The sequence below is a fragment of the Klebsiella sp. 1SOBk10mer genome (genome assembly GCF_046602535.1).
Taxonomy (GTDB): domain Bacteria; phylum Pseudomonadota; class Gammaproteobacteria; order Enterobacterales; family Enterobacteriaceae; genus Klebsiella; species Klebsiella quasipneumoniae.
This window is the reverse complement of the sequence record NZ_JBKIUP010000004.1, coordinates 340448-393577: the sequence shown is the minus strand read 5'-3', so window position 1 is coordinate 393577 and position 53130 is coordinate 340448. Positions and strand designations below refer to the sequence as shown.

The following is a 53130-nucleotide window of genomic DNA, read 5'->3' as shown; positions in this document are numbered from 1 at the left end:
AACAGCAGCGAACGATGCGCATAGTCAATCCACTGACGCAGCGGCAGGATGCCGCTGGTGCCGTAGACCGTCATATCGCCCTTCACCCGCAGCGCGATCGGATCGACAAAAATGGCCCGGGATTCCGACTCCCCGAGACGCGGATCGGCAAACATAATGCGGGTGGTCTCGCCCACCGCGGGGGCCGGACGCACCGCCAGCAGCCGCAGATTACCCTGGGTCGCTTCCTCGGCCAGCGCAATCTGGGCGCTGAGCGGTTGCGGGGTGCCTTCGGGAAGGCCATACAGCGCATCGTGATAGAGCCAGTTTTCCAGTTGCGGCGTCGCCACATAAAGCGTACCGGTCAGGGCTGCGACAAAGATAAACGGTCCGATAAACAGCCCGATATAGAAATGGAGGCGACGCAGCAGGTTCAGCCATGCCGCGCGCGAGGTGCAGGTTGTCATACTTTTCCTTTTTTAAAGCAAAAGAGGTCGTTGCGCGGTGCGCAGATTGATTTTTATGAAAGGGAAAAAGCAGACAGCCGCGGCGGGGCGCGGGTTTCGGGGTAGAGCCAGGGAGAGTAGCGCCAGTGTTTTAATACCGGACGAGAAGCCGGCAGGCGAATGCGCCGCAGGAGCATGGCGACGAACAGCGCCAGTGCGAAAATCAGCCCTGGGACATGGGCTAACAGCACGCAATAGCCACAGGCTTCGGCATGGTCCAGCGGCAGTTCGTGTCCGGTAGGCGTAGCGCCGTCTGTGCTGTGCATCATCGCCATATCGTGGCCGGGCATCTGCGCCATACTCGCTGGCGAGCTGTCCATCATCATGGCGTGGTGCATGCCGGGCATGGCGCTCATAGGGTCTTTTTGCAGGGAGACGGAGATCAGGGGGGCCACCACGATCAGCAGGATCGCCAACAGCGCCAGCCAGGCGGCTCGCCGTTTAGGTGTCGTTTGCTGAAAACTGTTACTGACCACCGCCCCTCCGAATAGAGGGCGTATTGTAAATGATTTACATCACGATGGTTACAACAAAGATAAAAAAAGGGCCGGCCCTGAGGCCAGCCCTTTTTGTCAGGATGTCGCGAAAGCGAATCTTAGTTAAGACGCTCTTTGATACGAGCAGACTTACCAGTGCGCTCACGCAGGTAGTACAGTTTAGCTTTACGTACAGCACCACGACGTTTAACAGCAATGCTGTCAACTACCGGAGAGTGAGTCTGGAAGACACGCTCAACGCCTTCGCCGTTGGAAATTTTGCGAACAGTGAATGCAGAGTGCAGACCGCGGTTACGAATAGCGATAACCACGCCCTCGAATGCCTGCAGACGTTTTTTGGAACCTTCAACAACCCATACTTTCACTTCCACGGTATCACCCGGACGGAAGGAAGGTACGTCCTGCTTCATCTGTTCTTGTTCAAGTTGCTTAATAATGTTGCTCATAATTTAATCTCTTATCCTGGGTAAACTGATATTGGGGGCTCACGCCTGCCCATCATGTTTATGCTGCTGTTGCGCGTGTTCAGTTTTGAACTCCGCCAGCAGCTTTGCTTGCTCTTCAGTCAGAGCCAGGTTTTCCAGAAGTTCAGGTCTTCTAAGCCAGGTGCGGCCCAGCGACTGCTTCAGACGCCAGCGACGTATCTCAGCATGGTTTCCCGACAGCAATACTGGCGGTACTTCCATCTCTTCTAACACTTCAGGACGGGTATAGTGGGGGCAATCCAGCAACCCATCAGCAAAGGAATCTTCCGTTGCCGATGCTTCATGGCCCAGTACTCCCGGAATGAACCGGGAAACGGAGTCAATCAGCGTCATTGCCGGTAACTCACCACCGCTGAGAACGTAATCGCCGATTGACCATTCTTCGTCAATTTCGGTTTGGATTACGCGCTCGTCTATCCCTTCGTAACGACCGCACACCAGAATCAGTTTCTGATTCGTTGCCAGTTCGCTGACGCCCGCTTGATCAAGCTTGCGTCCCTGAGGTGACAGATAAATCACCTTCGCGCCTTCACCTGCCGCGGCTTTTGCTGCATGAATGGCATCCCGTAAGGGTTGCACCATCATTAGCATCCCCGGTCCGCCGCCGTAAGGACGATCGTCCACGGTACGGTGCCGGTCATGCGTGAAGTCGCGAGGACTCCAGCTTTCGATGCTCAGCAGGCCATTTTTTACTGCCCGGCCAGTTACCCCGTAATCGGTAATTGCGCGGAACATTTCAGGAAACAGGCTAATTATGCCAATCCACATAGCGCCGTCTTTTACCGTTTATCCGGAGAATTTAAAAACCAGGATCCCAATCTACTTCGATAGTACGCGTAGTGAGATCGACTTTCTTGATAACCTGCCCATCGAGGAACGGAACCAACCGCTCCTTGATACCAAATGCATCTTTCAGGTTTGCCTTGATGACGAGCACGTCATTAGACCCGGTTTCCATCATATCGATGACTTTACCGAGGCTATAGCCTTCCGTCGTCACTACCTGGCAGCCCATCAGGTCTTTCCAGTAGTAGTCACCCTCTTCCAGCTCCGGCAACTGCGATGAATCCACGATAATTTCGCAATTAGTCAGTAGATTCGCGGCATCACGATCGTCAACGCCTTTCAGCTTGATGATGATGTCCTGATTGTGGTGGCGCCAGCTTTCCAGCTCAACAACCTGCCACTGACCCGCCTTCTGGATTAACCAGGGCTGATAGTCAAAAATGCTTTCGGCGTCTTCGGTGGAGGAAAACACTCTGAGCCAACCACGGATACCGTAGGAAGAACCCATTTTCCCCAATACGATCGGATCAACAGGTGCTTGTGCGGTGTGTTGCTTGCTCATCATGACCACCGTGACAGATTAAGCTGCTTTGTTAGCGGCTTTGATCAGCGCGGCAACGCGATCGGAAACAGTAGCGCCCTGGCCAACCCAGTGAGCGATACGATCCAGATCCAGGCGAGTTTCTTCTTCCGCACCGTTAGCGATCGGGTTGAAGAAACCAACGCGCTCGATGAAGCGACCGTTGCGTGCATTACGGCTGTCGGTGACAACAACCTGGTAGAACGGACGCTTTTTAGCGCCGTGACGTGCTAAACGAATAGTTACCATAACATCCTCTTGTGTGAATAAAACAACCGGGCCCCATCGAGGAACGGAGCCCGGTGTCATATTAAAAGCCCGAAAATTTTACTGATTTCTGTGCAAAAATCAATTCAAAACTACATACGCTAAATAATTCGAGTTGCAGGACAAAACGCGAAAGCGTTTTGAACAGCGCTTGCGCTGGCCCCGAAGGGGTGAGGCCGAATGGCCGAATCACGCGGCAAGTGAGTAAATCCCCGGGAGCGTACACAAGTACGTGACCGGGGTGAACGAACGCAGCCAACGCATCTGCGGCTTGAATTATGACGCGTATTAACGGCCCGGGAAACCTGGAGGCATCATCCCTTTCATCCCGCGCATCATCTTCATCATGCCGCCTTTCGACTTCATCTTCTTCATCATGCGCTGCATGTCGTCGAACTGCTTGAGCAGACGGTTCACATCCTGCACCTGCATCCCGCAGCCGGCGGCGATACGGCGCTTACGTGAACCTTTGATGATTTCCGGCTTAGCGCGCTCTTTCAGGGTCATCGAGTTGATGATCGCTTCCATACGCACCAGCACTTTGTCGTCCATCTGCGCTTTGACGTTGTCCGGGATCTGGCCCATACCCGGCAGCTTGCCCATCAGGCTGGCCATGCCGCCCATGTTTTTCATCTGGCGCAGCTGCTCCAGGAAGTCGGTGAGGTCGAAGCCGTCGCCTTTCTTCAGCTTGGAGGCCAGCTTCTCGGCCTGCGCGCGGTCGACTTTACTCTCGATATCTTCGATCAGTGACAGCACGTCGCCCATGCCGAGGATGCGGGAGGCGACGCGGTCCGGATGGAACGGTTCCAACGCTTCGGTTTTCTCGCCGACGCCGAGGAATTTAATCGGCTTACCGGTAATATGGCGAATCGACAGCGCCGCGCCGCCGCGGGCGTCACCGTCCACTTTGGTCAGCACCACGCCGGTCAGCGGCAGCGCTTCGTTAAAGGCTTTAGCGGTATTCGCCGCATCCTGGCCGGTCATCGCATCGACGACGAACAGGGTTTCAACCGGATTAATGGCGGCGTGGACGTGCTTAATTTCGTCCATCATCGCTTCGTCAACGTGCAGACGACCGGCGGTATCCACCAGCAGCACGTCGTAGAATTTGAGCTTCGCTTCTTTCAGCGCCGCGTTGACGATATCAACCGGCTTCTGCCCGACGTCGGACGGGAAGAAGTCGACGCCGACCTGCTCGGCCAGGGTCTCCAGCTGTTTGATCGCCGCCGGGCGGTAAACGTCCGCGGAGACCACCAGCACTTTCTTCTTGTGCTTCTCGCGCAGGAATTTCCCCAGCTTACCGACGCTGGTGGTTTTACCAGCCCCCTGCAGGCCCGCCATCAGCACCACCGCCGGCGGCTGCGCCGCCAGGTCGAGGGTCTGGTTCTCTTCGCCCATCGCCGCCACCAGCTCGTTGCGGACGATTTTGACGAACTCCTGACCCGGGGTCAGGCTTTTATTGACTTCATGGCCGACCGCGCTCTCTTTGACGCGGCTAATGAAGTCCCGTACCACCGGAAGCGCAACGTCCGCTTCCAGCAGCGCCATGCGCACTTCGCGCAGGGTGTCTTTAATATTGTCTTCTGTAAGGCGTCCGCGGCCGCTAATGTTGCGCAGCGTACGCGACAAACGATCGGTTAAATTATCAAACATTGTCTCTCGCCTGAGGTGGAAACGGTTGGTCGCCGCAGCGACACACAAAACGAATGTGGCGGAGTATAACACGACATCAATCTGAATGTGCTGCAACGGTTGGAGCAGAGGCCTGCTGACGTTATACTGCTTCTCTTTCTTATTTAGCCAACAGCCGACACCTATGCCTGTTTTTGCTCTACTCGCCCTTGTCGCCTACTCCGTCAGCCTCGCGCTGATTATCCCCGGCTTGCTGCAAAAAAACAGCAACTGGCGGCGAATGGCGATTTTATCTGCGACTATCGCGTTGATCTGCCATGCTTTTGCGCTGGAAGCACGGATATTCCCCGGCGGCGAGAGCGGGCAAAACCTCAGCTTACTGAACGTCGGGTCGCTGGTGAGCCTGATGATCTGTACGGTGATGACTATCGTGGCCTCGCGCAATCGCGGCTGGCTGCTGCTGCCTATCGTCTATGCCTTCGCGCTGATCAACCTGGCCTTCGCCACCTTCGTGCCTAACGAATATATCACCCACCTGGAAACCACTCCGGGGATGCTGGTGCATATCGGCCTGTCGCTCTTCTCGTACGCCACGCTGATCATTGCCGCGCTGTATGCGCTACAGCTGGCGTGGATCGACTACCAGTTAAAGAACAAAAAGCTGGCCTTCAGCAGCGAAATGCCGCCGCTGATGAGCATTGAGCGCAAAATGTTCCACATCACTCAGGTCGGCGTAGTGCTGCTGACTCTGACGCTGTGCAGCGGCCTGTTCTATATGCACAATCTGTTCAGCAGCGAAAACATTGATAAAGCGGTGCTGTCGATTATTGCGTGGTTCGTCTATATCGTCCTGCTGTGGGGCCACTATCATGAAGGGTGGCGCGGACGTCGCGTGGTCTGGTTCAGCGTCGCTGGCGCCGGTCTGCTGACGCTGGCCTATTTTGGTAGCCGCGTGCTGCAACAGTTCGTGAGCTAAGTCTTTTAAGGAATCCTACGTGGAACATATCTCCACCACCACGCTGATCATAACGCTGATCGTCATGGTGATTATCTCTGCCTATTTCTCCGGCTCCGAAACCGGCATGATGACGCTGAACCGCTACCGGCTGCGTCATATGGCGAAACAAGGCAACCGCCCCGCCAAGCGCGTGGAGAAGCTGCTGCGCAAGCCGGACCGCCTGATTAGCCTCGTGCTCATCGGTAATAACCTTGTCAACATTCTCGCCTCGGCGCTGGGCACCATCGTCGGCATGCGCCTGTACGGCGATGCCGGCGTCGCGATCGCCACTGGCGTACTCACCTTTGTGGTGCTGGTATTTGCCGAAGTCCTGCCGAAAACCATCGCCGCCCTCTACCCGGAAAAAGTTGCCTACCCCAGCAGCTTCCTGTTGGCGCCCCTGCAGGTGCTGATGATGCCGCTGGTGTGGCTGCTGAATACCATCACCCGCATACTGATGCGCATGATGGGCATCCGCACCGATACCGTCATCAGCAGCGCCCTGAGCAAAGATGAACTGCGCACGATTGTGAATGAATCCCGTTCACAAATCTCACGACGCAATCAGGACATGCTGCTGTCGGTGCTGGACCTGGAGAAGGTCAGCGTTAACGACATCATGGTGCCGCGCAATGAGATTGTCGGCATCGACATCAATGACGACTGGAAATCTATCGTCCGCCAGCTGACCCACTCCCCACACGGCCGCATTGTGCTCTACCGCGATTCGCTGGACGATGCCATCAGCATGCTGCGCGTCCGCGAAGCCTACCGACTGATGACGGAGAAGAAAGAGTTCACAAAAGAGATCATGCTGCGGGCGGCAGATGAGATCTACTTTGTTCCTGAAGGGACGCCGCTCAGCACCCAGTTGGTGAAATTTCAGCGCAATAAAAAGAAAGTCGGTCTGGTGGTCGATGAATACGGAGATATTCAGGGGCTGGTCACCGTCGAAGATATTCTTGAAGAGATTGTCGGCGACTTCACCACCTCCATGTCACCCACCCTGGCGGAGGAAGTGACCCCGCTCAACGACGGCACCGTGATAATCGACGGCAGCGCCAACGTTCGCGAAATCAACAAAGCGTTCAACTGGCACCTGCCGGAAGATGAAGCGCGCACCATCAACGGTATCATCCTTGAAGCGCTGGAAGAGATCCCGGTCCCGGGCACCCGTGTGCGCATTGAGCAGTATGATATTGATATTCTCGACGTGCAGGACAACATGATCAAACAGGTGAAAGTGATGCCGGTGAAATCATTACGCGAGAGCGTCGCGGAGTAGCGCGAGCGAAGGAAGTAATATCACGGTGGGCTGCGGCCCGCCGTTTTTTTATCTCGCGCCGGGAGCGATGACACAAAAAACGGCCGCCCGCAGGCAGCCGTTGAGCAAGGCAGCAAGCGTTATTTCGCTTTCGCTACCGTCACCATCGCGGCGCGAATAGTACGGCCGTTCAGGGTATAACCTTTCTGCATCACGGCCAGCACGTTGCCCGCCGCCACATCTTCAGACTCGACCATCGCAATGGCCTGGTGGACGTTCGGATCCAGCGGAACGTTGGTGTCGGCGATCACTTCCACGCCGAACTTACGCACTACGTCCAGCATAGATTTCAGGGTCAGTTCGATCCCTTCCACCATCGGCGCCAGCTCCGGGTTAGCCTTGTCAGCCACTTCCAGCGCGCGGTCCAGGCTGTCGATTACCGGCAGCAGTTCATTGACGAATTTTTCCAGCGCGAATTTGTGCGCTTTCTCGATATCCTGCTCGGTACGACGACGCAGGTTATCTTCGTCGGCTTTGGCACGCAGCATCACTTCACGTTCACGTTTCTGCGCTTCAGCCAGCTGGGCTTCCAGATTCGCAATTTTTTCATCGCGCGGATCCACCTGCTCAGCCGAAACTTCAGGCTCTACCGCCTCAACGTCGTCGTGCTGCTCCGTGATAATTTCTTCCGGGGCTTGCCCCTCAGGCGTTTTCTGTTCTTTACTACTCATGAATTTCTCCGCGTTTTTTTCGCATTCATCTCGCTAACTTCGCTTATTATGGGGATCAGTTTCCGGGTTTCAAGGGAAGCGGACAGATTGTCACTATTTCATTTAACGCAAGGACATCCAGATCATGAAGAACCATTTCAAGTGTATCGGCATTGTGGGACATCCTCGTCACCCCACCGCCCTGACCACACATGAAATGCTCTGGCGCTGGCTGTGCAGCAAAGGGTATGAAGTGCTGGTTGAACAGCAGATCGCCCATGAACTTCAGCTCAGCAACGTGAAAACCGGCACGCTGGCGGAGATTGGCCAACAGGCCGATCTCGCGGTGGTGGTGGGCGGCGACGGCAATATGCTCGGCGCGGCGCGGACCCTGGCCCGTTACGACATTAACGTCATCGGCATTAACCGCGGCAACCTCGGCTTTCTCACCGACCTTGACCCGGACAACGCCCTGCAGCAGCTCGCCGACGTGCTGGAAGGCCACTACATCGCCGAGAAACGCTTTCTGCTGGAGGCCCAGGTGTGCCAGCAGGATTGCCAGAAACGCATCAGCACCGCCATCAACGAAGTGGTGCTGCACCCCGGCAAAGTGGCGCATATGATTGAGTTCGAAGTCTATATCGATGAAGTCTTCGCCTTCTCCCAGCGCTCCGATGGCCTGATAATATCCACCCCGACCGGCTCCACAGCCTATTCGCTGTCGGCCGGCGGCCCGATCCTCACCCCGTCGCTGGACGCCATCACCCTGGTGCCGATGTTCCCGCACACCCTCTCGGCGCGACCGCTGGTGATCAACGGCGACAGCACCATCCGCCTGCGCTTCTCTCACCGCTGCAGCGATCTGGAGATCAGCTGCGACAGTCAGATTGCCCTGCCGATCCAGGATGGCGAAGATGTCCTCATCCGCCGCTGCGATTACCACCTCAATCTGATTCATCCCAAAGACTACAGCTATTTCAATACATTAAGCACCAAGCTCGGCTGGTCGAAAAAATTGTTCTGATTTACATCGCTGCCTCTTTACTGGATAAAAAACCAGTCTATACTGTACGAAAACACAGTATTGGTTTTTCATACAGGAAGGCAGCTATGTTGGCGCAACTCACCATCAGTAATTTTGCTATCGTTCGTGAACTGGAAATTGATTTCCACAGCGGTATGACCGCCATCACCGGGGAAACCGGCGCCGGGAAATCCATTGCCATCGACGCGCTGGGGCTGTGCCTCGGCGGCAGAGCGGAAGCCGACATGGTGCGTCGCGGCGCTACCCGTGCCGACCTGTGCGCGCGCTTCGCGCTGAAAGATACCCCGGCCGCCCAGCGCTGGCTGGAAGAGAACCAGCTGGAAAGCGGGCGTGAGTGTTTACTTCGCCGGGTGATCAGCGCCGACGGCCGCTCGCGCGGCTTCATCAACGGCACCGCCGTCCCGCTCTCGCAGCTGCGCGAGCTGGGCCAGCTGCTGATCCAGATCCATGGCCAGCATGCGCACCAGCTGTTGACCAAACCCGAACACCAGAAAACGCTGCTCGACGGCTATACCGGTGAGTATGCGCTCACTCAGCGTATGGCCGAGCACTATCGCCAGTGGCACCAGAGCTGCCGCGAGCTGGCCCAGCATCAGCAGCAGAGCCAGGAGCGTGCCGCCCGCGCCGATCTGCTGCAGTACCAGCTTAAAGAACTGAACGAATTTAACCCGCTGGCGGGAGAGTTTGAGCAGATTGACGAAGAGTACAAGCGCCTGGCCAACAGCGGCCAGCTGCTCAGCACCTGCCAGCACGCCCTTACGGTACTGGCGGACGGCGAAGAGGCCAATCTGCAGAGCCAGCTTTATACCGCGAAGCAGCTGGTCAGCGAGCTGGTGGGCATGGACAGCAAGCTTTCCGGCGTCCTGGATATGCTGGAAGAGGCGGCCATTCAGCTCAGCGAGGCCAGCGACGAGTTGCGCCACTACCATGACCGTCTGGATCTCGATCCGAACCGTCTGTTTGAACTTGAGCAACGGATTTCCCGACAAATCGCGCTGGCGCGTAAACATCAGGTGATGCCGGAAGAGCTGCCGGCGGTTTATCAGGCGATGCTGGAAGAGCAGCGCCTGCTGGACGACAGCGCCGGCTCGCTGGAATCCCTCAGCCAGCAGGTGGTCGAACATCATCAGCTGGCGCTGGAGACCGCGCGCCAGCTGCATGCCCTGCGCCAGGCCAGCGCCGACGAGCTGACCCAGCTTATCACCGAAAGTATGCACTCACTTTCGATGCCGCACGGGGTCTTCGCGATTGAGGTCGCGTTCGATGAACGCCATCTCACCGCCGACGGCGCCGACCATATTGAGTTCCGCGTCACCACTAACCCCGGTCAGCCGCTGCAGCCAATCGCCAAAGTGGCCTCCGGCGGCGAACTGTCGCGCATTGCGCTGGCGATTCAGGTGATCACCGCGCGTAAAATGGAAACCCCAGCGCTGATTTTCGACGAAGTGGACGTCGGTATCAGCGGCCCGACCGCCGCCGTGGTCGGCAAGCTGCTGCGCCAGCTGGGCGAGTCCACGCAGGTGATGTGCGTGACCCACCTGCCGCAGGTCGCAGGCTGCGGCCACCATCATTTCTTTGTCTGCAAAGAGACCGATGGCGAGATGACCGAAACCCATATGCAGCCGCTGGATAAACGGGCTCGCTTGCAGGAGCTGGCCCGTCTGCTGGGCGGCAGCGAAGTCACGCGCAACACCCTGGCGAACGCGAAAGAGTTGCTTGCGGCGTAAACTTTTTGATTTTCACAGGGTCATAGTGAACAGCAAATTGCCTGCTGACCTGCAGCCGGAGGTTTCCAACGGCGCGAAGGTCTATTATTATCGGCATATTACAGATGAGCCACGTACTGCTCGGGCCCAAAAAGGAATCAAATCACTATGCGCTGTAAAACGCTGACTGCTGCCGCAGCGGTTCTTCTTATGTTGACCGCAGGCTGTTCCACTCTGGAACGAGTGGTTTACCGTCCTGACATCAACCAGGGTAACTATCTGGCACCAAACGATGTAGCAAAAATTCGTGTCGGTATGACGCAACAGCAGGTAGCTTATGCTCTGGGGACGCCAATGATGACGGATCCGTTCGGCACCAATACCTGGTTCTATGTCTTCCGTCAGGAGCCGGGCCACCAGAAAGTGACTCAGCAGACCCTGACCCTGACCTTCAACAGCGGCGGTGTGTTGACTAACATTGATAACAAGCCTGCGCTGACCAGTCAGTAAGGCCCGGAAAAGCAAAAAGCGCTCGGTGAGCGCTTTTTTTATGGCTGATAGCCGGTCTGCTGCAGGTTACTTTGCGGCGCTTTTCTCTGCCCGCTGGCGACGCAGCTCTTTCGGGTCTGCGATCAGCGGTCGATAGATTTCCACCCGGTCGCCGTCGTGAACTTCGTCATGCAGCTTTACCGGACGACTGTAGATACCCAGCTTGTTTTTCGCCAGATCAATGTCATCACGCAGCGCCAGCAGACCGCTGGCGATAATCGCCTGCTCGACCGTCGCCCCCTCGTCCAGGGTGACCCGCTGCAGATACTGCTTTTCAGGCAGCGCGTAGGCGACTTCAACACGAATATTAGCCGGCACTGTAAACCTCTTTGGCGCGCGAAGTGAACGCCTGCACCATGTTAGCGGCCAGCTCTTTGAAGATCCGGCCAAAAGCCATCTCAATCAGTTTATTGGTAAACTCGAAATCGAGATGGAATTCTATTTTGCAGGCCTCGGGGCTCAGCGGAATAAACTTCCAGCCGCCAATCAGCTTCTTGAACGGGCCATCCACCAGGCTCATCAAAATGCTCTGGTTGCTGGTCAGTGTATTCCGGGTCGTGAAGGTCTTACTGATGCCGGCTTTGGACACATCAACCGCCGCCGTCATTTGCGTCGGCCCCAATTCCAGCACGCGGCTACCGGTGCAGCCTGGCAGAAAATCAGGATAGGACTTCACATCGTTTACCAGTTGATACATCTGTTCCGCGCTGAAAGGCACCAGCGCAGTACGGCTAATCTGAGGCATAGCAGGTTCCACATTTAAACACAGTGCAAATAATATCATTTATCTGCTGCTAAAAAAAACGCTGTGCCGCAACTCGTGCTAAGATGCGCAGTACACCTCGCAGGATGCGATCGAGGTAACTGTGTATAAGACGATGACTTCAGGACATTATGACTAAGAAAAAAGCCCACAAACCTGGATCAGCCACCATTGCGCTGAATAAACGCGCCCGTCACGAATACTTTATCGAAGATGAATACGAGGCTGGTCTCGCCCTGCAGGGCTGGGAAGTCAAATCCCTGCGTGCAGGCAAAGCCAACATCGGCGATAGCTATGTCATCCTGAAGGATGGCGAAGCCTTCCTGTTCGGCGCCAACTTTACGCCCATGGCCGTGGCTTCCACCCACTATGTCTGCGACCCGACGCGCACCCGTAAGCTGCTGCTCAACCAGCGCGAACTCGACACGCTGTACGGCCGTATTAACCGCGAAGGTTATACCGTTGTCGCCCTGTCGCTGTACTGGAAGAACGCCTGGTGCAAAGTGAAAATCGGCGTCGCCAAAGGTAAGAAACAGCACGACAAGCGTACCGACCTGAAGGATCGTGAATGGGCGCTGGATAAGGCGCGTATTATGAAGCACGCCGGACGTTAATTTCCCCTCCCCGAGGGCCAGCTCTCGCTGGCCCTTACGCTATATCCTTGTTGATGCTGATTTTTCGTCCACCCTGCTGAAATAATCCTGCGTGATGGGGCTGGTAACGACATTCACAAATCTGTTATACTTGACCTACACATTGGGGCTGATTCTGGATTCGACGGGATTTGCGAAACCCAAGGTGCATGCCGAGGGGCGGTTGGCCTCGTAAAAAGCCGCAAAAAATAGTCGCAAACGACGAAAACTACGCTTTAGCAGCTTAATAACCTGCTCTGAGCCCTCTCTCCCTAGCTTCCGCTCTTAAGACGGGGATCAAAGAGAGGTCAAACCCAAAAGAGATCGCGTGGATGCCCTGCCTGGGGTTGAAGCGTTAAATCTAATCAGGCTAGTTTGTTAGTGGCGTGTCTGTCCGCAGCTGGCAAGCGAATGTAAAGACTGACTAAGCATGTAGTGCCGAGGATGTAGGAATTTCGGACGCGGGTTCAACTCCCGCCAGCTCCACCACTTTAGACAGGACTGCAACCGGACAGTAATAGCTAAAACAGTTACTTACTGACACTGACCAGACAGGAAGCAGACCAAATAAAGACAAAAAAATGCACGCAATATACACGTGCACTTCAAAAAAACCCCAGATTTCGCCGTCTGGGGTTTTTCTATATGTAAATAATCGTAACAAAAATACACACCTAAAAAGCATAGACACCAGACATACACTGGATATACTTACAGCAATACAACTGTATATCCAGCCAGTAAATCGAGGTGTTGATCATGCGTGTAGAAATCAGCATTGCCAAAGAGAAAGCCGGGAAAATGCCAAAGGGTTCACTGGAGGCTCTCAAGGAAGAAATGACCCGACGGATAAGCAAACAGTACGATGAAGTTGAAGTGATCGTGAAGACGGCCAGCAATGACGGCCTGAGCGTGCTGCGGGCAACAGATAAGGAAATTGCGAAGGAATTTGTCGAAGAAACCCTCAAAGACGCCTGGGAAACGGCAGACGACTGGTTTGTGTGTTGAGTTATGGGTATAGTGCGTGCCGACTGTTCGGCATGAACACCTGCAGTTAACCTACTCGGCAGGTCTTGTATAAGGCTGTCGGGTGGGTTTTTACATCAAATCCTCACCCAGCTTCATGCAGTATGCTATCCGGGAAATATTTATAAATCGTCTTCCCCCTCCTTTCACATCGACCACCGACCCCATGATTTAACTGCTCAGACCAGAAATATCTGGAAGCTTTGGGCACCTTCTTGGAAGATAGGCGTGTGCGAAGACGCACACAGCAATGATGTTATGTAGTATTTTCCCCTTGAGTGTGCCTGCTCAAGGGGATTTTTTATCGCCGTATTGTACCGGCAAATATTTGTAAATCGTCTTCACGTCCACACCTGTCACATCAGCCACCTGCTGCCGGATAGCGCCCGTATCCAGCATCCGTCGGAAGCACTCAACTAAGTACAGAGTTCGACGCCTGATATATTAATCCTGCCAGCCATCTGTATGGATAAGCAGGAACCACGAACTTTCATTGATCAAGGCTGCGAAAATTCTTGCGTGTTAGCATTGTGCGTGTTACGTTTTTTATGCCCGAATGCTTGGTAGGTGCCTAATAGGCATAGCGCGACTGCGGCGATTAAAACCAAAACTTTGACATGCCTCCAATGATAACCACGGAGTAAGATGTCGCGACTACTAGTGATCCTTAAATAACTCCGTGTATAACTCATTGAGGATCCGTCATGCCTAATGCTATCAAAAAAGACCAAGACATAGAGATCAATGGTGTTCTATTCAAGAGAACATCCAAGGTCTTACTTGAACGTTTATCAAAAAAATCCCAAGCTCATGATTTTAAGCTTGCAGAAATTCAAGAAATGCTTGCTGTTTCTATGGGGTTTGCTAACTACCATGAAGTTGTTGCAAGCTCTAAGCGCAATGCCTATGAGGTGCATTCTGACAGCCAAGGCTTGAGTAATGATCTCTTCTCTCGTGCTCTCGAAACGAAACGTTCTTGGTTTCAGCGTATCTGCCCCAAACCACTTTTTGAGAAGAAAAGCCTGTCATGGATTAACCAAGCCGTATTTACTTTCACTGACTTGTTACACAGCAAGTATTCAGGGCCGAGTCACATTTATGGACCAGTTGTTACTGTTCTGGTTGGTGGGTACAGCAATTTGGTTCTTCAAGCAATTATCAACGCACACGAAAAATCGAAGCTTTTTGATGTAAGTAATCCGGAAGCATTGAGGGTAGCTTATGATGATCTTAGAGCTATGCATCCATCACGCGCGATCAATCACACTGGAAAAATTGGCGTATCAATAATTGACCGCCAGTATGGTTTTGCAGGGTTGACTGGCGCAGAATTCGGCAGGAGTGATGTTGCTTATTTGGCAGAACTGACCCAAATCGCACCACAGCTTGATTTTTTCACGAGTATTTCGCGTGCTGACTTAGATAAATTTACATCGCCTGATTTCTCTCAGAATCACTTTCACGTCGTGAAACTCGTAGATCTAGACGAAATTGATGAGCACTCACCTTTCTCCGCCAGAATTATCTTCACTAATGAACGCTACAGACTTGATCTGTAGCACTCATATCGGTGTTTAGAAGATAACATCTTAAACCTCATCATCACGTTTTAATTAAAAAGTGTGTTGCGGCTGTCAATTTCCCTGACAGCCGCAATGTGCTGGTCATCAGATTAGATGCCAATACCCATACCCTTCATTCTCGCCTTAGCCTGCAAATATTTGGTATTGAGTTCACCAAGCGTTAGTGAGCGCTCATAAGTGGCGAACTCGTAAAATTTCAGCAGTTGCGACAGGCCGCCGACAAGGGAGCCAAGAGTTACCGGCTCTGATGATTCAACGTATGGGGCACTAAAGGAAGTTCCTGTTACCGCGAAATCCAATACACCGGGCTGTTTGATTACCACACTGAGAGAGGGTGTGGATTTGCTAATCGAGACACCAAAGAACAACGGGGATGAGGCGTTCGGGGTACCGATAGTCGATATCTTAGCGGCGGCCCGAACAGTCAGGGCCCCGCCTGATGCTTTATAAATTGCAGTACCTGCAACAGTATTCTGATAGTTACCGGCGATAATCATTGCAGTGGTAGCCGATCCAAGGTTGCTGACCACGCCACAAAATGAGAACTCACCATCATCGGTCAGGCTGGTTTGCAGGTTATTTCCGCCGCCGGTCGTCACGTTAAGCGCGTTACCACTGAAAGAATAATTACCCTGCGGCACCAGTGATTTTGCGGGATTGTTCGCTGCCACCAGTGAGGCACGGCGGAAGTTCCAGAACTCAGTGGCGCCAGAATCAAATGGCAGGAAAATTTCAATATCGCTCTCTGCGACGGTGCCGATAGTCGCCGGTGCCTGTACCGGAAGCTGAATAAAAAGTGACATATCAGAAATCCTCGCTGATGGCGTTTAGTTTGAAGTGTGGGCAGAGGTAAAACATTGGTTTTTCACTACCGGCAATGATGCAGGTATCCGGGCAGGAGTCGCGGAGATTACCGCTGGCACCATTCTGAATGGTAAGGCCTGCCCCGACATTATCAAAGGCATAGCGTACCTGCGGAGCTGAGGTTATCGCAGAGTCCAGGGTGATAACCACCGTGTCCCCGTTCAGCACTTCAACAGCGCTGATGGTCTGCGCAACACCGCCAGCATAAACAGCAAAGCCAGAGTCTTTGGTGGGGGCGAGATTTGTCGCATCCAGAACCAGAGGCGGCACCGGGACATCAAAACGGATAGTTACCTGGTTTCCGTGCCATGTCGCGCCTTTCGGCATAATTGCCAGAGGCTTGATTCCGTCGATAACGGCCTGTTTGTACGCCCTGCCGTAGTAAGCCCCAATCCATTTATACCCGACAGCCAGCAAATGCAGTCCGTCGGTGTAATGAGGAAAGGCGTAGGTGGGTGCGACGAAATAGAAATAATCGCTGGTCTCGCACGCTTCCAGTATCGCCAGTGGCACGGCATCGTTTGTTTTCACTCGCGAGCTGTGCTGATAAGTCAGGAACATGACGGGGCTGTCCTGCCCTGTGATGGACTGCGCATCGGTAGTGATATCGCTCTGGAGTTTAAGCAGCGCCGCCAGGTGGGCCGCTTTTGTGTAGCTGGTGTTGTTGGAATCCGTCTCCCCCTGAAGCCAGGCAATAGCGTGCAGAGCGATATCGGAGTTCAATGCTTTTGCACCGTTAAGATGATTCAGGAACTGTGAATTGTACCACGCCGACCCCTTGGCCAGTTGCGCAATAGTGTATGCCCCATGCCCTGCAGTACTGCAAAAAATCACATGGTCGGAAGGAAGGACTCCATTTTCCCGATACATGGCCAGGCTGGCATAGTTTGCCGTTCCTGAGCACACTGTTTCCGCTGCGTCGCTCTCGCCGTCAGGGGTAGGTTTAGCGTCATCCTCTACCAGCGGTTTTACCGCTGTAAAAATCCCACCATTTCCTCTTACACCACTCGAAAAGGTAATATTGCTATATGGCTGAGCGAGTGAGATGACTGACTGCGCACGAACGCCGGTGCTTAATGACTGGCCGTAGGCGAGTATGAAATTGGTCGCAACCTTGCTGACTTTAAATGGCAGCGCACCGGGGCTGGCATCCAGTGTTGATTCCGGGAAAAGCCCGACAAGTTCCTCTTTTACTGTGTCATACCCCAGGACAATATTGTTATTGCTGCCCAGTGCAAGTGGGTATGTTGATTCGCCATCATAGCCAGAGAGGAGATAAGTAAAAGGGAGCGTTTGTTCATTCGCCTCAGTTAATACATCAACGCTTTGTTGAGACGGCATAGCTCTGCCCGTAGCCGCCAGCGTGCCACCATTATTAATGTACTCATCCGCCAGTGTGCCGCCATCAGGGCTGCGCACATACGTGGTGCTACCCTCAGGGATATTGACGATATCGGCCTGTGCCGCTTCAAGCGTCATGTACTGCTTGCTGAGAGGAATGATGTTCTGCCTGATCTCATCGTTTTTCGCCATCATCTGGCGCCACGTATCCAGCGGTTCACCGCCGCGGTCGTTAACCGTTCCGGCCGGACCGTTAACCAGCTCGTCAGCGCGCTTGACGTTATCCAGGAAAATTTCAGGCGTCGTCGTACCCAGTGGCGGGTTAAGTTCGGCCATGTTTTTTGCTCCAAAAAAGAGGCTTCGCCCAAACGAGGGTTTGAGCGAAAGAAAAGTTGAAAGGGATTTTTTTGGTATTAAGCAGCGTCGCCGGGGTATGTGGCGTCGTCGTACTGGTAGAAAATTTCTTTATATTCAGGTGCAGTAATCTGACAGTTGCTGTCACCTGATGGGGCAACCTCCTGGACTATCCCATGCCGCGCACCCTTTTCACTGTCGCAGAACAATAACTTCGGCAGGTCAATATCTGGGTCGTCCATAATCCAGTCGTCGGGATGCAGGTCGTCGTTGTACGGTACCGTCAGCGTGAAATCATCTACCCGTTGCGGCGTGAGCATTCGCGATGATGGTCGACCGTCCTGAAACTGTATCCAGCAGCGAGGATTCGCGTAGCTCCAGTCCAGTGGCTCCGTGACGTGCAGCGTAATTTCCTGGAAGTCGTAAATCATCGCGTCAATCAGGCAACTTTGGGTTTTCCCGGTTGGGGTGTCGTCGGACAAAATGATGTGATCACCGAAGTCATGACACCATCCCAGCATCGACGTCGTAGCCGTATACGTTCGGCGTTGGTGGAGATATTTCATTAACCGACGCATCCCGATACGCCAGGCGCGATCTGCAGTCATGGCAACATCAATGGTATATGCCTCCGTTTTGCGCGGAAAAGGATTTTCCGGCGTCCGGCACTGTACGGTTTCCTCCGCCCAGGTCACAGGGTTGATATATTTCACATCCACGCCATCAAAATCATCTTCCGACGGGACCCTGAATGAAGTCTGCATTTCCTCGACGGTATCCTGAGGAGTAATGATCCCTGTCCAGCTTTTGACGCCCTCTCTCCCGACAGAAAGCAACCCGTCAGATAGCAGAAAATACCCCATGCCAGCCTCGGCTATTTTGTCGAAAATATCCTTTGCTGACGTGCTGTCACTGCTTGCCTGGTGATCAAAATATTCTCCCCTTGGCGTCCAGTAGGTAGCCTCCAGCGTACTGAGCGCCGCAATGTCGATCTGGTCGTCGCGATATCCCAGACTGCGGGCAAGATGCAGGAACGCACCGCTGATTGTCCTGTCACCACCGCCATCATAGTTTCGCGTGGCGACAACACTCACACGCTTGTCTGACTGCGCCGCCAGCTGGCCGCCAGTTTCAACCGTGATCCCTATTGTTGATATCCCTGCGTAGGAGGTTGGACGGGAAAGCAAACGACCTCTGAGCGCCTGCCAGAACATGCTGTCTCTCGCGTTGTTGCTCCCCTGCTCGTTACGGCGGCGGCATCGAACCTCCACCAGCCCGGGAGAGGACAGATCAAAACGCTCTGTAAAACCGAGGCCATTAATGTTTTTAAGCGCATAAACCCCTGGCTTACTCGTCCACCCTGAACCGGAACCATAAACGCGATACTGGATTTCATACTCGACATGGCGGACCCGCTTATTCCCGTTGTTCTGGAACCCGCAAATTCCGTTTGGGAAAGCAAAGTTGACCTCGAAGGCGTCCACAACTTCATTTTGCGGGCAGGCCAGAAAGGGGCCTAGCCAGGTTTCATTATCGTTAATACCAGACGCGGCAAAATCCACGACGGTACGGGTCATAAAGCCTGACCAGGTGCTGTCAACGACACCATTAACCACCCTCTGTACGGTTGCAGACGCACCGTCAGTCGATGCTATCTGGTATTCGTTGCCTCGGTGCGCCAGGGAAATCCGCTGCGTGCCGTCCGGCAGGCCAGAAAATGCGGTACCGGAATCGTATGCCAGCGTGACGCTGGCTGTTACCGCAGGGCTTCCGCCGCTGGAGGCTGCACCAGCAGTAAATACCGGGCTGTCACCAAATACTGACGCAGGCAGGAAAGATGACGTAATGGAACCGCCACGCCAGGGGCTGGAGATCTCGGCGATACGTATCACGCCGCCATCATCCTGAGCAATGAGCCCCGAACCATTCAACCCGCCATTAATCGCTGCGAGCAAGCCAGACATTGTGCCGTAGTTGGCGACCAGAGATATGGTATAGGTGATCCCCTGCCAGGTCAGAGAAAAGGTCTGGCTGGTTGTCGTAAAGTCATACGTTGACGGCGACGCACTGGCGCGTAATACCGCAGTCGCTCCCCCTGTTCCCGGAACGGCGTCCTGGTGAGGGGTATACGTGGCGATCTGCAGATCATAGTCAGTACCGTTAAACATTAGGGTGACAGGCATACCGCTGAATGGCGCAATCTCTGACACGACATCGCCTGTCAGCACGTTAAAACCGCCCTCAATGGATACCTGATAATTCACTGGCGCTTTCAGGGTGACAATTGCACCGGCGATCCAGCCAGGAGGAAGTTTGTTCTCATCCTCGTCTTCATCATTATCATCATCGACATCGAGGCCAGAAAACGAGACAGAGGCACCGCTGACGGTCATGGCATCAGCAACGATATCACTGGCTTCAGGGGCAGTCTGAGCCATATCGAGGCCGCTGCCGCTCGACGTTCCACCAACTTCCGTTGAGTTGAACCATATCTCACTGCGACGATCCCCGGCCACATTATCGCCGGGCCCATAGCTGGTATATGAAAAGCCCTCGCCTAAGGTCAACGCCGGAGTTTCCCCTACCCGAAAATCTCCACCGGTATAGGAGAAACGCCCATATCCAAGGCAGACAAACATTTCTACCGTCATTCTGGTGGGATCAGCGGGGTCGAATCGCGTTACCGGCTGCACCAGGTAATCCGGGTAAATACGGTTTCGCCCAAAAGCCTCCCTAACGGGATCACCGAGTTTTGCGGTGTTTGCCCGCGCCGGGTTCAGATCCAGCGATGAAGCGTTACTGGATGAAAAACCGCCCAGCTCTGGTTTTGGGGCAAAGAATAATGCATAGGCCGTAGACGCAATGGATACGGCCACCGAAACCCACACGGCAATTTCAAGACCCGTGCCATACGGAATGGGATATATCCGCACATCACTGTCTGGCCGCAACAAACATAACGGCCATTCCGCCGGGGGGACTGCCTGGCCGTTCAGCTCGATCACAACAGGATGAGTTTTATCCTGTGAATAGCTCGGGACATTTCTGCACATCCACTCATGCAGCGTAAGCACACCATGATCGTGCTTTTCAAGGGGTTCACCCGGTAGCCGGGACGGGTAAAACTTTATCGTCATTGCCAGAACTCCACGCGGTTAAAGCGGCGGATAAATCGCGCCAGTGGCAGAAACGTAACCCCCGAGCCTGGATTACATTCCGCGACCTGCAGCTGGTTATCGAGCATCACAACAATCCCGACATGGGAAACCGTTGAACCCGAATAGCAAGCCACTCCGGCACCTTCGCAGGGGTCACAACGTTTCAGCGAAAGCATCAGCTTTCTCGCCTCCCGGTCGAGGCCCCCGCCGTCTTTGGTCACACCTGCAAAATCGGGCCAGAGAGATAAGCCCAAATCTCGACGTATCTCATTTACAATGCCGAAGCAGTCGAGCTGCGGATATACGCGCCCGCCCTTCAGCCAGGTGACTGAACGGTATTTATCAGGGTTAAACATATTTGCCTCAGATTAGTAACGTAAGCCCGGATGCTCGGCGAGGTTGTAACGTTTACGGGGCCAGGCTGTTTTGAGGATATTCATATAGCCTGCCGTGACCTGAACTGCTGTCGGGGTCCAGGAGCCGGATTTGATATCGAGCGTATACGGTGAGGATGCCGGGGCAGACAGATCGGATGAAATGTACCGCCGGAATGTCAGCGTGGCTGATTTCATTTCATCCAGGATTTTATCGATCGCCTCAGAAACCCTTCCGTCAATATTGCTGATAGCAAACTTTAAATCCTGTGTCCCGTCGGCGTTCCTGGCTGGTAAGGCGATATCTATCGCGCTGGCTTCAAACGTCGCCGGCTGACCATTTTCCAGCATCACGGAAACGTCATCCCAGCCACTGGTTAGCCAGTAATTATCATCGCCTGCCGATATCTGCAGCGTGTCGTGAATAACCTCCGATCCGCTGCTGGCATATAGTCGCTCAAGAATTGTCATGCTTCGGCCACTCTCTGTTTAGCGCAATATCCAGTAACGACTGACCCGCCAGCCATTCCGGGTAATTTCCCCAGCCTGAAGGTGGTAACGGGCGCTCCCATAATTCCAGCGTTGCGCTGTACTGCCAGTATTTTGGCGAGACCAGCGTCGGTCCCTCGTAAATATCCACGAACCTGGCTTTATAGGGCTTTACCCCGATGGGAGTCTGGAGTTTCAGATAGAACCAGGACTGGCCATCTTTAAGCGCATCCCTGAAAAACGCCTCAAACACCTGCGCCAGAGCATCAGTTTTAAAAATCCATTTAACCGATACCTGGGTGGGTGTTGAGGTATATCGCCTTCGTTGTTGAGCGCGACCGGACGTCATCTCCGTTCGCAGCAAAGGTGATATGGGCTTAAACCCGTACCCGTCCATAAGTGGCATGGGCAGGTATTCATCCGGGTAGAAAATATCTGCCATGAATATTCCCTCCGGGCAGGTCTATCGTGGTTTTTTGGATTGGAGATTTGAATAAATAGCCCGACCGAATTTCTTCTGGGGGTTATTTACTTCGGCGGTTAAGGTGTTAACTATCCGCTGTTCCAGAGCGTCATTCCTTCGCTCAATTGCCTGCATCGTTATGTCATCCGGTTTACCGGTGAACGTACTTCTGGCATCTACGCTGACAGCAATTCGTGGCTGTGCCTGGATCTGGTTAGCAGCGTTCTGTACCGCCGGTGATTCCCGCCCAACAGCTTTGACCCCCAGCGAACCATCAGCGCCACGGGTAAGCGGCATGATGGCTTCCGGCCCGGCCTCGCCGAATACACCTGCGCCTTTCGCAAAAGCAAAATACTGCGGAGTGTTGTACACGCCGCCGCTATATGCAGAAAGTGACGGTGAATCGTATACACCTCCCAAGGCATTAAAGGAGAAGTTAGCCCCGGCGCTTTGAATGGCCGTTCCGCTGCTGGCTGCACCACTCGCCCCGCCAAAAATACTGCCAAATATCCCGCCAAACCCGCCCCCCACTGAAGCCAGAATCGCTTTGGTGATCAGCGCCTGCGTTGCCATCTGGATAAGCGACTGAATGACACTTTCTCCAAGGGAGGTGAAGATATTCGACATACCTTCTTTAAAGGTGGTAGCCCCCGTCAGCACATTCGTCATATTGGTAGAGATCGAGTTGGTAGCATTGTTCAGTATCTCACTGGTCGCTGATGCTGACATTGAACTAAGATCAGAGGCCTGATCGGCATAGTTCATCAGGGAATCGCTGATCCCCGCGCGCCAGTCTGACTGTTGCTCATCGGTTTTCTTGTAGTATTCCTCCTGAATCTGGAGCCGTTCAGTAAGCGCCACCTGAAGTGCTTCCGTTTGCTGTTTGTACAGGTCCTCAGAAATTTGACCTTTGCTGAAATCCCGCTGCAGGTCCCGTTGCTGTTTAAGAAAATCGGAACGGATATCTGCCATTTCCTTCATGCGGTCGCGAGCCTTATTCCCCATCCCGGCACCAAGAAAATCAATATTCCCCCGGTCACGCGCAGCAGCGTTGCTGTCAGCCAACCCCTCACGGAACGTTTTTAACTGTTCAGCAATGTTTTTCTGATCGATAAGGGCGGCATTCTGTAGCAGTATCTCTTTTTTAGCATTATCGAGCGATGCAAGCTCGCCCTGAACAACCTGATATTTTACTTTAGCTAGTTCGTTATTTTGCCCTCCAAGTGCGATTTGCTCACGCTGCTGTTTTATCAGTCTGGTATAAACATCCTCAGTTTTCTCTGCATCAGATTTACCACGCGGCTTTTTATGTGACTCGTTAAGATTAAAATCGGTGGCCGCATTGCCCTGAATGGCAGCAATTTGCGCATCCTGCCCAGGCAGAACATTACCTTTATTATCAGTTCTGATGGCCCCCTGTTTGATAGCATCCTGAAGGGCCTTCAGTTTTGCACGCTCAACGCCTTCTTTCTGAGACAAGGCTATGCTTTCTTTTTGTTGTTTTATAAAATTATCGTAAGCTGTATTGGTTTGGGGTGCTGGGGGCTGGCCGTTCCCAGAGCGCTTTTTTAATTCATCCATGAATTGAATGGTAACTGACAGCGATGTTGCCATTGCTTCATTAACATTCAGCGCACCAATTATCGAACTTTTTATTTTGTCAAAAGCGACTGCCGATGCCTGAACTTTTGAGGCTAACTCAGTTTGTAACTTATTTTGCGCATCTACAGCATTGTTTAATTGAGATGTAGTATCAGCAATATCTCGGGATATTTTATTATATTCCCGCTGATATTTAGCGGCGTTCTGTACGTAACCATTATTTTGATCATTCTGAACGCCCATCTGTCGAGCGAGAGACGTATATTTCTGAACTTCAGCAGCGGCCTCGGCTTGAGCATCCCTCAAGTCTTCCAGCTTATCTTTGAGCGCGTCAATGGATTCACCAGAATCAGCAATAGAGCCTCTGATTTGAATTTCGCTCATGGCTTTCGCCTTTTCCACCACCTCGTCAAGGGTGGAGGCATACTGTATCGCAGACTGACGCGCCTGTTCCTGGTTCTGATACCATGTATACCAGGCACCTGCACCCAGCATCAAAATCCCTGGAATGCCACCAAAGAGGGATGATACGCCAGCCCATGCGGTTCTCGTTACAGAGGTGAGCGCATTAAGCCGCTGATTTGCTATTGACAGCTCATTGACCGTGGCGGTTTCCGCTTTATTCGCTTTGACCATCTCCATTGAGTTTCTTGCAAGCAATGTCCTGATGGATGCGCGTTGTTTTTCCGTCTGCGCCAGTTCAAGTTGAGCCACTAGTGAGCGCTGATTAGACAGAAGTAACGATTTTTCCGTTTCAATCTGAACAAGTGAGGCGTTTGCTCCTTCGATTTTAGCCGCAGTGCTGGAAATTTCCGCCCCTCTGGCCCTAATTAGCTCTTCGGTGTGTGATTTCAGTTGAAGCGTCCAGTTTCCCAGAAACCGGGTCACGCCCACAGCCGTTAACGCTCCTGCAGCCATTGCTACGGTATCAATGTTCTCAGCCAGTGAATCAAGACCACCAGCAAGCACAGCGGAGGCACCGTATGCATCATTTGTACCGCCCACCCAGGCCATAAAGGCGTTTTCAACCTTTTGAGTCGAGGCTGATACTGTTTTTGGCATTGCATCAAATTCAGCCTGCATCACCCGTAACTGAGCGGTGATAGCCGGAACCACTTTATCTATTGTCAACAGTCCGTTATCAGCCATCGCCTTGAGGTCTTTGCGGGCAACGCCCATACCTGCCGCTAAGGCACGGATGATCCGATCACCGTTTTCGTTAACAGAGTTGAACTCCTCCCCGCGCAATACCCCCTGCGCCAGCGCCTGGCTGAACTGTGTGATAACTGAACTGGCCTCTGACGTGCTGGCCCCGGATAATTTAAGGCCCGTGCTGATAGCCTCGGTGACTTTCAGTACATCGCCAGAGGAATAGCCAAACTCACGCATGGATGCTACCGAACGAGAAAATAAACCTGCGTTATCACTGAACGCTGTCCCTGTTTTCTGGCTGATATCCATAAGTAATCGTTGGGAATTGGAGAAATCATCGGTTGATGTTGACGCCTGTTTTAGACGTGCATTCACAGAACTCCACTCATCAGCAAGAGCGATAAGGTGCCCGGTCGCAAAAACTCCGGCAAACGCACCAGCCATACCCATAGCTGCACTTTTAGTTTCTGATAATTGTGCAGATACTTCGGCTAGCGCCTGTCTTGTCTCGCGTGCGGAAACAGCCGCCTGCCGCCCACCCCGTTGCATTGTCTTATAATAATCGGACCCCATGCGAGATGCGCGAGCGATCTCGGTCTGAAAGGACTGAGAATTAGCTGAAACTTTTATAATTAATTCGCGAAGGGTTGCCATTGCTATTCCTCTAAAAAAAGCCCCGCTTACGCGAGGCTCTCAATCTAATTCGTTAGTTTAATCAATCATTCATCCTGACCGCATACCTTATAATAAAAATCCAAATCAGACCCAATGAGGGTCTTGTATATCTTCTTATCATCAATGGTATAGTTTACGCCTTTAGAGAAAAAACCTTTCGATTTCATTGTTAATGCCAGCTGAAACTTTGAATAACCAGCATAGGCTCCGTAACTATTTTTTGAATTTATTTCACCACAAACAAATCCGCCAACCAGTCCATCTTTTTCACCTGCTTTCACAAACCTTAGATAGCGAAACTTTGCACTATCTGGATCTTTCATGTCAGCAGCAACTTCCTTTTTGGCAATATCTATTGCTTTTTCGTCGCTGGGTTTACATCCTGCCAGAAATAAAATGGATAATGCCAAAACTATTAATTTTTTCACACAGCGCCCCTATTGGTAAGGATATGGGTAAATCCTACCATTGGTTATGTAAAACTTCAGCTATCATTGTTTGTTCAAACTGATGCTGCGAGCAAAGCGGCCTCTAAGCCTGCAAAGGGATAGCCGCCGTCGCTTGCCTCCTCCTCATCTGCGCTCCACTGAAGCTGAGCATCTTCAATGGTGACTTTACCGCCCTGCGCTCCGTAAACCGCAGATACCAGCTGAGCATTGAGAATATCTCCGCGAATATCGCCGATTGGGCTGATACGGTCGTATTCAGCCCACATCCTGAATTCGCCAACCGTCATGGTTTGTCGCAGTTCGCCCAGCGTGCGGCCCATCCGGAGCGCCAGCGCCATCAGGAACTGCATGCCAGGCATTTTTACTTTGCTTTAGCATCATCCGCGTCACTAATGAGATCAAGTGCCTGCTTCAACAGCCGGGAATGCACAGGGCCATAGATCGCTTCAACCTGTTCGGTGTCATCGACAGTAAAGACGGGCTGCAGATCGGTATCCAGCAAAATATCGATGAAAAGCGTGACGTCGGCCCGCATCGTGCGGAAGGCTCGCTCTGAAGGGGTCAGTTCTGGCGCCTCCTGGGGCTCCTGCCCTTCCAGTGGTTTGGGTGGTTCCGGGCTGGCAATGCCCTGCCAGCGGATCCAGGCTTCTGCTGATGGCTCACGTATGATGACTTTGGCGTTATCCCACTCCGGAACGGAGACTTCTTTTTTACGAAAGCCCGCCATCGGTGCTAGTGCCAGTGCTTTAAGACTCGGTTTTGACATTAAGTTTATCGCCGGTCTCCCGGCGCTCCGTTAATTGATGGTGACGGTGCAATCAGAAGAAGTGATCACAGTGCCATCGGCATCAGTAACCACGCAGGAATAAACCCCGGCATCACCGGATACAGCGCTGGCTTTCGTAAACGTTGCGCTGGTCTGGCCGCTGACCGTCGAGGTGCCCTTTTTCCAGGCGTAGGTATAAGGTGCCGTACCGCCCTGGACGACCACGCCCATAGTCAGGGCGCTTCCTGCCGCGACCGTTTGGGACGCCGGAAGGTCAGTAGCAAACGACAGAACTCCTGGGGCGTTAATATTGCCTGGCTTGCCTTTCAGGCGCAGGGAGAACGTTGCAGCAACAACACCGTTGGTTTGAGAATCCCAGGTGTGCTGACGTACCTCAGCGCGCATCAGGAATCCATTACCAGACGGGAAAATAACCTTAAATCCATAAACCCCGTCGTTATCGTATGCTGCACGAAGTGCATCCTGCGCAGGGTTGCGGTAGAAGTTACCGGAAAGTGACATTTCAGACGGAGCAGGAAGGCCGTTGATATTTTCCGTTTCATCTGAACACAGCACTGTCACGTCAATATCGTTTTTCTGACCAGCGGTAAAGCTGGCCTGTTTAATAGTGCAGCTCAGGTTTAACCAGGTTGCCGTATCCAGCTCTGCCGCGGTGACCGGCACAGAGGTAATCATTACTACCGTTTTTTGGGCACGTTCAAATAGTGCTGACATCGCAGCCTCCATAAATGAAAAAACCGCCAGCGGCGGTCGGATTGGATGGGTTTTTGTCAGGCAATAACCGTTATTTCGAGGGTTGCCCGATGAAGATGGGTTGTCGTGTCGTAGCCAGGAATTTTTGTCACCTCGACAGGTGAAAGCACCTGCAGGCGAGCCAGGGCATCCAGGCGTAACGCTCTGGCTTCGTCATTCGTTTCAGCCCATACATCAACCTGAATACGCAACGTTGACTCTGCCTGACCGCAGAAAACATCCCCGGATACATCAGTCGGTATCGAGAAAATGATGTAAGGCGCGGCCACCGCGGGTAAACCGTCGCTGCCAAGCGGCACCACATACGGATAAACCCGCCCGTCTGCCAGCGTCGACAGCAGGTCATAGAGATCATCCTCTGTCATTTTGATAACACCTCATCAATAGCCTGATTCATCCGCTGCATCGCCACCTGCGCAGCCTCTTCCATGCGGGTATCAAAGGCAGGACGAACAAACGGATGTGCTGGCGCCGTAGATGTTCCCAGCTCCACGAAGCGCCAGTAGAAAGCATTCCGAGTGTTGCTTGCCTTCATGGTGTTGTCGCTGTTCCCCGTTCGCGGGTTAACGCCACGAATATGCACCCCGGATGCGATTTCCCCACGGCGGCGGCTTTTCTGGGTGACGACAACAACGTTTTTCTTCAGCTTACCGGTCTGTTCCGGAGCACGATCAATCACTTCCTGCCGGAGAACTTCGGCACCGGCGCGGGTCGAATCCCGGAGGACTTTATTGTTTTCGGCTTTGCTGAGGGTTTGCAGGTCTCGGGCGATATCCTGCAAACCGGAAAAATCCAGATTCACATCAATCATTTTTCGGTCCCCTGTTTGCAGAGAATTTCCAGCCGGGTACCTTTGATATCCGGAACCGGAGGGCCGGTAACGTTAAGAACGGTACCTTTAAACGGGCCGGTGCGTACTTTCAGGCGGGAAGAAGCTGAGATATCTGTACGAAAACGCACCCAGACTCGAATGGTGGCATCGGCATGCTCTACGCCAGCGGCTAAAAGTTCACGACCGCTTATACCCTTAACCTCGGCCCAGATGGTTTTCCCATCTTCCCATTTTTCAACCGGCTGACCTGAAGGCGTTCTGGAGGTTGTGAAGTTTTGGATGGTGACCCGGTGCCGTAACCGTCCTGCCTGCATAAGTCCCCCTACGTCCCAGGAATTTTGCGATGTTGTTTCAGAATTGCATCAACACCGAACGGAATGGAGTTAACGCTGTCACTACTAACAGGCTCCCTGTTTTCATACCAGTGCGAAACCAGTAGCATCAGGGCCAGTTTGATATCGTCCTCTATCACTAATCCATCAGGATCGTCGTCTGGAACGGCGTTATCATAAAGATGGCGATTAGTGATTTTTTCAGCATGCTTCAGAGAGGCATTGAGGTAGAGCGTTAACATCACATCCTCTGTGTCATCATCGCTGTCGATACGGCACTGGTAACGTAGCTCTTCTACAGAGGGCTTCATTTTCCCTCACCCCGCTTATTGCTGGCTTTAGGCTTAACTGGTGTTTCAATTTCAGGCTGTTTAGTCCCGTCGAGAATCCCCATCTGGGCAGCAACCTCAAGAGCACGTTCAGGAAGTGAGCCAGCCTCATATTCACCGGCGGGAATATTTATGATCTGAATGCCATCAGGTGACCATTTCAGGTCTTTTTTCAGCAGCATCATGACCTCCATAAGAATGGGGCCGAAGCCCCATCAGATTATGCGCCTGCGCCGATCTGCAGCAGTTTAATGGCCTGAGAATCGGCCAGCATTCCGCCAGTACGTTTGGTGGTATAGAAACCAACGAATGGTTTGTTGGTGTACGGGTCGCGGAGGATACGGGTACCAATGCGATCAACGATGGTATATCCGCGTTTAAAGTTACCGAACGCAATGGCTTTCGCATCAGCTGCGATATCCGGCATTTGCTCATTCTCAGCAACGCCATAACCTGCCAGAGAGGATGGCTGGCCCAGCTCAAGGCCCGGACGCCAGAGATAGTTACCCTCGGAGTCCTTCAGAATGCGAACCGCAAACAGGCTGTTGTTGTTCATCATGAACTTAGCGCCGTTGCGGTGCACCTTGCGCAGGGTGTAGACCAGCTTGATAATCGCATCGGCCGTCACACCCGCCGCCGCACCGGAAAGAATGTGCTGCAGCGTGCCAAAGGCACGGGTTTTATCGTCCTCCGGCGTGGAGGCGTAGGCCAGGAAGCCTTTCGGTTTTTTCGTACCATTGCCGCTGGTGAAAGCGATCTCTTCCTGTTCAGAGAACTCAACGGCCAGCTCGCTGTTGATCCAGTCCTCTACGTTAAAGAAGGCATCATCCAGCATCGTCTGGGTTGCCTGAGGGTTTCCGTAGATTTCACCCATGAACGGTTCAATCTGAGCGAGTTTAGACGCATCAGTAGCTGGACGGAGATCGGTTTCACCGACCCAGCCGGAAGCGGTGCCGCCAAGGTTAACCAGCTTTTTATAGTTGGCACCGCCAACAGTGATAGTTGTGGCCTCCTGGCGCATCACTACTTCATCTTTCAGAAGATTAAGAATGGTGCGGTCCAGCTCTTCCGGGACAGCATATCCGCCGTCTTCATCCACGCCAATCTGCAGGGCTTTACGCTCCAGATCACGCAGTCCGTCATCCTTACCCTTGCGCATAAAGTCGATGAAAGCGGTTTTGTGCTCGGTTGCGGCCTTGCTTTGAGTACCACCAGCGGGACGCTTAACCTGTTTAAGCTCATCCTCCAGCGCGGTTTTAAGCTGATCCAGCTCGGTCAGCTTGCCGTTAAGTGTTTCAACTTCTCCGGCCAGCTTGCCTTTTTCAGCTTCGATAGCGTCAATGCGTTTATCATTTTTCGCTTTAAAATCATCGAATTTTTGCTGCAAATCCTGCGCGACCTGCTCAACGTCTTTAATTTCGACTGCCATAATTCAACTCCTGATTAAAATTTGATGTTTTTCAATGCATCCAGTGCGGCATCCACACCATCAGCGTCACGCTGAGAGAGGTTGCCATAGCCCCCTGCCATGAATGCTTTGGCCTGGGTGCGGGAGAGCCCAACATCGCGCAGGACCCGTTCAATACTTTTCTGGGATGGTGTTTCGCCACGGGCAAACGCGCTTTTAACATCGCTGACCCGCGCCTCGTCATTCGACGGAAACGTTACGGGGCTGACCTCCCAAAGGTCGATCTCCTTGAGGAGAAACACGCCTTTCTCGCGGTCGTATTCCCAGTCTTTGAGCATGTAACCAATAGAAAGGCCGGTTAAAGAACCGGCCTTCATGTGGGCATGCGCTCGCTTCGAAAGAGGATCATCATCAATGAGTAACCGGCCTTTGACATATAAGCCGACGTCATCCTCTTTCATTTCGGTATAAACCCCGATAGGTTCATCCATCTGATGCTGCCAGAGCATGGCCGGAAGTGCGTTTTTCTCCCGCCATGACTGAAGTGATTTACTGAAAGCGCCGGGAACAACGACATCGTCGTAACTGTCCTTAACGCCAAACACAGAGCCATAGCCTTCAAACTCCCCGCTGTCGCTGACAGACTTTAGTTTCAGCGGAATATCCAGCCGCTGTTTAGTCATCGGCATCATGTTGTTCCTCGGTTGTTTTGCTCTTATTGCTGTCAGACGGCTTGGTCGTCATATTCATCGGCGTCAGATAAATGTCACCGCCAGAGCGTGGGTTCATATCTTCCAGTTCACGGCAGTCGTTTGGTGAGTAAATGCCCCAGTTAATACCGGTTGAATACGATTCAAATCTGGATTTCATATCCCCACGCAGCAAAGCGCCGGCATTAAACTTGGCATAATAGGTGCCCTGCTTCGATTCCTTCACCAGCCCCACGTTGATTCGCTGCTCAATACGGGTCATATACGGAACGAGGGAATAGTTAATGAAGCCAATGCCAAGGTTTTCGATATTGCTGAAGGTGGCGCGGTCGGTGTTCTGCACCATGTGCATCGGCACCCTGAACAGTCGGCAAATCTCCTCCAGCTGGAATTTTCTGGTCTCAAGAAACTGACTGTCCTCGGCATTGAGCGCCATCGACTTCCAGTCGAGACCCATTTCGAGAATCATCGGACGATGCGCATTGCTGAGCCCGAGGTGACGATCCTCAAAATCTTTCTTCAACCTGTCATAGGCAGCGTCGGTCAACGATTGCTCAGTACGGAGAACTCCAGAAGTGACCGCGCCATTTGAGAACAGTCTTGCCCCGTGCTCTTCAGTCGCCATACCCAGAGAAATTGCCTCTCTGGCGTATGCAATTGGGTTCAGACCAACCAGCCCGTCAAAGGTCAGTGTTCGGACGTGCCAGATATCATCCTGACCCAACACATCCGTCGAACCATCAGGGAAAGTGACCTGATACACCGGTTGCCACTGACTGTTAAGCTTAGGGTCAACGCAGCCCGGATCAATGGGTAAAAGCTCGACCACCTCACCCAGCGCTTTGACCTTGTAGGCATAAAAATTACCGCGCAGGCAAAGACACACAATGACCAGCTCCCAGAACTCCTGAGGGGTCATATAGTCATTTGGCTTCATGGTCAGTAATTTATGCAGCCTTTCAGAGGTCGCTTTTTGCTTGCTGTTACCAGTGATTTTGTACAGGTTGCAGGGAAGCATCCCCATAGACTCAGCCAGAACTCTTATGCAACCAAAGACTGCTGTAAGTCGCATCGCTTTCTGGCTGCTAACGCGCTTTCCAGTGTAGGTGTCGTAAGTCATCCCTACAGCTTCCGCCAGTTCCGCTGGCGTCGTGACCGATGCGGTGCTTTTCGTAAACATTCCGGGAAAAAACATTAGCCACCCTCCCCGGATTCAATTTTCCAGTTACCGGAAAGGGAGCGGGATACAAGCCATGACCAGAGCAGGCACAGAATACCGCCAGTAATGTAGCCAGCAGGGGGGTAAATAACCCAGGCACCGAATGAGAGCAGAATAGCCCCCAGCACACCAACAAGTGGCGCGAGTATCATCAGGATCATAATTGCCTCTTAAAGTGAGCGCACGCCATAGCTTTCGAGATGATTTGAAAGGGTTTCTTCCTTTTCAAATAACATTGCCCGTCCAATCGCCATAATCAGAGCAACAGCCCCATCTATTTTATTTTCGTTTTGCTCTTTAATTGGCCGAACAACATCATCATTTCCAGGCAGGTGCTTACCCACCACGTTTGAAATACACCAGGTCATTATCGGATTACCGTCATGATGAAATCGACCGGACTCTACAGCGGCCTCAAGCTCTTTCATCGGGTCAGACATGTTGGTGTAGTTCTGGATAATGGTTATAGGGTTGAGCTGTTCATCAGCAAGCTGATGAGAAAGGTTTGTTGCACCGTGCGGGTCAATTGGGCTTTGTTCAACCGGAGTTTGCTGATTATCACGCTTGGCATCTTCAAGTATTACTCGGTAATCAATTTCCGCACCATCAGTCACGGTGATATATCCTGCTTCAACCCATTTACGGTAACGCTCAGCGGTGCGGTGATCGTCAACATCGTTGCTGTATACGGTGTCATACGGAACATAGAAGCGCGGAGATATACAGTAATAATGCCGTTTCCCATCTATTTCACGGGTAAATAGCCGAACCTTAGAGTTCATATCCAGCTTGCGCGCAAGGTCAAAAGACAGAATGCAGGGCTGTCCTTCAAACTGCTCAATGGTGAGCGTCTCATCCTCACATTTTCGCCAGCTTAACAGGTTGAAATAAGCAGCACGTGCGGCGACCCAGATATTCAGGTGTTTCGTTTTGAATATCCCGGCCATGCGGGGATTATTTTTGGCCCTGCTTTGCTGGCTTAAGAGGAAATCCGAGTAAACCGACACCCCCATATTTGGATTGGCTTTGTGAAGAACAGCGGGATCGGTCCAGTCATCACCCTCATCAACGGTGTAAATGACGCCAAAAAGCTCATCATTCGGCACGGTTCCGTTCAGCATTTCGATAACTTCACGACGCTTATCGTAGCAAGGCCCCTCAATGTTATAACCAGCAGTGGTTATAGCCCACATAATCGGCTGTCTGCGGGCCCCCATGCCGGTGATCATTGTGGTATACAGCGCATCGCTTTCGTGCTCGTGATATTCATCAACAATAGCGCAATGCGGTGACTGCCCGTCACCAGGATTACCGATCAGCGGTTCAAATCTGGCGCCATCTTCAGGACGGCTAAGGTTCTTGGCGTTAACCTCTATTCCAAAGGCTTCAACGAGTAGTGGCGTGCGTTTGCACATCAGCCGCGCAGGTCGAAATACTTCCCATGCCTGCTTTTCAGTGGTTGCACCGGAATACACCTCCGCACCAAATTCACCATCACAGGTGAAACAAAAAAGCGCCACACCGGCGCTTATCGCTGACTTCCCGTTTTTCCTGGGGATTTCTGTATAGACCTCTCTGAATCGGCGCAGCCTGCTGCCTTTATGAACCCATCCAAAAGCGCAGCAAATAATAAATAATTGCCAGGGTTCAAGGGTAATAGGCATCCTTTTAAATGCCCATTCACCTTTGGTGTGCGGGAGAAGTTGAATAAACCGTGCGGCACGCTCAGCAAGGTCTTTATCAAAGCGGTATCGAAATTTCTTTCCCTGCGATTTTGACAAATCGTCGATATGTCGCTGGCAGGCATCAATGACATACTGGCATGCCGGAATCTTTCCGGCGACAACATGCCTTGCGTACTGATTTGCAGCGTTAACGTTTGGATAGGCTTTTCGGCTCATGGCGTGATCATCTTCAGGAATGGGTTTTCGTTCTTTTTCTTCCCGGCCAGACCGACCAGGCGCTGTCGGCTGCTGGGGTCCAGCCCCAACATTGAACCGGTAGAACTCATTTCCGATTCCTGTTCTTTTTTAGCCGTAAGTTCAGGGTTTTTAATTTTCCCGCCCATTGCGCCAGTGATGGATAAACCATCAACAGCTATATTTTTTACCGCCCTGCGCCAGAACTCATAGGCAACGCACCAGCGCTCCAGTACTGCAAGATCGGTCACGCAGAGCAAGCCCTGTCCGCATAATTCTTTGGTCGTAAGCTCCCACATGATGGATGCTAACGGGAGTTCCTCTTCTGCAAACCAGTCCGGAGGTGCTACGCCATTGATGGGGGTGAATACTGGTTCTTCTTTATTCAGGGCTCGCTTGCCGGGGTTTCCGGCCAGCTCCTTGCGCGCCGTTGGCTTTGGTCTACGCCCGGAACGCCCCGCCGTTCCAGCCATAAGCGTTACTCCTGGTTAAATTTCATTTTTCGCGGGTATAAAAAATTGACTGAGGCGGCGGTCCTTTTGGCGGTCGCCCGTAGGGATTTGATCCCCCCCCCCGGCCTATTTGACATTCATTCTCACTTGCAACATTTGATTTCATTCAAAATCATTTCAAATGCAACTAATCGAGATGAAAGTCATCATTCAGGGTATGCCGACGCCCGGCGGTCGCATTGCGCGGGCAGGCGCTGGAGTTGTGCCCTGACTGACCGCAGTAGCCGCAGCGCAGGTTTGCACGTCGCGAGGAACCACCCCACGTCTTAGGGCAATTTGCGACAGTGTGCATCTTTGAGCCGCAATAGGTGCAGCGCGTGTAACTCATCGCGTTCTCTCCGTGGCTGTCTTGTGACGATGGCAGGGCCAGCACAGGCTTTCGAGGTTCGAATCGTCATCGGTCCCCCCATGAGCCTTGGCCTTGATGTGGTCAACCGACTTTGCTGCGACAGCTCGCCCGCTGCGAAGGCAGTTCTGGCACAAATGGTTATCGCGTTTCAGGATGCGCGCACGCCTAATATCCCACTGGCTACCGTAGCCACGCTCGTGTCGACTCTTTCCCTGTTGATGCTGTTTCCAGCCTTCATTGCGATGCTTTTCGCAGTAGCCTGAGCGGTCCGTGGTTGTACCAGGGCATCCACGCTTACGGCAAGCACGTGGAATTAGTGCAGGCATGTGTTCCCCATAAACATGATAAAAAAACCGCAGGCGTTCGCATGCGGCTTTTTTTAAATATTAATTAACAATTTGGGATGATTTAATCGTAAGATTCTTGATTATTTTTCAAGAGCACTTTGAATAGCATCAGCCAATGCACCTATTTTCTTAGTCACGTTTTCTAAATCGTAACCAGACTTTACCCCACCCATTGCTGTTGTCGAAGAAACAGAAGCTTTGGCAATTTCCAGCGCCGCCTGAACAGCAAGAAGTCTCTGGTTCAGCTTGATTGCCTCTGCATGGTCTTTTGCTACTTGATCGAAATAGCTCTCTAACATTACAACCTCCTTTTGTTATGGAGGTTTTAGATTACCGCGATGATTTATCCGAATAAAGCATTATCGGGCCACCTCTGGAAGTGGCTCTGTAATGCATTAGCAATCCGCATCAGAACAGGCTACCGCGCGGCTGCCCACATACAGGCTTCCTGCATTTTTGTGCGGGCGATTGCTCTTTACGGTGGTGCCATCCTGCGGTTTAGCTTCGCTCATTTTGTAGCCCTTTCGGTTGTACCTAATTTGCTTTTACTGGCTCGTAGGTGGATATTGTTGGGAGGGAAAGCGTGGAGATAACCAAATGAAACAGATACTTTTTACATGGTTTGCTTTTACAAATACCTATGCCTGCATCACCGCCAGCATTAACGTGAACAACTCACTAATGCTTGATTCAGCTGTGCCGTGGATTGTTGGGGTTTCTCTTGGAGTAATCACCAATTACCTATTGGCTAAGAAACTGAAGGAAAGCGGGTTTCTGTAGCCCTGCCTGTTGCTAGCCTGCTTACTTCTTAACGCTGTCCGGCATCACAGCACCAACAACGCCAGCCAGCGCTACGCCGCCAGCCATGACGGTTTCCTGAATGCCCGGCGGCATCTGATAACCAAATACGCCTGCAACAACAAGAATGATGCCGCGCCAAGTTGACGGCTCTTTCAGTCGATTAATGAGATAGTTCATAGCTTCCCCGTGTTTTCGATAAAAATATTTCTCGCTCTGCCTTGCGGCGATTGGTTAGCCCAGACATTGCTTTCCCGCCTGATTTATTCCAGCGAAGGAACTCATCAGCTGCGCCTTTCACATCACCTGCATTCAGCTTTTTCATCAGCGTTGAGGTGGATAGCGCTCGCGTACCGATGTTATAGGCCAGCGACACAAGCGCGTCATACTGGTTCTGGGTAACGGATACCCTGAGCATTTTGCTTACCGCCTGGTCAAAGCTCACCACGCCAGTACGCAGCAGACGGTCCGCTGTTGCGTCGTCAATCTTCATTCCAGGCTTGATAGGCTTTCCGTCTACTTTCCCCGTCCAGCCGTAACCAATCGTCCAGGGGTCACCGCCGGTGCCAGGGTCTGGATATGCAGTTAACCGGCAACCCTCAAATCGCTTAATCAACGCAATACCGTTATTACTGATTTGCATCTTTAATCCCCGTCAGGCGCTCCCAGAAATAGGTCAAAGCAACAGAACCCATTGCCCCGCTAATTCCGGAAGTGGCCAGTATCATGTAAATGCTCAGTCCGCTTTCAATGCTCACCAGGCCAGCAATAACGCCGGTAAACCCTGAAACCACCATTTGGGCAAGAGCATTGATCAAGCTCCATGTTGCCTTGCTCTGCTTCACATCTATCAGGTAGCGGACAAGTCCACCCCAGCACGCGATGATGAGCAGAACGAGCCAGGACATCCCGGCAATGCTCTCTTTTTCGTGCATACGTTGTGCCATAGGTTCTCGCCTCCGATAATGAATCGGGACGCTGTGTGTAGAGGGAATGGCCGCCAGATGGATTTACGACAAAGCACAGAGTGAATGACGTTCTGGCGGCACAAATAGAAAAGCCCACGCGTTAACGTGGGCTCAAATGAGTGTGTGGTGCCGGGTGCCTCCCGGTGAGCCTTTGGTCAGCCACCATGACTCGCGCATTCGGTTTAGCAATAAAACAATACTGTTTACGCCCCTCCGCACAGGGGGATTCACCACGCCGACAATCTATGATGTCATCATTTCTGTCGTCAATAGCAGTCCTTCTGTCAAAAACATCATTTCTATGTCTTTTGCACGCCGTCACAGTTTTCATTTAAATGGCCATAACCCGCAGACCACCAGTCCCCCGACAATAACCACCAGCAGCACCATATCCATCAACATGCCAGCCACCCGCCAGGCTACAAACAGTAGAACGGCAAACAGCGCCCAGAAACACAGCCTGCGCAGCATGATTATTTACCGTTGGTACCGAGCACCCGGCTCAGGTTTTTCAGAAGGACGGTCGAGGCTGTTTCCAGCACCTCATCACCCGCATCGGTATTGGCGACCACCAGCGTTTTAGTGCAGGGAACCTTCACCTTCGAATCGCTCAGCCAGCCGGATTCCGTTACTGCTTTTTTCAGCTCATACACGGGTTTCCCGTTCGGCAGCTTGTCGTCAACATGCCAGCCGTTCATATCGATCATCGTCAGGCCGCTGCCTTCCTGGTTAACTGCCTCCAGAAACTTGTTCGACCTGTCCGGCGCTGATACCCAGAGGAAGGCGTCATACTCGCCAGTGGTGACTTTCGCCAGCGAGCGCACGCCGCCTTTGGCGTAGGTCTCGACTTTTGCATAACCCTTTTCCAGCCCCTGCAGGTATTGCCAGGAGGCATACGATCCGCTGGTAGGCTCACCGACTGCGATTTTCACCCCAGCCTTTAAATCCCCTTCACCGCTTACTTTTCCGCCCTTCTTCACCGCGACAAAAACGCATTCATCAGCCAGTTCGCCGATGATGTCCACCTTCTGCGCTTCATTGCTGTGCCGACTGCGCCAGAACTGGAAAGCGTCAGCCTGGGTGAAACCGATTTGGGCGGCTCCGCTGGCCACCTTATCGAGATTGTCCAGCGAGCCTTTGCTGGGGAACACCGTCGAACTGTAGCCATACTCACTCAGTGCGCTGGCGAGGTTCACGCCGTACACCGCGTTATAGGTCAGGCCCTGCTGGCCAGTAGTGATGACGACATCCGCAGCTGCCGCAACATTACTCAGGCACAGCGAAGCGACCGCAATAGCAGCCATGATGACTTTTTTCATGTGACTTTCCTTTTGAGGTGAGCCTTCGCCCGGAGTGGCCGCCCTGCAGAACAGTCACACGACCATTCCAAAGGCTCACCCCGAAAAGCTCTGCAGGTTTATACGCCGGGCGTGGCGCGGATATGAAAAAGCCCCAGCGAGTGCTGAGGCTGAGTGAACACACAGATAATTATTCTTCGGCAAGATCAGGCTCTATTACCACTCCCGCCAGCCGGTTGTCATCCTCAAGATAAAAAGTGACTCTTCCGGGCTGTATCTCTTGAGTTATCAGATCGCTACGATGAACGAAACGACAAACTCTACCTATGAGTTCATCGACATTTGGCGATACAAATCCTTCATGCGGCCATGGTACAGGACGATTATCACTCATGACACCCTCCAGTTTGCTGTGTGCAGCAAAGTGCTGCCTGATAAGCATAGCCGAAGCGGGAGACGGCGCCTTTTAATTGAACAAGACATTCATAAGCAAAAAACCACCATTTCTGGCAGGTTTTAGATGATTAAGCTGTGTGTCTAAGTGACCACTCTTAACAGATTACAAAGTTTTTTGCGTACGCGTTAGAGATTTCGTATGCTTCTGAGGATAACGAGCTAACAAGCAAGGACAAGGTAATGGCGAGTGTAGACTTTAGCTTTGAAGGGCTTCTGATAGAGAGAATTATCGCACATAGAGTTTTCCCTAAAAGTGCCGATAAAACGTTAACGCCCCCAAAAACCAGCAAATCTTTGATGGTATTTAAACAAGATGCATTGGATGCCTTTCAGGTAAGAATTACCGAGGCTTTGGCAAGTAAATCACATGGAATTGAAATGTCTATTGGTGGAGTTGGTGACGATTGTTTTTTAAACCTTTCAGCTTCAACTTTTTCTAATGATAATAACTACTTTATCAAAGTAACCGAACGGCTTGCCAATAAACTCAGTGAGGCGCAATACAATAGTTCTGCGCCGGGGGGAATATTAGCAGTATTGTCAGGCCGAGTAGGAAATGACTCTCTCCCATTCCTTGCAGTTATAAAAGCTGAAACACAGAACGGTTTCAGAACTATTGAAGATGATGAACAAGTGACAATGGAGTTTATCGCCGAACTACTTCTGACGCCAGCTCAACGTTTTTATAAGATTGGATTTATAGTCCAAACCGTTTCCCTTCCTCCTGATAGTGACGGTAATTATAATAGTTCACATTATCGTGCATTCTTGTTTGACCATTTAATGACATCAACTGAAACAAAAAATGCGGCCGGGTATTTCTATTCTCGGTTTCTGGATATGGATATAAGTAAATCTTCAAAAAAATTAACTCAAGATTTTTTCGAGAGCACTAGGGACTTCATTAATACAGCACAGATAGAGGAAGGTGATAAGCTTGCACTACATGAGGCCTTAAGGAGTGAGATGCGTTCTAGAAAAACCACATTAAGTACTGCGGATTTCGCAGAAACCAACCTTCCCGAAGAAATGCAGGGTGGGTATCTTGAATTTATGAAGAATAAAAAATTCCCTGCCGCTGCAGTAACTAAGGACAATGGTTATATTGAATCCAAGCTTAAGATAAGAAGCAAACTCGTATTCTCTAATGATGTATGGGTTTCCGTTCCGCCAGATCAATTAAAAAATCTTGTAGAAATTATGCCATCGGATGATAATGAATCAACAATGTTGAAAATAAAAGGGCGACTTAAAAGTCAACAATAATGGATATCAATGAGTTCCGCGAGTTTTTACAGACACACCAAGATGCTTACGCCGCTTGGGGACGATTTGTGTCTGAAGAAATTTGCAGTACTCTTCGTAGCTCCCTAGGGGATGATAAGGCAAAAATCTTTTTAAAGATCCACTCAGAACCAAGGTTAAAAACTATCGCCTCAGCATTAGGAAAGGTCAGCCGTAAAGGATATGACAATCCAGTCGTACAAATGACTGATTTGATTGGTGTTCGCTTTGTGGTCTTACTCTCTGTTGAAATCAGAACTATCAGTGACATAATTGAAAAGTGCGATAAATGGAATGCCACTGTTTCTAAAGACTATTTATCAGAAATTGATGTTAACCCCAAAATTTTTGACTATCAATCTCGGCATTACGAAGTAAGACCAACAGCTCAATTTGATTACTGTGGTCAAAATATAACACCTGAAATGTGCTGCGAAGTTCAAGTTAGAACCTTGCTTCAGCACGCTTATGCTGAATTAGTTCATGACAGTATCTACAAGCCTTCCGGTGATGTACCCAAATCAGCCGAAAGACAAATAGCCCGTAGTATGGCCTTAATGGAGACAACGGATGATCTTTTTTGTAAAACAATGGAGATCTTGGCCGATAATAGCAAGGAAAGAAATGAGTTTTTAGATTTCCTTTCAGATTATTATTCAGAAAAAATTGGAAAACAATACGTTGATGAGGATATACATGTTAACTTCTCTGTCATTGACACATTTAAAGAATACATTGACGATAGCCTACCAAATAAAATCCATGTGCTTCTTGGCGAGAAGAAATACATCTCAATAAGGATAATCAGTAGAGTTGAGTACAATCCTTTGTTTGCTCAACCATGTATTTTATTTGTATACTGGTTAGCAAACCAGATAGATTCAGGTGAAATACTTTCAAAATGGCCTTTGCCGGGTAACATTGGTGGGCTGGAGTTAGTTCTAAGTGATCTTGGTAAAAGTATTTCTCGTTAGAGAGCCAATCTTCCGACTGGCTTCCCTGAAATTTAATATTTAAGATTTTAACATTGCAACACATCCATCAATAAACCCCATAGCCGTCTGCAATTCTTTCCTGATAGTCCCATCAGAACACTTCCGCTTCTTCGCGATGGTTCTTAATGAGATGCCAATGACAAAATGAGCAATGATCAGCTCGTGCTCTTCTGGCTTATATTTCCGTAGCCGCGCTACACATCCGTCAATCATAATCCCTTCATCATCATCGCACTGCAGGCGTGACTTCTTGCCATGTGGTAGCAGACCTTTAAATCCGGCTGCAATTGGTTGCCAGTCAACACCATTACCGTCAGCAGCAGCCCATGCGCCCCAGCGGTCTAATACTTCATACATATCACGCATTGTTCTGTGCTCCTATTTTATTCACGTCGTCGCTGATGTGCATGCCCTGCGGGCTGAAATGCTTTAACGATGCTTCAAGTTTCATGCGGCCACTTCTCCGATATCAGAAATTAAAATTTGTCCGGATTCACCCCAGATTTTTGTGACACGAAAGTCCCAGATATGTGCATCATCAGTAAACAGAGCATCCATCAGCGCTTTAATCATGTTATCGGCGTCTGGTTTCTGCTTGTGTGCCTGCCCGTTCATCGTTACTCGCTTCTTCTGGCTCCAGCTCTTTGGCATGGGAACTACGAAGGTTATGTGTCCGCCCTGCTCCGGCATAGCAACGTTCTTCAGGCGGATCTCATCGCAGAATGCCCGGTAGCGCATGACCACTTCCCGCTGTTTCCATTTGTCTGCCCGGGTCATCCTCGGTTTGCCCATTGGTGTAATGTTAAAAATCTTCATGACCAGCCCGGCTCCCTTTCGTGTAACGGCGTTGATGTGCCTTTGGTTGCGGCGTCGAGCGTTGGCGAGCTTCCTCCTGATCAATTGGCAGGAAATGACCGTTGTAGAACCGACGGTAGATAGTCCCCAGCTCCCCATTCCGCTGTTTTGTCACGTTAATTTCAGCAATTCCCTTTGCTGGCGATTCAGGGTTATAAACCTCGTCGCGGTACAACATCAGGATCAAGTCAGCATCAGCCTCAATTTCTCCCGAGTTTTTCATATCGGAGTTCATTGGCCGCTTATTGGGTCTGGATTCCACACCGCGCGACAACTGGCTCAGCGCGAGTACGGGGGTTTTATTAGCTTTAGCCAGGTTTTTAAGCCCCTTGGATACTTCGCCAACGGCCAGGTCGTACCGCGCAGCACTCTGAATTTTGATAAGCGCCAGATAGTCGATGACCACCAGCGCGATTTCAGGATGCGCTATCTGATAGCGTGTTGCGGTTTGCTGGATCTGGTCGATAGTTAGGCCGGTGGCGTCGGTGATCCAGATATTGCGGGTAGCCATTCGCTCCATGCCGTTAAAAAATCGAGCCCAGTCTTCGTCCTCGAATTTATCCACTGCTTTCAGGCGGGACATAGGCATGCCCCCTGCGGCGGATACCATACGTTTGGCAATCTGGGTATCAGACATCTCCATGCTGAAAAACAGCACCCCATGCCCCTGAGCGGATACTTTGTCGATGATATCCAGTGCCAGTTCGGTTTTGCCCATCGATGGCCGCGCGGCAATAAACACCAGATCAGTGGATTCCATACCGCCGGTCTTGGCATCAAGCTCCTCAATTCCGGTAAGCAGGCTTCGGGTCTCTTCTTTCCCCTGGCTACGGGATTCCGCTTCATCGGCCACCGCGGTGAGTAGTTCAGAGATGTGAACGGGCTGAACGGTATCCGCTGAAATGTCGATAGCCGATACAGCCTGTTTAGCGGCTTCCAGTGCCACCAGGGCTGCATCGCCGTTGTTAGCGTTTCTGATTTGTTCCAGCACTTTTTCCAGTGCTGCTTCAGCATCACGAACGCCAGCATTGCGACGCAGAACATCAACGTAAGATAACAACGCGGATTTCGCCCAGCTGATACGGGTGGCTGCAAGAATTGTGGTTTGAAGCGCGGGCAGCGATTCGCACAACAGCAGTGGATCAATCACGCCACTACTGCGAGCCTGTCGGCAGATACCAGTGTAAATCTCCCGATACTGGCGAACTGAGAAGGTGCCCGCAGGCAGCCGGGAGAGAACATCCAGCACCTCAGGATCAGCTCCGCGCAAAAACAATGCGCCGATAACCGCCTCTTCAAGTTCGTCGTTACGCCAGACTGGTGTCATGCATGCCCCCGTTATTCCCACGAAAACTCGTCCAGTTGAAAACCAGGTAGTTACGCCCACCATCAGTAACTCGGTCAAAAATGCGGTCGCTGATAAACTCTTTCAGTTGCTCACGCGGCAGGTTGCTAATCAGGATCGTTGGCAGAACACTTTCATAGCGGGCGTTAATGATCTCATGCAGGATTGTCATCTCTGTCGGGCTACCAAACTGCACACCCACCTCATCGATAATCAGCAGATCCAGCGAAGCGTAGTGATCCAGTACGCTCTCTTCGGTTGTGTCCGCATTGTGGCGCCAGGTGCTTTTCACCGCACGAGTCAGACGCATCACGTCGGTCAGTTCCACACTGGCGAGATGGTTGCGGATGATGTTTTTAGCCAGTGATACCGCCAGATGGTTTTTCCCCGTCCCGCAGCTCCCTGTTAGCACGAGGCTTTTCCCGGCCTCCAGAACAGCTGGCCAGTTATTTGCGTAGCGCTTGCAGGCTGCGAGGTTGCGCGAGGCTTCCTGATTGATCTCCAGGTAATTATCAAACTCGCAATCACCAAAGCGTCGAGTGATACCTGCGTCGTCCAGCAAGCTGCTAACGCGAAGCTCTCTCAGTCCAGACTCAACACTTGCCTGCTCCGACCGGATGCACGCAGGGCAGCGGGAATGCTTGAATGTCTCCCTACCGCGAAAATCCTTACCCACCAGCGTGAATCGCTCGTAGTCTCCATGCTCCGGACATGAAGCCATGCTGGTGTGGTTCGAGTTCCAGCCCCCGACCCCCCAGGGAAGTGTATGCACTTCGGCGAAAGCGAGTTCATCGCCGAGTTTTGCCTGCTGCGCCATCAGGTCTTCACGCTCTTTGAGCTGATTTAAATTCAACATATCCACCTCACTCAAAAATTCAGGTTCTCACCAGATTCGCCAAAATCGTCAGACATGCGCCCCAGTCCAGACAGGCGGGCAATAGTGCCGTTGTGCCCACCTCCGGGAGCGGATGGCGCCTGCCAGGATTCTTCGAAATGGCGATCTGGCCCAAAGAACGACGCGGCCTGCTTGACGTACTGGGTGCCAACACTGCCGGTTGCACGTGCGTAGGCTGCGTAGCGTTTAACACCCGCCAGCATGACCTCAGGTTTAACCCCTTCTTTCAGACGAGTCTTCCACGCCTTGAAGGCCGCAGCCTTGGAATTACCACCGGCGCGTTTTGGGTATGCCTGCCAGGCTGTCTCAAACTCAGGGGAATAATCCTGTTTTGCAGAACGAGCCGGTGCAGAGGCGGTAGCCGAAGCGCCAGTATGTTTTATAGGTTCATTGACTGGTTCATTGACTGGTTCAAAAGAGTGACTGATTCTGGGTGCAGCTCCTGCACTACCCCCTGGTGAATCTCCTGCACCAGGTAGTGAATCTGTTGCACCAGGTAGTGAACGATTTGCACTCCCCCCTGGTGAATCTCCTGCACTACGTAAATTGAGCTGATACACGTTGCTGGAATTCCCCTTTGGTCCCGTCCGTAGCTCTTTTTTTATCAGGCCGCACTCACATAGCGCCTCGATGTGATTCATCACCGAACGCTTGCTAATTTCACACTGGTCAGCAATGTGCTGGTAACTAGGCCAGCACTCCCCGAGATCACTGGCGTTATCCGCCAGCTTAAGAAGAACCAATTTGCGCAAAGGGTTTCCGACCTTAATTTTCATAGCCTGAACCATCAGATCCATGCTCATACCAAAACCCTCGTGAAGTACTGTTGAAACTTCCAGACCGGCTGCATGCATTCATGCGGATAATCCGGCCTGGTAAAATAAACTTGCTGCTTTTCGCGATCCCAGCCGGTGACATGCACGACAACACCTCGCGGATCGTGATACAGCCTGTCCAACGCCTTAATGCTGCCAGTTTCTGGAAACACTTGGCTCACCTGCGCTTGATTTGTAATCAAATTGTCTGCTAAGGTCTTTCATGAAATCTCCCTCCAGGTCATTTCAAATCAAATGCTGTGTTGGAAGTCAGAACAGGCCGGGAGAAGTGCCACCACCTTTTCCCGGCTTTTTCTTTGCAGCTTTCCGCTCTGCCGTTGTTGTCTGCCCAAGAGCCCACTGACGGGCACGATACAAACAGTCATCAAAACAACTCCCTTTTTTGGTTGACTGCGACATGCAGCGGTAATGTTCCAGCCCCTTTGCTACCCCCCCCCTGAACCACCGACGGTGAGAAGCCTTCAGCTGTCAGAGCGGCTGTGATGTGCTTACGGATAAAATCAGTCGGGTTCACAGTAACCCTCCAGTTGGTGCCGAACCTTCCCCCGGTATATCCTCATGGTTCCTACACCTACGGACCGAAGGAGGTTCGACATGGACTCAATGTTTGTTTACAGAAAAATTGGAAATCACCTAAAGAGCATTTATCGGGTCGATCCTCATGACGCCGACCAGGTAAATCTTGTAAAATGCAGGGCAGTAACACTGACTCACCTCCATCATTTGCTTTCTGAACACAGTTCAAATTCGTTCGTGTCTGCAAGTTACCGGGACTCTCTGTATGAACTGGTATATACAGCAACCGAAGCTGCGGTTACGGACCCCTTTGCCCTTTATCCGACTCTTGTTCTGCACATTCTTGAAGATGAGCTTGTTGATATAAATCTGGATATGAATGCGCAGTTTGCTGAAGTCGAGCAACGGATGAGAGAATGGTTTGTTGGCTATCGCGAACGGCGGCAAATATCACCCGAAGACTATCCAGCTCTGCCTGAATTGCAGTGGAGTGATCTGCCGAACGAATTATTTGGTCTGATGCCAGAAAGTTAATTCGTGGCTCAAGGTCAGCCATTGCATACCGCAAAGACGACTCGGCAGACTGCAGCTCAAGTGTTAGGTTTTCGTATCCCTGTCTGGCTTTTTTGGCAGCAGTTGCCACGCCAATGAGCCAGGCAGATAACTCTTCCGAACTAAGATTTCCCGCGTCGATAACTGGTTGGGTGTTCATACTTCCTCCTGTTGATTAGTTTTGTTTGCCCGCCTCGCAATGAGGAAATACACCCTACTTATCGGGTCGTACCTGATGCTGCGTGGCAGCAGCGGCTGGAAGTAGCGCGGATCAGGCATAGCGGCAGAGGTGTGACATGTCACACCTCTGCCGTTCGTGGCATCCCATCAAGCTCGCTTGGGTACAAGTCAGGGCGAACCTGGTGCGGGGTAATGGCCCAACCGACAAATTCGCAAAGTTTCAATACAAAGCGAGCAGGGATTACAGACTTAGCAAACCACTGATTCACTGCCTGAGGAGTTATCCCCAAGCCCTGAGCAATCGCTCTTTGGGAAGTAATGGCACACAATTTCACCCGAATCTCTTCGTTCATAAACCACCATCAAGTCAAACTTTATAAATAGAAGTTTATATCAAGATTTAATTAACATGCAAGAAGCAAAACCATGCGTTAAACTTGAGATCAAGCATTGCTTTAGATGATGACTTTCAAACTGAATGAAACTTTTGGAGAGATACCGTGGCCACGGCAAACATGATTCAAGAACTTCTTAAGGAAAAAGGGTGGACAAAAGCTGAGCTTGCTCGTCAGTTAGGGGTTAGTACGCAGACGGTTGTTTACTGGACAAAAGGAACCACTGTCCCTAGGGGCAAGAGATTAGCTCAGCTATCTGAAATCAGTGGTTATCCACAATCCTGGTTTCTGGGAGAGGTCCCCCCCGCCTCGTTCCCTTCGTCCACTCAAAAAGAAGATACGGATAGCGTAAAATTCAAAGTATTAGATATCGAATTCAGTTGTGGTGATGGGGTCAGCGTGAAAAGCGACTTCATAGATGTAGTACGTTCTATAGAGTTAGACCCCGAGTACGCCCGTCAAGTAGTAGGCAACAGACCCTTTAAGAACATTGAAATAGGCAATGCCAGAGGTGATAGCATGTCGCCAACAATTGCCCCGGGAGATTTACTATTTTTAGATAAAACAATAACATACTTCGATGGTGATGGGATTTATGCCTTTTGTTTCGAAGGCGAATGTTATGTAAAGAGACTGCAAAAAATTGGCAGCAAAATTGTAGTGTTATCTGATAACTCTAATTATCAATCCTGGAGCATTGAAAAAGATGCATTAGATATGCTCTACATCCAGTCAAAAGTTATCTCATCAGTTCCTTTCAACATTAACAGATTCGGTTAATTATTGATAAACAACGGGCTTTTGCCCGTTCCTCCGTTTTAAATCTTCCTGTACCAAAAAATTAATCAAGTTTAACTTGACTAAATAAAATCATAAAGCTAACCTCTCTCTATCAAGTTTAACTTGATTTTGTAAGCGATCAATACTTGTGTGAGGTGAACAATGAAAACTCCTATCCAAATGCTTGAAGTGTTTGTATCAGACATAATAGAAAACACTGTTCTTCTGGAGGAGATCTATAAAAAAAGTAACGAGAATTACGAAACGGATTGTTCTATAAACAGCCTAATTCGTTCAATGAAAAAAACCGTAGATAACATGAACGAATATGCTAAGACTCATAGTAATACAACAAAACCCTGCAAATCTGTAGTGGTCGAAATTGGTCTGGCTGATGATATATTCGATGCGGTCCTTACCGCTAAAAAACTTGAAGCAGTCGCGCAAACTTATAGTGAGTCTTTTTTTACTGACGAGGACAATGACAATCCTGCGTGCCATATGTCAGCTGTGATTTTTGACTATGCTCGTGAACTTTGCACTGAACTTAAAGCTATCGAGAATAAATTAGGCTAATTACGAAACTAGTTTTAAAACGGTCTTGGTGCCGGGGAGTCTTGTACCCTAAATCTTGCGAGGTGTATGTTATGAGTTTTATTATTGACCACGCCGCCTATAAAACCGCATTACTTTATGCAATGAATGGTCATGAGGTTATTGCAGGTTTATATCTCCGTAAGGCTTATGGGAGGTAAGTATGTGGCACCCAAAAGATGACGAAGATATTGAGTGTGTATCTTGCGAAATTGAAAACCTTACTGAACTTCTAGATCTTATGTATGCCAGCTTCGAAAACATGGGAGAAAAACAACTCTTTGTGCTTTTGGGTTTAGCTTTGAATTTATCTTCAAATATTTTTCTTTGGATCAAAGAAGAGGAAAGACGACGTGAAAACAAACCTGATTGAGACTCGCCGCCGTCACATCGTTCGCGCCAAGCTTGATTCAATGATGCGAAGGACTGGGAGTTATTTTCAGCTCGTAAAAATGGACGATGGAACAACGTTACCCGTCGAACTTGATGAAGATATTTTAACAAAATCATTAATCAAATTTTTCGAAGCGATGATTTATGATACCCATAAACGCGAGCAAGCAGAAAATTTAATCTCTGAACATTATTCGAATTGCATGGGAGTTAATAAATTAACGCCCGATGGTGTGGACTTTATGAATGCACTCATTGCCACGCTGGCCGAACAATCATTAAAAGCCGAGGGCTAAATAATGAGAATGATTGAATATCGTGGCGTACTTATTCCCGCTCCCCCACCAATGGTGCAATTAAATTGTGAGCCGGGTTTTACCGGGCGAGTGGTGATCGAGCTGAAAGATGGCGAGTTCGTCAAACAATACCCGCTACGCAAAGAAGAAACATTCTGCTCGCTCGAGGCTTTTCTCGAACTGGCTCAGGAAGCTGGATATCAGGTAATCGCACCCGAGACGGAGGATCACTGTGGCACTGACAGCAATACGCATTCCTGAGCGGGTACACCTGCAGGCGCTGCAGGTCCTGCTGCGGTATCGGCGCCGGCGGATATTCCCGCGGCGAATGCGCCGCACCGGCTACCTCAGCTTAAAGGTTAACCCACGCTGGCGGCTGTTATCGAAAGACGACGGCCGGAACTGGGAAGTTATGAGTCATGAAACCTATAACCGGGAGAAAGACAAATGATCGACAACCGCACTGCCAGCGCTATTGATCTGGCGTTACAGAAGCACCACACGCCAGTCGGCGACCTTTTCGTCGCTATTCGTCACGGCCGAATGAAGCGCTGCTTCAGCCGCGGTACCGCTATTAGCTGGCTGGCCCACTTTCTGACGTCGCATGCTTTCGCGCGATCCGGCTTTACGCAACGTCACCCAGATGTACAGGCAGTCCATCCACTGAAACCTGAGTTGACTCACTGGCAACGTGGCGCCGTCACCCTGGAATATTTTAATGCCCACCAGCGCACCGTTCGCCGGGTGCGCCGCATCCTCGCCCGCAAACGAGAAATGCAGAAGTGGTGCGAAAAGTGGGATGCCATGCACGACCGCTACGTGAAAGAGCGCGAAGAACTTAAAGCCAGCAAACCAGTAGAGGTGCGCAATGCTTCACAACTTTCTTAACCCGGAACCAACCTCAACAGGGATCCGGTCTGGAAACCGGGTGATTGGTTACTCTGCTGCCATTCGCCTGCTGGATAACGGTCGCTATGACAAACACCTTGCCGATGGAATGGAGATTCTGGCCTGCATCATGGAAGCGGTAGAAAGCAGCTGGATCACGCTTAATATCGAGAAGCAAATCATCGTCTGGCGCTGGTTGCTTGCCGCAGTATTCATCACTGAGGAGCGGGAGAAGAATGGGACTGTCGACGTTCCGAACGACGAGGGCGGTGTTGACACTGCTGTTATCTATTCCGGCGAGCATGGTGCCATTAGCGTTTACCCAGGGCCGGAACGCTTTGCGCTCGCAAACCACATTGAGGCTGGCGCCATTGAGAAGTACGGGCCTGATGTTGGCCTGCAGCTGGCGCTGCGGATGTATCAGGACATGGTTGTTGCTGATGAAGAACACGGCTTCAGGTTGTCGGCCATGGGTCGGGAAGGTTTCAACATGCTACACGATGGCTTTATCGAGCAAATCCAGACCGAAGGCGTGCCAGAAGCACCGATTATGCATTGAGGGGAATGATGATGACTGCAAACGATGAGTAACGTGGTCGGCTGGAACTGAAACTACCGGGAATTAGTTATGAAGTCTGGTGCCACTGTTGTGGCCTGAAAGTGGTGTGAGGTTGATATGATTTATCTGGATGTCGTACCGATTACAAAGTACTGCGAAGAGATGGGTGAGACGCTGGATGCCGTTAACAAACGGTTACAACGTGGAGTGTGGCAGGAAGGTGTTCATGTTTTAAAAGTCGATGGTTCCAAAGAACGTTGGATCGACTTAAAGGAGATTGCAAATTGGGCAAGACAAAACAAGGATCACTATCTCTCCCAAGAGGGGTAACAATCCGTCAGCATAAAACTGGCGCCACGCTGGTTATCACTTTCACGTACAAAGGGGTTCTCTGCCGGGAGCCCCTCTCCAGGATGGAAGCTAACGCGCGCGGTGTTAAATATGCCGAGCGCCTGTTGGGGGAAATACAGAACCAAATCAGCGCGGGCGAGTTCGATTATTCGAAATATTTTCCTGGCTCTAAAAAACTCGCTCTGTTTGGGATGGTAAGGAAAACCAAAAATATAAAAGCGTATCTTGATGAATACCTGAAAATCTGCGAAAACCGCAACCTGTCGCCGTCCACCATTGGTGGCTATGAAAAATGTCTCTCCGCGCTTTCTGCGCTGCACAAACTGCACGTTGCTGAGCTTACACCTGCAGTGCTGAAGAACTGGATCGCCGGCAGAAAAACAAAGCTAAAAACCATCAGAAACAACCTGTCGTTTTTGCGTAGTGCTATCGACGAAGCGGTTACCGATGGTCTGCTGACAATCAACCCGGTGACGCTGGTCAGCGCCAGCAGGTACCACGTTGTTGAAAGTAGCCATGGTGCCGACGATTACGAGGTGGACCCGTTTTCGCCCGCGGAAACCAGAGTTATTTATGCAAATTGTAGATACCACGAGTGGAGAAACCTTTTCCGCTTCGCATTTAATACCGGGCTACGCAGTTCCGAACTGTGCGCCCTGCGTTGGTCTGATATCGATTTTGTCGGCAACACTATTCATGTCCAGTCGGCCAGTGTCGTTGGCGTGCTGAAGGGAACGAAAACCAAAGCTGGCACGCGTAAAGTGGAAATGAATGCTGAAGCGCTGCTGGCCCTGCAGGAGCAGAAACAATACACATTTATGAAAAGTGAGTTCATCTTCAGCGATCCGAAAACGGGAGAACCCTGGGCAAACGCCGACGCGATCCGTAAAAAAGCATGGGTGCCGACCCTGAAAAAAGCTGGCGTGCGCTACCGTAACCCGTACCAGACCCGGCACACGTTCGCCACCAAACATATTAGCCAGGGCGTGAACCTTTTCTGGCTGGCGGGCCAGATGGGCCACAAAGGGCCAGAAATGCTGTTCAGGCATTACGGCTCTTACCTGGCAGAATACGACGGACACACTTCTGTAAACTCAGCTTTGCCAGGATGATCACTTAAAATTCACAACCGAAGTCCAGCGATAGACGATACTGTATGCACGGGCAGCACGTTTTGTGTTGCCAACCCCTATGCAGGACAACTATGGTAGAAATGAACTTGACTCTTGACAGAAGGTCAAAATTATAGAAACAGGCTACTTTTAACCGCAGTGTAGGTTATGCTACAATTCTGCGCCCTCGATTTTAGTAGGGGAGCAGAACCTCAAACGGATCATTTGAGGTCACCAAAAGGAGGTCTTTATGTCAGAACTGGTCATGAAGATGTTTGGTTTAAGTGGTTTTGTTAAAGGCGGACAAGCCATGGCAGATCGCTTAAACAAATCAGGTGTGAAGAACATAAAAGTTGTAGGTCGCGGTGCTGTAGTTGTTGATACAGCGGCAGATCCTGAAAAAATTGAGCGCCTTAGAAAGGCCGCCAGAAAGTTTATCGAACAGGATGCAAAAGCCGTAGCAGCTGCAAAAACCAACACTAAGGACAGCGACGAATAACTAATGTTTGCACTACTAATCATACCGTTGCTTGTCAGTGGTTCGTTGCTAGTTACATCTTCTCATAACATTAAACTCTTCTTCCGCTTACACCGATACGATGGCCAACTTCTCTACATGAAGGTGGCCACGTACGGTTTCTACTCATGCCTCGCGGCGATCGTAGCTGCTTACTCCATCAAATTTCTTTGTCCTGGATTAACTTTCGCTACGTGGCTATCTCACCTCATCGATGGCAGCTCAGACCCAAAAGAAAATCGTATTACCGCTTGGCTAATACTTTTATCGGTGACTACCGTTGGTCTTGCCTGGCTTTGGTTGCAATTCTGCAGACTGCGCATTTACGTTGCCGCCTGGCTAATTACCCATGAGCCGAAAGATGAAGAAAGTATCAACTTTTCAAAGCAAGTCATTAGGCTTAATGAGTTGGGAAAGCTACTCTCTGATGGTTCGCTTGGGCAGTTGTTTTTCGATTCGGCGACCGAAGATAGACCTGTGCTGGTGAGCTTAAAATGTCGAAAGGTCTATGTAGGTACAGTCAACATGATAAGTGAACCTAACGAAAAGCAAGGTCCAAACCTCGAAATTTCAATAAGCCCGATCATGTCTGGGTATCGAGATAAGGATACCTTGAGAGTGCTTTTCTCAAACGACTACAACGATCTAGAAGATGTTGATACCAGCATAATATTCCCGCTCAGCGAAGTATCTCATGCATCCTGGTTCAATATGGACATACATGAAAAGGTCGATAACAACCGAGAGCCTAAACCAATCAGCAACCGAAAGGCCAAACGGAAGTACGGGCGAAGCCGGAAATAAAGATCGCGAATGCGGTCTTTTTTCGCGCCTCCCCTCTC

Annotated in this window: 71 protein-coding genes, 1 other RNA gene and 1 pseudogene (1 of these 73 running past the window's edge); 25 read left to right on the top strand and 48 right to left on the bottom strand. The window is 51.2% G+C overall.

From position 1 onward, the window contains the following. The 7 genes from ACLH1I_RS14375 to ffh form a co-directional block, all read right to left on the bottom strand. Nucleotides 1-446, bottom strand: partial view of a PepSY-associated TM helix domain-containing protein gene (locus tag ACLH1I_RS14375; RefSeq protein WP_004206847.1) — the 5' end (the start) only. The gene continues 913 nt to the left of window position 1, outside the view; 446 of the gene's 1359 nt are visible here — the first part of the coding sequence; its start codon is at nt 444-446; its stop codon lies off the left edge, out of view. Between the two features lie 53 nt (nt 447-499). Beyond that, the gene (locus ACLH1I_RS14370) at nt 500-961 is read right to left on the bottom strand and encodes a DUF2946 domain-containing protein (RefSeq protein ID WP_023318898.1); all 462 of its coding nucleotides are present in this window, start codon (nt 959-961) and stop codon (nt 500-502) included. Between the two features lie 119 nt (nt 962-1080). After that, entirely contained in the window at nt 1081-1428 is a 348-nt protein-coding gene (gene rplS / locus ACLH1I_RS14365) for a 50S ribosomal protein L19 (RefSeq protein WP_002914145.1), read from the bottom strand. Between the two features lie 39 nt (nt 1429-1467). Further along, nucleotides 1468-2235: a tRNA (guanosine(37)-N1)-methyltransferase TrmD gene (gene trmD / locus ACLH1I_RS14360; protein WP_002914147.1), complete on the bottom strand. Its 768-nt coding sequence runs from the start codon at nt 2233-2235 to the stop codon at nt 1468-1470. 31 nt (nt 2236-2266) lie between these two features. Next, entirely contained in the window at nt 2267-2815 is a 549-nt protein-coding gene (gene rimM / locus ACLH1I_RS14355; RefSeq protein ID WP_004150977.1) for a ribosome maturation factor RimM, read from the bottom strand. An 18-nt stretch (nt 2816-2833) separates the two neighbouring features. Beyond that, complete coding sequence (gene rpsP, locus ACLH1I_RS14350; protein ID WP_002914149.1) at nt 2834-3082, bottom strand: 30S ribosomal protein S16; 249 nt, start codon at nt 3080-3082, stop codon at nt 2834-2836. A 306-nt stretch (nt 3083-3388) separates the two neighbouring features. Continuing rightward, nucleotides 3389-4753: a signal recognition particle protein gene (gene ffh, locus ACLH1I_RS14345; RefSeq protein WP_002914152.1), complete on the bottom strand. Its 1365-nt coding sequence runs from the start codon at nt 4751-4753 to the stop codon at nt 3389-3391. A gap of 163 nt (nt 4754-4916) precedes the next feature. Between ffh and ACLH1I_RS14340 the strand changes: the two genes are divergently transcribed. Together ACLH1I_RS14340 and ACLH1I_RS14335 are read left to right on the top strand one after the other, a co-directional pair. Next, nucleotides 4917-5708 carry an inner membrane protein YpjD gene (locus tag ACLH1I_RS14340; RefSeq protein WP_151629089.1) on the top strand — a complete coding sequence of 264 codons (792 nt, stop codon included), beginning with the start codon at nt 4917-4919 and terminating at the stop codon, nt 5706-5708. A 19-nt stretch (nt 5709-5727) separates the two neighbouring features. Then, nucleotides 5728-7014 carry an HlyC/CorC family transporter gene (locus ACLH1I_RS14335; RefSeq protein WP_023318900.1) on the top strand — a complete coding sequence of 429 codons (1287 nt, stop codon included), beginning with the start codon at nt 5728-5730 and terminating at the stop codon, nt 7012-7014. 119 nt (nt 7015-7133) lie between these two features. Here ACLH1I_RS14335 and grpE read toward each other — a convergent pair whose 3' ends face one another. Next, a complete protein-coding gene (grpE, locus tag ACLH1I_RS14330; RefSeq protein WP_004174800.1) occupies nt 7134-7724 on the bottom strand; it encodes a nucleotide exchange factor GrpE in 591 nt (196 codons plus the stop codon). A gap of 124 nt (nt 7725-7848) precedes the next feature. Between grpE and nadK the strand changes: the two genes are divergently transcribed. The 3 genes from nadK (at nt 7849) to bamE (ending at nt 10964) form a co-directional block, all read left to right on the top strand. Continuing rightward, nucleotides 7849-8727, top strand: a complete 879-nt coding sequence (nadK, locus tag ACLH1I_RS14325; RefSeq protein WP_002914158.1) for an NAD(+) kinase — start codon at nt 7849-7851, stop codon at nt 8725-8727. An 86-nt stretch (nt 8728-8813) separates the two neighbouring features. Further along, complete coding sequence (gene recN / locus ACLH1I_RS14320; RefSeq protein ID WP_004206849.1) at nt 8814-10475, top strand: DNA repair protein RecN; 1662 nt, start codon at nt 8814-8816, stop codon at nt 10473-10475. A 147-nt stretch (nt 10476-10622) separates the two neighbouring features. Beyond that, complete coding sequence (gene bamE, locus ACLH1I_RS14315; protein WP_002914160.1) at nt 10623-10964, top strand: outer membrane protein assembly factor BamE; 342 nt, start codon at nt 10623-10625, stop codon at nt 10962-10964. 66 nt (nt 10965-11030) lie between these two features. Here the strand turns inward: bamE and ACLH1I_RS14310 are convergent, their stop codons facing one another. Together ACLH1I_RS14310 and ACLH1I_RS14305 are read right to left on the bottom strand one after the other, a co-directional pair. After that, complete coding sequence (locus ACLH1I_RS14310; RefSeq protein ID WP_004145682.1) at nt 11031-11321, bottom strand: RnfH family protein; 291 nt, start codon at nt 11319-11321, stop codon at nt 11031-11033. Beyond that, complete coding sequence (locus ACLH1I_RS14305; protein WP_004174798.1) at nt 11311-11748, bottom strand: type II toxin-antitoxin system RatA family toxin; 438 nt, start codon at nt 11746-11748, stop codon at nt 11311-11313. Before ACLH1I_RS14305 ends, ACLH1I_RS14310 begins: the two co-directional genes overlap by 11 nt. A gap of 149 nt (nt 11749-11897) precedes the next feature. Here ACLH1I_RS14305 and smpB point away from each other — a divergent pair, with 149 nt between their 5' ends. The 3 genes from smpB to ACLH1I_RS14290 all read left to right on the top strand — a co-directional run bounded on the left by smpB (nt 11898) and on the right by ACLH1I_RS14290 (nt 13406). Continuing rightward, a complete protein-coding gene (smpB, locus tag ACLH1I_RS14300) occupies nt 11898-12380 on the top strand; it encodes an SsrA-binding protein SmpB (protein WP_002914164.1) in 483 nt (160 codons plus the stop codon). Nucleotides 12381-12524: 144 nt separating this feature from the next. Continuing rightward, nucleotides 12525-12887: a transfer-messenger RNA gene (ssrA, locus tag ACLH1I_RS14295) on the top strand. A 270-nt stretch (nt 12888-13157) separates the two neighbouring features. Then, nucleotides 13158-13406, top strand: coding sequence for a DinI-like family protein (locus ACLH1I_RS14290; protein ID WP_032430315.1), 249 nt, complete (start codon nt 13158-13160; stop codon nt 13404-13406). 306 nt (nt 13407-13712) lie between these two features. Here the strand turns inward: ACLH1I_RS14290 and ACLH1I_RS14285 are convergent. Next, nucleotides 13713-13841, bottom strand: a pseudogene (locus ACLH1I_RS14285) (DNA-invertase); the annotation flags it as partial. 287 nt (nt 13842-14128) lie between these two features. Between ACLH1I_RS14285 and ACLH1I_RS14280 the strand changes: the two are divergent. Continuing rightward, the gene (locus tag ACLH1I_RS14280; protein ID WP_094339421.1) at nt 14129-14983 is read left to right on the top strand and encodes a hypothetical protein; all 855 of its coding nucleotides are present in this window, start codon (nt 14129-14131) and stop codon (nt 14981-14983) included. A gap of 113 nt (nt 14984-15096) precedes the next feature. On the opposite strand, the gene ACLH1I_RS14275 is transcribed toward ACLH1I_RS14280, so the two are convergent. The 24 genes from ACLH1I_RS14275 to ACLH1I_RS14160 all read right to left on the bottom strand — a co-directional run bounded on the left by ACLH1I_RS14275 (nt 15097) and on the right by ACLH1I_RS14160 (nt 35724). Further along, nucleotides 15097-15810 carry a hypothetical protein gene (locus ACLH1I_RS14275; RefSeq protein ID WP_094339420.1) on the bottom strand — a complete coding sequence of 238 codons (714 nt, stop codon included), beginning with the start codon at nt 15808-15810 and terminating at the stop codon, nt 15097-15099. 1 nt (nt 15811) lies between these two features. Then, complete coding sequence (locus tag ACLH1I_RS14270) at nt 15812-17548, bottom strand: SwmB domain-containing protein (RefSeq protein ID WP_198080220.1); 1737 nt, start codon at nt 17546-17548, stop codon at nt 15812-15814. A gap of 77 nt (nt 17549-17625) precedes the next feature. Beyond that, complete coding sequence (locus ACLH1I_RS14265) at nt 17626-20703, bottom strand: host specificity factor TipJ family phage tail protein (protein ID WP_411302830.1); 3078 nt, start codon at nt 20701-20703, stop codon at nt 17626-17628. Beyond that, complete coding sequence (locus ACLH1I_RS14260; protein ID WP_064187511.1) at nt 20700-21080, bottom strand: hypothetical protein; 381 nt, start codon at nt 21078-21080, stop codon at nt 20700-20702. The genes ACLH1I_RS14265 and ACLH1I_RS14260 overlap by 4 nt, the downstream gene beginning before the upstream one ends. Nucleotides 21081-21092: 12 nt before the next feature. Beyond that, nucleotides 21093-21569: a DUF1833 family protein gene (locus tag ACLH1I_RS14255; protein WP_016809746.1), complete on the bottom strand. Its 477-nt coding sequence runs from the start codon at nt 21567-21569 to the stop codon at nt 21093-21095. Beyond that, a complete protein-coding gene (locus ACLH1I_RS14250) occupies nt 21556-22029 on the bottom strand; it encodes a hypothetical protein (protein ID WP_198080277.1) in 474 nt (157 codons plus the stop codon). Before ACLH1I_RS14250 ends, ACLH1I_RS14255 begins: the two co-directional genes overlap by 14 nt. A gap of 21 nt (nt 22030-22050) precedes the next feature. Further along, nucleotides 22051-25458 carry a phage tail tape measure protein gene (locus ACLH1I_RS14245; RefSeq protein ID WP_274873107.1) on the bottom strand — a complete coding sequence of 1136 codons (3408 nt, stop codon included), beginning with the start codon at nt 25456-25458 and terminating at the stop codon, nt 22051-22053. A gap of 65 nt (nt 25459-25523) precedes the next feature. Further along, a complete protein-coding gene (locus ACLH1I_RS14240; protein ID WP_064187509.1) occupies nt 25524-25907 on the bottom strand; it encodes a hypothetical protein in 384 nt (127 codons plus the stop codon). Between the two features lie 74 nt (nt 25908-25981). Continuing rightward, nucleotides 25982-26287 carry a DUF4035 domain-containing protein gene (locus ACLH1I_RS14235; RefSeq protein WP_198079843.1) on the bottom strand — a complete coding sequence of 102 codons (306 nt, stop codon included), beginning with the start codon at nt 26285-26287 and terminating at the stop codon, nt 25982-25984. 2 nt (nt 26288-26289) lie between these two features. Then, on the bottom strand, nt 26290-26694 hold the full coding sequence (locus ACLH1I_RS14230) for a phage tail assembly chaperone (RefSeq protein ID WP_064187508.1): 405 nt from the start codon (nt 26692-26694) through the stop codon (nt 26290-26292). A gap of 30 nt (nt 26695-26724) precedes the next feature. Beyond that, nucleotides 26725-27429 carry an immunoglobulin domain-containing protein gene (locus ACLH1I_RS14225; protein WP_064187507.1) on the bottom strand — a complete coding sequence of 235 codons (705 nt, stop codon included), beginning with the start codon at nt 27427-27429 and terminating at the stop codon, nt 26725-26727. 56 nt (nt 27430-27485) lie between these two features. Further along, a complete protein-coding gene (locus ACLH1I_RS14220; protein WP_064187506.1) occupies nt 27486-27833 on the bottom strand; it encodes a DUF3168 domain-containing protein in 348 nt (115 codons plus the stop codon). Continuing rightward, nucleotides 27830-28279, bottom strand: a complete 450-nt coding sequence (locus tag ACLH1I_RS14215) for an HK97-gp10 family putative phage morphogenesis protein (RefSeq protein ID WP_064187505.1) — start codon at nt 28277-28279, stop codon at nt 27830-27832. Before ACLH1I_RS14215 ends, ACLH1I_RS14220 begins: the two co-directional genes overlap by 4 nt. Then, nucleotides 28276-28614 (bottom strand): phage head closure protein, encoded by a 339-nt coding sequence (locus ACLH1I_RS14210; protein WP_064187504.1) that lies wholly within the window; start codon nt 28612-28614, stop codon nt 28276-28278. The genes ACLH1I_RS14215 and ACLH1I_RS14210 overlap by 4 nt, the downstream gene beginning before the upstream one ends. Before the next feature lie 8 nt (nt 28615-28622). After that, entirely contained in the window at nt 28623-28943 is a 321-nt protein-coding gene (locus ACLH1I_RS14205) for a head-tail connector protein (RefSeq protein WP_064187503.1), read from the bottom strand. Continuing rightward, complete coding sequence (locus tag ACLH1I_RS14200; RefSeq protein WP_227679767.1) at nt 28940-29146, bottom strand: hypothetical protein; 207 nt, start codon at nt 29144-29146, stop codon at nt 28940-28942. Before ACLH1I_RS14200 ends, ACLH1I_RS14205 begins: the two co-directional genes overlap by 4 nt. A 35-nt stretch (nt 29147-29181) precedes the next feature. Further along, complete coding sequence (locus ACLH1I_RS14195) at nt 29182-30390, bottom strand: phage major capsid protein (protein ID WP_198079845.1); 1209 nt, start codon at nt 30388-30390, stop codon at nt 29182-29184. A 14-nt stretch (nt 30391-30404) separates the two neighbouring features. Next, entirely contained in the window at nt 30405-31058 is a 654-nt protein-coding gene (locus tag ACLH1I_RS14190) for an HK97 family phage prohead protease (RefSeq protein ID WP_004884313.1), read from the bottom strand. Beyond that, nucleotides 31045-32274, bottom strand: a complete 1230-nt coding sequence (locus ACLH1I_RS14185) for a phage portal protein (protein ID WP_064187500.1) — start codon at nt 32272-32274, stop codon at nt 31045-31047. The genes ACLH1I_RS14190 and ACLH1I_RS14185 overlap by 14 nt, the downstream gene beginning before the upstream one ends. Beyond that, the gene (locus ACLH1I_RS14180) at nt 32274-32459 is read right to left on the bottom strand and encodes a hypothetical protein (protein ID WP_021313630.1); all 186 of its coding nucleotides are present in this window, start codon (nt 32457-32459) and stop codon (nt 32274-32276) included. The genes ACLH1I_RS14185 and ACLH1I_RS14180 overlap by 1 nt, the downstream gene beginning before the upstream one ends. Before the next feature lie 9 nt (nt 32460-32468). Beyond that, entirely contained in the window at nt 32469-34199 is a 1731-nt protein-coding gene (locus ACLH1I_RS14175) for a terminase large subunit (RefSeq protein WP_004899643.1), read from the bottom strand. Next, nucleotides 34196-34690 carry a phage terminase small subunit P27 family gene (locus ACLH1I_RS14170; RefSeq protein WP_004884285.1) on the bottom strand — a complete coding sequence of 165 codons (495 nt, stop codon included), beginning with the start codon at nt 34688-34690 and terminating at the stop codon, nt 34196-34198. Before ACLH1I_RS14170 ends, ACLH1I_RS14175 begins: the two co-directional genes overlap by 4 nt. A 363-nt stretch (nt 34691-35053) precedes the next feature. Next, nucleotides 35054-35404 carry an HNH endonuclease gene (locus ACLH1I_RS14165; protein ID WP_080930103.1) on the bottom strand — a complete coding sequence of 117 codons (351 nt, stop codon included), beginning with the start codon at nt 35402-35404 and terminating at the stop codon, nt 35054-35056. Nucleotides 35405-35505: 101 nt separating this feature from the next. After that, a complete protein-coding gene (locus tag ACLH1I_RS14160; RefSeq protein ID WP_019705274.1) occupies nt 35506-35724 on the bottom strand; it encodes a hypothetical protein in 219 nt (72 codons plus the stop codon). 298 nt (nt 35725-36022) lie between these two features. Between ACLH1I_RS14160 and ACLH1I_RS14155 the strand changes: the two genes are divergently transcribed. After that, entirely contained in the window at nt 36023-36205 is a 183-nt protein-coding gene (locus ACLH1I_RS14155; protein WP_023304957.1) for a hypothetical protein, read from the top strand. A 21-nt stretch (nt 36206-36226) separates the two neighbouring features. Here the strand turns inward: ACLH1I_RS14155 and ACLH1I_RS14150 are convergent, their stop codons facing one another. The 6 genes from ACLH1I_RS14150 to ACLH1I_RS14125 form a co-directional block, all read right to left on the bottom strand. Further along, on the bottom strand, nt 36227-36403 hold the full coding sequence (locus ACLH1I_RS14150) for a hypothetical protein (protein WP_170922886.1): 177 nt from the start codon (nt 36401-36403) through the stop codon (nt 36227-36229). Further along, complete coding sequence (locus tag ACLH1I_RS14145; RefSeq protein WP_064187497.1) at nt 36387-36866, bottom strand: lysozyme; 480 nt, start codon at nt 36864-36866, stop codon at nt 36387-36389. The genes ACLH1I_RS14150 and ACLH1I_RS14145 overlap by 17 nt, the downstream gene beginning before the upstream one ends. Beyond that, nucleotides 36853-37158, bottom strand: a complete 306-nt coding sequence (locus ACLH1I_RS14140) for a phage holin family protein (RefSeq protein ID WP_198079870.1) — start codon at nt 37156-37158, stop codon at nt 36853-36855. The genes ACLH1I_RS14145 and ACLH1I_RS14140 overlap by 14 nt, the downstream gene beginning before the upstream one ends. Nucleotides 37159-37518: 360 nt before the next feature. Then, nucleotides 37519-37662 carry a hypothetical protein gene (locus tag ACLH1I_RS14135; RefSeq protein ID WP_170922885.1) on the bottom strand — a complete coding sequence of 48 codons (144 nt, stop codon included), beginning with the start codon at nt 37660-37662 and terminating at the stop codon, nt 37519-37521. A gap of 2 nt (nt 37663-37664) precedes the next feature. Then, the gene (locus ACLH1I_RS14130; RefSeq protein WP_198079847.1) at nt 37665-38510 is read right to left on the bottom strand and encodes a TAXI family TRAP transporter solute-binding subunit; all 846 of its coding nucleotides are present in this window, start codon (nt 38508-38510) and stop codon (nt 37665-37667) included. Between the two features lie 169 nt (nt 38511-38679). Then, nucleotides 38680-38883 carry a hypothetical protein gene (locus ACLH1I_RS14125; protein ID WP_125315970.1) on the bottom strand — a complete coding sequence of 68 codons (204 nt, stop codon included), beginning with the start codon at nt 38881-38883 and terminating at the stop codon, nt 38680-38682. A gap of 242 nt (nt 38884-39125) precedes the next feature. On the opposite strand from ACLH1I_RS14125, the gene ACLH1I_RS14120 reads away from it, so the two are divergent. Both ACLH1I_RS14120 and ACLH1I_RS14115 read left to right on the top strand, forming a co-directional pair. Beyond that, on the top strand, nt 39126-40211 hold the full coding sequence (locus tag ACLH1I_RS14120; RefSeq protein ID WP_064187495.1) for a nucleoid-associated protein: 1086 nt from the start codon (nt 39126-39128) through the stop codon (nt 40209-40211). Further along, nucleotides 40211-41203, top strand: a complete 993-nt coding sequence (locus ACLH1I_RS14115) for a GTP pyrophosphokinase family protein (RefSeq protein WP_064187494.1) — start codon at nt 40211-40213, stop codon at nt 41201-41203. The genes ACLH1I_RS14120 and ACLH1I_RS14115 overlap by 1 nt, the downstream gene beginning before the upstream one ends. Nucleotides 41204-41242: 39 nt before the next feature. Here ACLH1I_RS14115 and ACLH1I_RS14110 read toward each other — a convergent pair whose 3' ends face one another. The 6 genes from ACLH1I_RS14110 to ACLH1I_RS14085 form a co-directional block, all read right to left on the bottom strand. Beyond that, nucleotides 41243-41590 carry an antiterminator Q family protein gene (locus tag ACLH1I_RS14110; RefSeq protein WP_064187493.1) on the bottom strand — a complete coding sequence of 116 codons (348 nt, stop codon included), beginning with the start codon at nt 41588-41590 and terminating at the stop codon, nt 41243-41245. Between the two features lie 81 nt (nt 41591-41671). Continuing rightward, a complete protein-coding gene (locus ACLH1I_RS14105) occupies nt 41672-42040 on the bottom strand; it encodes a RusA family crossover junction endodeoxyribonuclease (protein WP_064187492.1) in 369 nt (122 codons plus the stop codon). Continuing rightward, nucleotides 42027-43406: a replicative DNA helicase gene (locus tag ACLH1I_RS14100; RefSeq protein ID WP_064187491.1), complete on the bottom strand. Its 1380-nt coding sequence runs from the start codon at nt 43404-43406 to the stop codon at nt 42027-42029. The genes ACLH1I_RS14105 and ACLH1I_RS14100 overlap by 14 nt, the downstream gene beginning before the upstream one ends. Further along, nucleotides 43387-44280: an ATP-binding protein gene (locus ACLH1I_RS14095; protein ID WP_064187490.1), complete on the bottom strand. Its 894-nt coding sequence runs from the start codon at nt 44278-44280 to the stop codon at nt 43387-43389. Before ACLH1I_RS14095 ends, ACLH1I_RS14100 begins: the two co-directional genes overlap by 20 nt. An 11-nt stretch (nt 44281-44291) precedes the next feature. Further along, nucleotides 44292-45122, bottom strand: coding sequence for a helix-turn-helix domain-containing protein (locus tag ACLH1I_RS14090; RefSeq protein WP_064187489.1), 831 nt, complete (start codon nt 45120-45122; stop codon nt 44292-44294). Further along, nucleotides 45119-45307 (bottom strand): DUF4222 domain-containing protein, encoded by a 189-nt coding sequence (locus tag ACLH1I_RS14085; protein WP_049088839.1) that lies wholly within the window; start codon nt 45305-45307, stop codon nt 45119-45121. The genes ACLH1I_RS14090 and ACLH1I_RS14085 overlap by 4 nt, the downstream gene beginning before the upstream one ends. Before the next feature lie 442 nt (nt 45308-45749). Between ACLH1I_RS14085 and ACLH1I_RS14080 the strand changes: the two genes are divergently transcribed. After that, the gene (locus ACLH1I_RS14080) at nt 45750-46205 is read left to right on the top strand and encodes a hypothetical protein (RefSeq protein WP_048337494.1); all 456 of its coding nucleotides are present in this window, start codon (nt 45750-45752) and stop codon (nt 46203-46205) included. A 317-nt stretch (nt 46206-46522) separates the two neighbouring features. Here ACLH1I_RS14080 and ACLH1I_RS14075 read toward each other — a convergent pair whose 3' ends face one another. Further along, nucleotides 46523-46756 carry a transcriptional regulator gene (locus ACLH1I_RS14075; RefSeq protein WP_074194552.1) on the bottom strand — a complete coding sequence of 78 codons (234 nt, stop codon included), beginning with the start codon at nt 46754-46756 and terminating at the stop codon, nt 46523-46525. Nucleotides 46757-46903: 147 nt separating this feature from the next. Between ACLH1I_RS14075 and ACLH1I_RS14070 the strand changes: the two genes are divergently transcribed. The 12 genes from ACLH1I_RS14070 to ACLH1I_RS14015 all read left to right on the top strand — a co-directional run bounded on the left by ACLH1I_RS14070 (nt 46904) and on the right by ACLH1I_RS14015 (nt 53092). After that, nucleotides 46904-47578 (top strand): XRE family transcriptional regulator, encoded by a 675-nt coding sequence (locus ACLH1I_RS14070; RefSeq protein ID WP_077263605.1) that lies wholly within the window; start codon nt 46904-46906, stop codon nt 47576-47578. A gap of 162 nt (nt 47579-47740) precedes the next feature. After that, a complete protein-coding gene (locus ACLH1I_RS14065) occupies nt 47741-48154 on the top strand; it encodes a hypothetical protein (RefSeq protein WP_064187487.1) in 414 nt (137 codons plus the stop codon). A 181-nt stretch (nt 48155-48335) separates the two neighbouring features. Then, nucleotides 48336-48545, top strand: a complete 210-nt coding sequence (locus ACLH1I_RS14060) for a hypothetical protein (protein WP_023304973.1) — start codon at nt 48336-48338, stop codon at nt 48543-48545. Continuing rightward, on the top strand, nt 48526-48861 hold the full coding sequence (locus tag ACLH1I_RS14055; protein WP_274873059.1) for a hypothetical protein: 336 nt from the start codon (nt 48526-48528) through the stop codon (nt 48859-48861). The genes ACLH1I_RS14060 and ACLH1I_RS14055 overlap by 20 nt, the downstream gene beginning before the upstream one ends. A 3-nt stretch (nt 48862-48864) precedes the next feature. Then, nucleotides 48865-49122 carry a hypothetical protein gene (locus tag ACLH1I_RS14050; protein ID WP_064187486.1) on the top strand — a complete coding sequence of 86 codons (258 nt, stop codon included), beginning with the start codon at nt 48865-48867 and terminating at the stop codon, nt 49120-49122. Next, nucleotides 49094-49312 carry a hypothetical protein gene (locus ACLH1I_RS14045; protein ID WP_004177208.1) on the top strand — a complete coding sequence of 73 codons (219 nt, stop codon included), beginning with the start codon at nt 49094-49096 and terminating at the stop codon, nt 49310-49312. The genes ACLH1I_RS14050 and ACLH1I_RS14045 overlap by 29 nt, the downstream gene beginning before the upstream one ends. Then, a complete protein-coding gene (locus ACLH1I_RS14040) occupies nt 49309-49749 on the top strand; it encodes a hypothetical protein (protein WP_064187485.1) in 441 nt (146 codons plus the stop codon). The genes ACLH1I_RS14045 and ACLH1I_RS14040 overlap by 4 nt, the downstream gene beginning before the upstream one ends. Before the next feature lie 40 nt (nt 49750-49789). Continuing rightward, complete coding sequence (locus ACLH1I_RS14035; RefSeq protein WP_064187484.1) at nt 49790-50308, top strand: hypothetical protein; 519 nt, start codon at nt 49790-49792, stop codon at nt 50306-50308. Between the two features lie 117 nt (nt 50309-50425). Then, nucleotides 50426-50638, top strand: coding sequence for a hypothetical protein (locus ACLH1I_RS14030; protein ID WP_032422780.1), 213 nt, complete (start codon nt 50426-50428; stop codon nt 50636-50638). Then, nucleotides 50593-51771: a tyrosine-type recombinase/integrase gene (locus ACLH1I_RS14025; RefSeq protein ID WP_198079849.1), complete on the top strand. Its 1179-nt coding sequence runs from the start codon at nt 50593-50595 to the stop codon at nt 51769-51771. Before ACLH1I_RS14030 ends, ACLH1I_RS14025 begins: the two co-directional genes overlap by 46 nt. Nucleotides 51772-52021: 250 nt before the next feature. Further along, complete coding sequence (locus tag ACLH1I_RS14020) at nt 52022-52270, top strand: hypothetical protein (RefSeq protein WP_023304980.1); 249 nt, start codon at nt 52022-52024, stop codon at nt 52268-52270. Between the two features lie 3 nt (nt 52271-52273). Next, complete coding sequence (locus ACLH1I_RS14015) at nt 52274-53092, top strand: hypothetical protein (protein WP_023304981.1); 819 nt, start codon at nt 52274-52276, stop codon at nt 53090-53092. The last annotated feature ends 38 nt before the right edge of the window (nt 53093-53130 follow it).

Bases quoted from the DNA above. Each gene is read 5' to 3' on its own strand.
- ACLH1I_RS14110 (WP_064187493.1), bottom strand. From the start codon at position 41,590: ATGCGTGATATGTATGAAGTATTAGACCGCTGGGGCGCATGGGCTGCT.
- rimM (WP_004150977.1), bottom strand. From the start codon at position 2,815: ATGAGCAAGCAACACACCGCACAAGCACCTGTTGATCCGATCGTATTG.
- ACLH1I_RS14265 (WP_411302830.1), bottom strand. From the start codon at position 20,703: ATGACGATAAAGTTTTACCCGTCCCGGCTACCGGGTGAACCCCTTGAA.
- ACLH1I_RS14270 (WP_198080220.1), bottom strand. From the start codon at position 17,548: ATGGCCGAACTTAACCCGCCACTGGGTACGACGACGCCTGAAATTTTC.
- ACLH1I_RS14080 (WP_048337494.1), top strand. From the start codon at position 45,750: ATGGACTCAATGTTTGTTTACAGAAAAATTGGAAATCACCTAAAGAGC.
- ACLH1I_RS14095 (WP_064187490.1), bottom strand. From the start codon at position 44,280: ATGTTGAATTTAAATCAGCTCAAAGAGCGTGAAGACCTGATGGCGCAG.
- ACLH1I_RS14235 (WP_198079843.1), bottom strand. From the start codon at position 26,287: ATGCCTGGCATGCAGTTCCTGATGGCGCTGGCGCTCCGGATGGGCCGC.
- ACLH1I_RS14120 (WP_064187495.1), top strand. From the start codon at position 39,126: ATGGCGAGTGTAGACTTTAGCTTTGAAGGGCTTCTGATAGAGAGAATT.
- ACLH1I_RS14305 (WP_004174798.1), bottom strand. From the start codon at position 11,748: ATGCCTCAGATTAGCCGTACTGCGCTGGTGCCTTTCAGCGCGGAACAG.
- ACLH1I_RS14165 (WP_080930103.1), bottom strand. From the start codon at position 35,404: ATGCCTGCACTAATTCCACGTGCTTGCCGTAAGCGTGGATGCCCTGGT.
- ACLH1I_RS14220 (WP_064187506.1), bottom strand. From the start codon at position 27,833: ATGACAGAGGATGATCTCTATGACCTGCTGTCGACGCTGGCAGACGGG.
- bamE (WP_002914160.1), top strand. From the start codon at position 10,623: ATGCGCTGTAAAACGCTGACTGCTGCCGCAGCGGTTCTTCTTATGTTG.
- ACLH1I_RS14075 (WP_074194552.1), bottom strand. From the start codon at position 46,756: ATGAACGAAGAGATTCGGGTGAAATTGTGTGCCATTACTTCCCAAAGA.
- ACLH1I_RS14145 (WP_064187497.1), bottom strand. From the start codon at position 36,866: ATGCAAATCAGTAATAACGGTATTGCGTTGATTAAGCGATTTGAGGGT.
- ACLH1I_RS14115 (WP_064187494.1), top strand. From the start codon at position 40,211: ATGGATATCAATGAGTTCCGCGAGTTTTTACAGACACACCAAGATGCT.
- ACLH1I_RS14160 (WP_019705274.1), bottom strand. From the start codon at position 35,724: ATGTTAGAGAGCTATTTCGATCAAGTAGCAAAAGACCATGCAGAGGCA.
- ACLH1I_RS14230 (WP_064187508.1), bottom strand. From the start codon at position 26,694: ATGTCAAAACCGAGTCTTAAAGCACTGGCACTAGCACCGATGGCGGGC.
- ACLH1I_RS14215 (WP_064187505.1), bottom strand. From the start codon at position 28,279: ATGATTGATGTGAATCTGGATTTTTCCGGTTTGCAGGATATCGCCCGA.
- ACLH1I_RS14175 (WP_004899643.1), bottom strand. From the start codon at position 34,199: ATGAGCCGAAAAGCCTATCCAAACGTTAACGCTGCAAATCAGTACGCA.
- trmD (WP_002914147.1), bottom strand. From the start codon at position 2,235: ATGTGGATTGGCATAATTAGCCTGTTTCCTGAAATGTTCCGCGCAATT.
- ACLH1I_RS14225 (WP_064187507.1), bottom strand. From the start codon at position 27,429: ATGTCAGCACTATTTGAACGTGCCCAAAAAACGGTAGTAATGATTACC.
- ACLH1I_RS14105 (WP_064187492.1), bottom strand. From the start codon at position 42,040: ATGAAGATTTTTAACATTACACCAATGGGCAAACCGAGGATGACCCGG.
- ACLH1I_RS14050 (WP_064187486.1), top strand. From the start codon at position 48,865: ATGAGAATGATTGAATATCGTGGCGTACTTATTCCCGCTCCCCCACCA.
- ACLH1I_RS14200 (WP_227679767.1), bottom strand. From the start codon at position 29,146: ATGATGCTGCTGAAAAAAGACCTGAAATGGTCACCTGATGGCATTCAG.
- ACLH1I_RS14130 (WP_198079847.1), bottom strand. From the start codon at position 38,510: ATGAAAAAAGTCATCATGGCTGCTATTGCGGTCGCTTCGCTGTGCCTG.
- ACLH1I_RS14150 (WP_170922886.1), bottom strand. From the start codon at position 36,403: ATGAACTATCTCATTAATCGACTGAAAGAGCCGTCAACTTGGCGCGGC.
- ACLH1I_RS14125 (WP_125315970.1), bottom strand. From the start codon at position 38,883: ATGAGTGATAATCGTCCTGTACCATGGCCGCATGAAGGATTTGTATCG.
- ACLH1I_RS14060 (WP_023304973.1), top strand. From the start codon at position 48,336: ATGTGGCACCCAAAAGATGACGAAGATATTGAGTGTGTATCTTGCGAA.
- ACLH1I_RS14260 (WP_064187511.1), bottom strand. From the start codon at position 21,080: ATGTTTAACCCTGATAAATACCGTTCAGTCACCTGGCTGAAGGGCGGG.
- ACLH1I_RS14205 (WP_064187503.1), bottom strand. From the start codon at position 28,943: ATGAAGCCCTCTGTAGAAGAGCTACGTTACCAGTGCCGTATCGACAGC.
- ACLH1I_RS14090 (WP_064187489.1), bottom strand. From the start codon at position 45,122: ATGAGCATGGATCTGATGGTTCAGGCTATGAAAATTAAGGTCGGAAAC.
- ACLH1I_RS14020 (WP_023304980.1), top strand. From the start codon at position 52,022: ATGTCAGAACTGGTCATGAAGATGTTTGGTTTAAGTGGTTTTGTTAAA.
- ACLH1I_RS14210 (WP_064187504.1), bottom strand. From the start codon at position 28,614: ATGCAGGCAGGACGGTTACGGCACCGGGTCACCATCCAAAACTTCACA.
- ACLH1I_RS14185 (WP_064187500.1), bottom strand. From the start codon at position 32,274: ATGTTTTTTCCCGGAATGTTTACGAAAAGCACCGCATCGGTCACGACG.
- ACLH1I_RS14170 (WP_004884285.1), bottom strand. From the start codon at position 34,690: ATGGCTGGAACGGCGGGGCGTTCCGGGCGTAGACCAAAGCCAACGGCG.
- ACLH1I_RS14065 (WP_064187487.1), top strand. From the start codon at position 47,741: ATGAAAACTCCTATCCAAATGCTTGAAGTGTTTGTATCAGACATAATA.
- recN (WP_004206849.1), top strand. From the start codon at position 8,814: ATGTTGGCGCAACTCACCATCAGTAATTTTGCTATCGTTCGTGAACTG.
- ACLH1I_RS14155 (WP_023304957.1), top strand. From the start codon at position 36,023: ATGAAACAGATACTTTTTACATGGTTTGCTTTTACAAATACCTATGCC.
- ACLH1I_RS14275 (WP_094339420.1), bottom strand. From the start codon at position 15,810: ATGTCACTTTTTATTCAGCTTCCGGTACAGGCACCGGCGACTATCGGC.
- ACLH1I_RS14135 (WP_170922885.1), bottom strand. From the start codon at position 37,662: ATGCTGCGCAGGCTGTGTTTCTGGGCGCTGTTTGCCGTTCTACTGTTT.
- ACLH1I_RS14100 (WP_064187491.1), bottom strand. From the start codon at position 43,406: ATGACACCAGTCTGGCGTAACGACGAACTTGAAGAGGCGGTTATCGGC.
- smpB (WP_002914164.1), top strand. From the start codon at position 11,898: ATGACTAAGAAAAAAGCCCACAAACCTGGATCAGCCACCATTGCGCTG.
- rplS (WP_002914145.1), bottom strand. From the start codon at position 1,428: ATGAGCAACATTATTAAGCAACTTGAACAAGAACAGATGAAGCAGGAC.
- ACLH1I_RS14245 (WP_274873107.1), bottom strand. From the start codon at position 25,458: ATGGCAACCCTTCGCGAATTAATTATAAAAGTTTCAGCTAATTCTCAG.
- ffh (WP_002914152.1), bottom strand. From the start codon at position 4,753: ATGTTTGATAATTTAACCGATCGTTTGTCGCGTACGCTGCGCAACATT.
- ACLH1I_RS14140 (WP_198079870.1), bottom strand. From the start codon at position 37,158: ATGCACGAAAAAGAGAGCATTGCCGGGATGTCCTGGCTCGTTCTGCTC.
- ACLH1I_RS14195 (WP_198079845.1), bottom strand. From the start codon at position 30,390: ATGGCAGTCGAAATTAAAGACGTTGAGCAGGTCGCGCAGGATTTGCAG.
- ACLH1I_RS14040 (WP_064187485.1), top strand. From the start codon at position 49,309: ATGATCGACAACCGCACTGCCAGCGCTATTGATCTGGCGTTACAGAAG.
- ACLH1I_RS14030 (WP_032422780.1), top strand. From the start codon at position 50,426: ATGATTTATCTGGATGTCGTACCGATTACAAAGTACTGCGAAGAGATG.
- ACLH1I_RS14015 (WP_023304981.1), top strand. From the start codon at position 52,274: ATGTTTGCACTACTAATCATACCGTTGCTTGTCAGTGGTTCGTTGCTA.
- ACLH1I_RS14250 (WP_198080277.1), bottom strand. From the start codon at position 22,029: ATGGCAGATATTTTCTACCCGGATGAATACCTGCCCATGCCACTTATG.
- ACLH1I_RS14180 (WP_021313630.1), bottom strand. From the start codon at position 32,459: ATGATCCTGATGATACTCGCGCCACTTGTTGGTGTGCTGGGGGCTATT.
- rpsP (WP_002914149.1), bottom strand. From the start codon at position 3,082: ATGGTAACTATTCGTTTAGCACGTCACGGCGCTAAAAAGCGTCCGTTC.
- ACLH1I_RS14280 (WP_094339421.1), top strand. From the start codon at position 14,129: ATGCCTAATGCTATCAAAAAAGACCAAGACATAGAGATCAATGGTGTT.
- grpE (WP_004174800.1), bottom strand. From the start codon at position 7,724: ATGAGTAGTAAAGAACAGAAAACGCCTGAGGGGCAAGCCCCGGAAGAA.
- nadK (WP_002914158.1), top strand. From the start codon at position 7,849: ATGAAGAACCATTTCAAGTGTATCGGCATTGTGGGACATCCTCGTCAC.
- ACLH1I_RS14340 (WP_151629089.1), top strand. From the start codon at position 4,917: ATGCCTGTTTTTGCTCTACTCGCCCTTGTCGCCTACTCCGTCAGCCTC.
- ACLH1I_RS14290 (WP_032430315.1), top strand. From the start codon at position 13,158: ATGCGTGTAGAAATCAGCATTGCCAAAGAGAAAGCCGGGAAAATGCCA.
- ACLH1I_RS14190 (WP_004884313.1), bottom strand. From the start codon at position 31,058: ATGCCGATGACTAAACAGCGGCTGGATATTCCGCTGAAACTAAAGTCT.
- ACLH1I_RS14255 (WP_016809746.1), bottom strand. From the start codon at position 21,569: ATGACAATTCTTGAGCGACTATATGCCAGCAGCGGATCGGAGGTTATT.